This window comes from Paracoccus niistensis, assembly GCF_042432925.1.
Classification (GTDB): domain Bacteria; phylum Pseudomonadota; class Alphaproteobacteria; order Rhodobacterales; family Rhodobacteraceae; genus Paracoccus; species Paracoccus niistensis.
Map to the genome: position 1 here is coordinate 1 of NZ_JBHLWE010000043.1, position 43457 is coordinate 43457.

Below are 43457 nucleotides of genomic sequence, written 5' to 3' on the forward strand. Positions count from 1 at the left end.
ACCCGGGGCGGCACCCACACGGGCGCCCAACTGGCGGCGCAGCTCACCTACCTGTTCCGGAAGTCCGAGGCCGTGTTCAGCCATGCGGCCGATTGTGAGCTCGGGGCACGCACGCTGTCGGCCGAGCAGCGCAAGGAGCTGGTGCTGGACTGGCAGGACGCCTGGAAGGGCGCACCGAAGAACGGCCACACCACGCATCTGCTGCTGTCCTTCCCGGCTGACCTGTCGCCCCGGAAGGCGCTACGGATCGCGGAAGCTTGGGCCTTCGAGATGTTCCAGTCGGGCACGCATGTCGCCGACGAATGGGCCTATGTCGCGGCGCTGCATACCGACCGGGCGCATCCGCATGTCCATATCGTGCTGAACAATCGCGGGCTGCACGGCGACAGCTGGTTCTACATCGCTCGCGACCACGTGTTCTGCCTCGACATGATGAAGGAGCGCCTGGTCGGGATCGCGGCCGACATGGGGGTGGAGCTCGATGCCTCCTCGCGGCTCGAGCGCGGCATCCTGACCTATGGTCCGAGCCGCGCCGAGATCGAGGCGGCTGCCCGCGAGAAACGGCAGGTTCACGAGCGCAAGCTGCAGGGACAGGCGCTGGAGGACGGGCTCGCGGTCATCGAGCAGAGCGCTGCCACCCTGCGGATGCTGGCCTCGATCGCCTCGCTGTCCCGGCTCAAGGAGGTGGCGCTTCGCATGGAGCGCGCGGCCGGGATCCTGGAGACGGGCGGCATCCTGACGCCCAAGGCCCTGGAGACCGGCGCCATGGACCTGGAGACAGCCGGAAGCCGGCAGGAGCTGGACCGGGTGTTCACGGGCTGGCTTGAGCGGGCCGAGCGCCGGATTGCCAGGCTGGCGCCTGCAGAGCAGCGTGAGATGCGCCAGGAGCTGGCCGAGATCACGACCGGGATCCTGCGCGATCTCGGCGACGCACGCGGGGCCGAGCTGGTCCTGCGCGCGCCCCGCTCGGAGCTTTACCGGACCCAGGTGCTGGACGAGGAGATCCGGCGCGGCACGGTGACAAGGGAGCTGACCGAGCGCGCGACGCAGGAGGTCAGATCCGCGGTGCTCAACGCCGCTGGCGCCATCGGCCTCGACCGCGGCACGATGGCGGGCCGCCTCGAGCAGCCGGCCGCGAACGCCTGGCAGGAGCGGGAGTGGGTCCGGCAGGACCTTCAGGCCGTCTCGCAGGCGCGGGGTCTTGATCTCGACCGCGAGGCCGAGCGCCATGCCGCCGCCGAGCTGGTGGACCGCTTCTACGCCACGGCCGCCCACGTGCTGAACAGGGCGCTCGAGATCGACCACAGCCCTGCGCGTGATGATCGTCTGACGCGGACGCTGGCATCGCTGGCCGCGGTTCACCGCCAGCACGGCCGGGTCGCGTTCGAGCATGAGGATCATGCCGAACGCTTCGCCTCCGATCTCAAGGCGCGTTACGGCGAGACGGTGATGGCGCAGATCGCCGCCGGCGACGACCGCGCCCTGGCGCTCGACGTCCCCGCGGCCCGGCAGCGGCGCGACATTGCGAGGGCGCTCGTTGCCGCCGCGGAGGCCCACGAAAGCCTCGGGCTGAGCACGCGGCAGGCGGAGCTGGCAAAGGAACGGCTGCACGAACATGACGAACCCCAGCATGAGCCGCGCCGCAAGGACCATGATCTGGAAATGTAAGGAGGCCCTTGCAGACGCTTGTAACATCCGTGGCCTGCTGACCTGAGAAGGGTTTCCTTGGCGCTGCCTGTCCCTTGGGGAAGATATGAAGACGACAGCGGCAAACATGCGGGCATCTTGACCAAGGATAGCGGGAACCACGCGGGGTTCCTGATAGGTCGGTATGCATAGAGGAACGCGGTATTGCTGTTGTTCCAATGAAGGTGCGTAGCTGAAGGGCGGGCACAAGCTTTTTTACCCTCTAAGCAATTTATAGTAATGTTACTACATTGCCTCGGAGGATGTCGTGACTATCACCACCCTTTCCAGCCGTGAGCTCAACCAGGACATCGGGCGCGCCAAGAGGGCCGCCCTTCAGGGTCCAGTCGTCATCACGGATCGTGGCCGCCCCGCCCATGTCCTGCTGACCTTTGCACAGTACCAGCGGCTCACTGGCCAGCAGCGCAGCCTGGCCGAGGCGCTGGCGATGCCGGGGCTGAGCGACATTCCCCTTGAGCCGCCAAGGGCCGGTATCAGCAGTCGGGTTCCGGACCTGTCCTGATGCTCCTGCTCGACACCAATGTCGTTTCCGAGCTGCGCAGGGTCGGGGATGGCCGGGCGGATCCCGGAGTCATGGCATGGTTGGCAGGAACCGATGCCAGCAGTTGCTATGTCTCGGCCCTGACCCTCATGGAGCTTGAGATCGGGATCCTGCGCGTCGAGCAGCGTGATCCGGCACAGGGCAATTTGCTGCGCCGCTGGATGGAGAGCCGGGTCATGCCCGAGTTCGCCGAACGCACCCTGCCCGTCGACACAATCGTTGCGCTGCGCTGTGCCCGCCTCCACGTGCCGGACCCACGGGCCGAAAGGGATGCGCTGATTGCCGCAACAGCGCTTGTCCACGGCATGAGGGTGGTGACCCGGAACGTCGCGGATTTCGCGGCTACAGGCGTTCCGCTTCTGAACCCCTGGACAGCATCCTAGCTGCGGGCCTGCAGGCCTGCAGGCAGGTTCCGCAGTCCACGCCCGTGGCAATCCCGTGCAAAGCTGGGCCGGACGTGCCGGGGTCACGGACCTCAGGAGGTTCTGTCTATGAGCTTTTCATAAAGGGGACGGTAGGTCTGGTTGTGCTGATAGGCGCTCAGGGCCTTCACGATCAGCGCCCATTCCTGGACCGTGAGATGCAAGCCTGCCGGAGGGCTGCGGAAGGTAAAGGAAGGCAAGTTCATCTGCGTCTGGCGAGAGGTCAATTCATCCTCCGGTATACTGGTACAAGGGGCCTGAAGCGGCCAAAATCATCAACTATGCAGAGATTATATCGAGATTCTTTCTCCGTTTAGTTGTCTAAAAGGTTAATTCGTCCATGGCTCCGGGCTGGCCGATATCCTGCCTCGTGCCCTCGGCCGTGCCCGGGGGGCGCTACAGGGTCCGGTCCTTTGGTTACTCGAAGATGAAGTCCGCTCCGCTCAGGGAGACCAACGATGACATGCTTGAATGGCTCGATGACACGATCAGGCAGAAGACCGGCGGCTCGCTCAAGGATGTATATGCTCCAGCCTTCAGGAGCATTGTCCTGCGCCTGCAGGACGCCACGGGCGCTTACTCGGCTGAATGGATAAGCTGCTGAGGATCATCCGCCTGCGTATGCACAAAGAATTGCCGCTGAGCCCCTGCTGGCTTAGGCTGGCCGGCAAAATACCCCAAAGGGGAAGGACGAGCAGAATCGGATAAACCACCAGCCCAAAAGGAAACCCCCCGCGCGGGGGTCCGCACGAGGGGGCTTGGGTAGCAACACAGGTTTGGCGACCTGATTAGCAGCAGATTACACCTGCTAGAGTTAGCTGCCCGCTCCCGGAAATCAAGAGCAAAAAGCGCATCTGTGCGAACGGATGAGGCTTGCCTGCGGACACCGCGCTTCTTGTGACATAGGAGCAGCACTTGACGACTGTAGCAGCCGCAGCAAGCGGCGATTTTTTCAGATGCCTTGGCGTTCTGACCCAGGCTTGCACAGGTGCGCGCGCCCAAGGCCGGACGCGGCTCCACCGCACCTCTCACCAGCTTGGCACCTGCGAAGCCACGTTCTGGCGCAGCACCACGCGGCAAGAGGTGCAGAAGATCATCAAGGCTGCGCAGCGATACGAGCTGCACGGCCGCAAGCCCGGCAGACGCAACGGACCGTTGGGAAGCATCGCTCTGGAGATCCTGGCGCTGTTCGGCAACTTGGTCAGCTTCAAGACGGGACGCCTTGACCCTTCCCTTGACTGGATCATGAACAAGTTGAAGCGGTCGAGGGATGCCGTTGTTCGGGCCTTGAAGGCGCTGCGCGACCACGGCTTTCTGGATTGGCTGCGCCGATTCGAGCCCACCCCGAACGAAGGCCGTGGTCCGCAGGTCCGGCAGGTCAGCAACGCTTATCGTCTTTCCGCACCCAAGCGAGCCCTGGCGCTTCTGGGCCGCTGGTCCGGCCGTCCTTCCCTGACGGATGATGACCTCGCACGGGCTGACAGGAAGGACATCGAGGCAGAGCATGTGGCATCGCTCGATCTCGGGGAGTTCGCCAGTTTCCAGCTTGGTGACTCGCCTCTCGGGAAGGCACTGGCGCAGATGGGCAGAGCCCTAGACTTACGCGAGTCTGTCAAGCGGACTGAATCCCAGTCTACCATATATTCTTATACTCCCGTGTAAGATGAGGGTATGACGCAGAAGCACTCCAACTAGGCTCAGGACTCGTTAAGTTTCATGGCCAGAACATGATGGTTGCGGCGAGTGCGATGGTGGACAGGAAGACCTTCGGGCATCTGTCGTAACGCGTGGCGAGTTAGCGTCCGAGGAGCTGGTGTAATTTTATTACTACCGGCGGTGCGATCCTGGGTGGCCATCGAGGTGTAGGATCGAGGTGGAGTTTGGCGACTTCAACCACGGACCTTACGGAGACCCCGAGGACCAAGACGAACATGGACCTGTCCGAGCTTCTGGCCAAGCACGATCAGGGCGGCTTCCTGCGCTCCATCGCCGAGGCCGTCCTGCAGTTTATCATGGAGGCCGATGTCGAAGGTCTGATCGGCGCCGGACGGCATGAACGCAGCGGCGAGCGCACAACCTGGTTCAAGCAGGTGCGCATCAAGACCCGCCGCAACTACCAGATCCGCTCGCTTCTCACGGCTCGCGAGACGCTGGTGCGCATTCGCGTCAAGATCGAGAACGAACTGCGCGGGCTGTTGCGCACCTTCGGCGTGCTGTTCGGCAAACGCGTCGGCAGCTTCGCACGCCGCGCCGGAGAGATCATCTCGGGCGAGCTTGATGCCGCGCCCGAGATGCGTCTGGTTGCCGAGGCGCTGATGAAGGCGCGGGCCTCGACCCTGGACCAGATCAAGGTGCTCGACCGGCGCTTGTCTGCCATTGCCCGGGCAATGCCCATGGTGCGCCTGTTCATGACTGCGCCCGGCGTGGGCGTGATCACGGCCTTGGCCGCGCATCACAACCCAACACTGAAAGCCTTCGCACAGCGGCTGCGCAAAGCTGGCAAGCCGCACAAGTTCATCATCACTGCCGTCGCCCGCAAGCTTGTCACCATTGCCAATGCGCTATGCAGATCGCGGAAGCCGTGGGCCGCCCAAGCCGGCTGAACGATACAGTTGCTAGCGGTTGATCAGGGAGAAGTGGTCATCCTACAAGATCCGTGTATTGTTCTAGTGGGTGGGTTATTGGGTATGAGTTCTGATCGCACAACGTGGCTGGATGGACTTCGGGGCGTTACTATCTGCTTGGTCATTTTGCACCACTGCTACCTCTCCGTAGCATTCGCCTTGCCCGAACTGGGCCAAAGCTTCCTTCTCCCCGCCTATACGATCGACCGTGCCATCGCCCTTGTGCGGATGCCGGCATTTTTTCTGTGTTCCGGCATCCTGTTTGCCATTCCCGCAGCGCGAGGCTGGAAATGGTTTCTGACCAAGCGTATCGCATGGACGGTTTGGGTAGTGGCTCTGTGGGGCTGGATTACGGTCGGGCTGACCTTTCTCGGATTTCAGATATATCCATGGGGCGGCTCCAACCCTACGGTCCGTGGTTTGCAAATGGCTCTTGTCGAGCCGATCGGGAACATGTGGTTCATCTACACGATCGCAATCTTGGGTGTCTTCGGCATGACCTTCAGGGGTCTTGGCAAGACATCATTCCTGCTTCTCGCCTCCGTGCTCTCGCTCGCAGCATTGCTGATCGTCTATTACGGCAACCTGCCCTCAGGTTTTGACCTAGTCATCCGAAATCTGGGGATGAGGGGTTTCCTGTTCTTCACGATCGGTTTCGTGTTCGCAAAGTCATTCATAGACATGCCAAGTGGGCGGCTCCTTGGCGCGCTGATCGCTCTCGCGATCTGGACGTTCTGCGCTTACCTGCTGAAGCAGCTGAATGGAGAAACCTTGTTCTACCGTCCGATCTTGTCTGTGCCCGCCACGTTCTCCGCCATCTACATCCTGCGATATGCCTTAGCTAACCTCCCCTCAATGAGCCGTGGCTTTGAATATCTTGGCCGCCGATCGCTGGAGCTGTTCCTGCTGCATCAGTTCTTTGTCGCCATATTCTTCTTCTCTATGCTGCCCCTGCTCGGTCGGATAGGCGGAGAGGCTTACATTGCGATTATGTTCCTTGCCACGATGATGTCTTCCATCGTGCTCGCCCGACTTCTTCGGCGAGTGCCTGACAATGTGTTCTTCGCCGTTCCCTCAGGTTTAAAGAGTGTGAGGTGAGGCTCTGCCGGGCAGGCGGTTGACCCCGAACGCATCGCCAGAAGAATCCGCAAAAACGCACATCTCGTCTTGTGCGTTTGAGTGGGCTCAAAGCGTTACCGCTGATCGTGCGATGGTTGCTATTTTTTTCTGCGCCAAGGCCACCAACTGCGAGGCTGGTCTACCAGCTTTTCCGCCATTGCCTTCTAGCGCTACTTTGGCACACTGACTCAAACCGCCTGCTTCTCTTGCTGCTTCTGCTGTCGCGAGTTGCGGCGGGAGGGGGATATAGGATGGGAGGCAGACTGGCGAGCGGAACTGGACCGGTTCCTGGAGCCATTTGTGGCCCGGCGGGACCACCGGGCGCGGCGGGCCATGTGCCCGCTTTATGTCGCTGGCCTGATCGGCCCGGGAGACCGCAAGAGCATCCAGCCCATGGCATCGCGGCTGGGACTACGCAGCCACGATGCGCTGCATCACTTCGTCTCGGCTGGGCGTTGGGACACCGAGCCGCTCGGCGCCGAGCTGCTGGCGCAGGCTGACCGGCTGGTGGGCGGTTCTGAGGCCGTCCTGATTGTGGATGACACGGCGCTCCCGAAGAAGGGGAGCGCTTCAGTCGGCGTGGCCCCGCAGTATGCGATTGTGCTGGGCAAGAATGCCAACTGTCAGACGCTGGTGTCGCTGACCTTAGCCTCAGGCGAGGTGCCGGTGCCGACCGCGCTGAGGCTCTTTCTCCCGGAGAGCTGGATGGTGGATGGCGCTCGCCTCGACAAGTCCGGTGTGTCCTCAGAGTGCCGCACCTTCCGGAGCAAGTCCGAGATCGCGGTCGAGAAGATCGACCGCTATCTCGGGCCGCCGGTGTGCGCTTCGAGTGCGTCCTAGCGGACGCGGGCTATGGCTGGAGCGCGCCCTTCCGCTAGGCCCTGAGCGAGCGGAGTCTCCGGTGGGCGGTGGGCATCCCAGCCAAGCAAAAGGTCTACCCCGTCGATGTCGAGATGATCCTCCCCGTCGCCAGACACGGTCGCCCGCGCAAGCGCCACGTCCCTGACCAGCTCAGATGGTCTGCCGAAGCAGGACTCGCGGACGCCGACTGGCAGACATAGAGCTGGCGGTGTGGCGCCAGGGGTCAGCTGGCCGCCCGCTTTGCAGCGTTACGTGTCCGCGTGGCTGACGGCCCGCCGCAGCGCATCCACGACATGGGAGCCTAGCACCTGCCGGGCGAAGAGGTTTGGCTGGTGGGCGAGAGCCGCGCCTCGGGCGAGCGCAAGTATTACCAGTCGAACCTGCCTGCCGACGCGGACCTTAGGACACTTGCCGCCACCATCAAGGCGCGTTGGTCCTGTGAACAGGCCCACCAGCAGCTCAAGGAGGAACTCGGCCTCGATCACTTCGAACGGCGCTCCTGGACCGGGCTGCACCGACACGTGCTCCTGACCATGATCGCCTTTGCCTTCCTCTGGCAGCGACGCATAGCCCAAGTCAGGTGGGGAAAAAATAACCCTCAGCCCCCCCTCAGCCGAGCCTGCCCGCCATCCGACAGGCCATCATTGCAGCGCTCAGGCCACCACACCTGTTGACCAAATACCCACACTGCCGACGATGGATCAGGCCGCCTGAAACAGGAGTGCCAAAGTAGTGCTAGAAGGGCTATGTGTCGGTGCTCTAGCTCGAAGGGCTGATTGTGGTGGATCAGTAAAAGAAGCTAGCAAAGCGCGACTATGTCTGGGTGGGTGACGATAAGATGGTATCCGGGAAGGCTGCTCGGTGATCCCCTCCTACTACAAGACCTCGATTGGCAGCCGGTTCCAGTTCCGCCAGGACGTGGCCCAGATGGTGCATGGAAGCTGGTAGGGCGTTGACACCCACACAGGAGCCACCACGTGCGGACAGCGAGGCTTATCCACGCGATGCTGGATGGAGCGAATGGTCGCCAAGACCTTCTCTCGCGGTGTACAGACTGATGGACTATCTGTGAACGAATATCTCCTCCCGGTCTTCGGCTGCTTTCCTACGCGTCCAAGAAGATGTTGCATACCGGATTATTTCTTATATCCGGTTACCATAATAATCTGGTTCGTGAATCATGCCGACTGTTGTCATTGCTTCGCCCAAGGGGGGCGCCGGGAAGTCTACCGCCGCGATCATTCTGGGAACTGAGCTTGCCCATGCTGGCGCCGCCGTCACGCTGCTCGACTGCGACCCGAACCGGTCGCTGTCGCTCTGGGCCAGTCGAGGTCCCCTTCCCTCGCGCATCACGGTCCTGTCGGACGTGGGCGAAGGCGAGATCGTCCGCACCATCAAGCGCCACGACATGGACGGGCAGATCGTCATCGTGGACCTTGAGGGCGTGGCCTCGCGGCTGGTCAGCCGGGCGATTTCGCAGGCAGACCTGGTGATCACGCCGATGCGGGCGACGACGCTGGACGCGACCGTGGGCGTGCGCGCCCTGCAGCTGATCCGCGAGGAGGAGGAGGCGCTCGACCGCCCCATCCCCCATGCCGTGGTCTTCACCATGACGCGGGCGGTGCGCTCGCGCCAGCACAGCGGGATCGAGGCCTCGCTGCACGACCAGGGCGTCGATCTGATCGAGCCGCCTCTTATGGAGCGGACGGCCTTCTCGGCGCTGTTCGAGTTCGGCGGCGACCTGCGGAGCATGCCTGCGCAGGGCAACATGGCGGCCGCGATCGGCAATGCCGAGGGCTTCGCCCGCGCCGTTTATGCGCGGCTGACGGCGGAGGATGCGTGATGGCGGACAAACCTTTCAGCGTGGACCTAGGCCGGCTGAAGTCGCGCGAAAAGGACCGCAGCACGGCGGCGGTGGAACGTGTAGACCGCGCTGGCGAGGGACTGGGCTTCGTGGACCGCGACCCAGTCAAGCGGCGTGGCCGCAAGCCCAGCCCGCGCACGGGACAGGTTCATGCCAAGGTGCTGCCCCATGTCGCGGAGGAGATCGCCGCCGAGGCCCGCCGCCGCGGCGTCCAGCAGGGTGTGGTGCTGGAGGAAGCTTGGGCGCTCTACAAGAGCCGGGAAAGCACGGCTGATTGATGAAGTAATCTGGTTTGTTTTTTTACCGGATAAACAAACAAATCCGGTGCCATCTTTCATTTCAGGCTGCAACAGGATTATGGATCTCCAAAATAATCTGATTATTTATATCATCCGGTAAAAACAATTACCCAATAATAGTATGCACTGGGCTGTATTCCGGTCTCTCAAGGCTCTGCCTTGCAGGCTTTCGGACGCGCCCGGGTTCCACCCGACACTGCTTGGATGGGGCAGGATCACCTTGCCCTATCTAAAACGGTCCCAGACGCAGCGGTTGCGCCCTAGTCCTTTGCCACTTCGCCAAAGGGCATCATGGCGAAGCCTGCCAGATAATAGCCGATGTCGCGCACCAGCATGTTGCCCCTCCGGCCCCGCCCATCACCGGTGTCGTACTGCTCGGGCGTATAGATGGCGTTTGCCTTCACGGCGACGTTGGCCATGGAGAAGAACTCGATTTTGGTCTTCATGTCTTGGTGCCGCGCGTGCAGGACGTGGCAGCCGACCTCGACGTCATCGAAGACGAACGTGACCTCCGCCTTGAGCGGGTCCTCATGATAGACCACCGCGCAGGCCCAAGAACAATATTCCTCGTCCAGCGGCTTCGTCAGGCCTAGCCACTGGTCCGTCTCGATCTCGTTCCCCGAACGAGCCCGTGCAGCTGTTGGAGCCTACCTTGCTGTAGTGTTGGGCAAAGGTCATGGTGAAGGGAGTGTCCGCGCCACTCCAAGATTAGTTGAACTTCTCTAGGAGATCGATCTTTGGCGCCCATTGTGTCCATCTGCCTATCGCCCCCGTCGAGCCGCGCCCGGCAAGCCAGAAGGCAGATCACGAGAAGCAGCGCACAGGGATCTTGGCCTCCATCCACCGAACGCCCTCGACGTCGCAGACCTCGTCCTGGTCTGCCTCTGGATGATCGTAGCCTGATGCCAAAACAGGCGGGCTGTCGTGCTCGGCGCGCTTGTCCATCGAGAAGGCCGGCGTATGCAGACGGATGGCCTTCTCGTCCGCGTCATGGGTGATAGGGAAGGCGCGCGCCGTAATCTGCCTGCGTGCTGCGGAACTCGTCGAAGACCGGGGCAAGGTCGGGATCATAGGGCATGCGTCATCTCTCCTGAGTGGCGCCAAAGGCGCTCGTCGGGAATGCGGCTGATCGGTCGTGTCGGCTGCGGCTCCGGGCATCGCTGCCGCAGGAGCGGAGGGCTGTCTCCGCGTCCGGGTGCGCCCGGGCGACGGCAGGTCGGTCATGTCCGTGCCTGCCGTGGGCGCGGGGGAGGGAAGGCCCTCGACGGTTCAGAGAAATTATGAGGAAAGCGTTAACCAGCGCTTTCCGAGCAGGGCGTTGCGCCGCCCGGAAACGCAACAAATGCAACCCAAGCGAAAGTCCTGCATCATCAATCAGCTTCAGGTTAATCCGCCCTCACAGGTTTTCACGCAATTCTGTCGTCTGTTTGTACAAGTCGAGCCATTCGACGGTTTTCCGGCGCAGCGGAATTGTCTATCAGGTGCACCAACCCGGCCTTGGGGAATTCTGCATTTTACCCGAAGGCCTGCATTCTGGCCCATCCCGACGGCTGCTTTCTGCCGGAGACGACATTGCACGTGACCTATCTTGCCCATGACCTCGACGACCCCGCGATCTGGCGGCGGGTCGAGATGCTGCGGCGGGGCGGCGCGACGGTCCGCGTGGCGGGGTTCCGGCGGGGGCAGGGGCCCTTGCCCGAACCCGCGACCGTGCTGGGGCGCACGGCCAACGGGCGTATGGTCCAGCGGGTGCGCGCGATCTTGGCCGCCTGGCCGCGCGTCGCCCGGGCGGTTCCTGCGCCGGACGGCCCCGAGGTCATCTTGGCCCGCAACCTCGAGATGCTGGCCCTAGGCGCAAGGCTCGCGCGCGCGCGCGACGCGCGGCTGGTCTATGAGCTGCTGGACATCCACGGCATGATGCTGGGGCAGGGGGCCGTCGCCCGCGCCCTGCGCCAGGTCGAGGCCGCGCTGATGCGCCGGGCCGGGCTGGTCGTCCTGTCCTCGCCCGCCTTCGCCGCGCGCTACCTCGGCCCCCATGGCCAGCCCGAGGTGCCGGCGCTGCTGGTCGAGAACAAGCCCTTTGCCCGTCCCCAAGCCCCCCTCAACGTCGCCCCCGCGCCCGGCGGGCTGGAGGAAGGCGGGCCGCTGGTCATCGGCTGGTTCGGGATGCTGCGCTGCCGCTGGTCGCTGGAGGTTCTGGACCAGCTCACCCGCGCCATGCCCGGGCGGTTCAGGGTGGTGCTGCGCGGGCGTCCGGCGCTGGACGTGATGGGCGACTTCCATGCGGTGATCGACGCCAACCCCGACCTGTCCTTCCTCGGACCCTATGACTGGCCCGACGACCTGCCGGACATCTACGGGGGCGTCGATGTGGCTTGGCTGATCGACCGCTACCAGGCGGGGCAAAACTCGGACTGGCTGCTGCCGAACCGCCTTTACGAGGGCTGCCTGAACGGCGCCGTCCCGGTCGTGCTGGAGGGGACCGAGGTCGCGCGCCGCGTGGCCGCCTGGGGCTGCGGCGTGAGTGTTGCCGCCGCCGAGCCCGAGGCCGTCGCCGCGGCCCTGTCCGCACTGGACGGGGCAGGCCTTGCCCGGCGCCGCGCGGCGGTGGCCGCGATCCCCCGGACCGCGCTGGAAATGGACGAGGCCGAGTGCCACCGCCTGACCGCCGCCATCTGCGGCACCGCAGCTGTTCCCCTGGCCGAAGCCGCCGCCCCGGCCGCTCCTGCCCTTGCCCGCTGAGGTTCCCGCCATGCCGCTGTTCGCCGCCCCTCGGGTGCTGATCGTGATCCCTGCGCTGAACGAGGCCGCCCATATCGCGGGCGTGCTGAATTTCGCCCTAGGTTTCGCGGAACGGGCCGAGGGGCTGGTCGTGGTGGCCGACGGCGGCTCGACCGACGGCACGCGCGAGATCGTGCGTCGCCGCGCCGCCGACCACCGGCGCCTGCGCCTGCTGGACAACCCCGCGCGGCTGCAGGCGGCGGCGGTGAACGCGGCTGTCGCGCGCTTCGGCGAAGGGGCCGAGTGGCTGCTACGCCTTGACGCCCACAGCACCTATCCGGCCGACTACGGCGACGTGCTGCTATCCGAGGCACGGCGGACGGGGGCCGACAGCGTCGTCGTCTCGATGCACGCCCAAGGGCAGGGCTTCCTGCAGCGGGCCATCGCCGAGGCGCAGAACTCGCGCTTGGGCAACGGCGGCTCGGCGCACCGGCTGGCGGGCGAGGGCGCCTGGGTCGATCACGGCCACCATGCCCTGATGCGGATCGCGGCCTTCCGCGGGGTGGGGGGCTATGACGAGAGCTTCAGCCACAACGAGGATGCGGAACTGGATCGTCGCCTGACTGGCGCGGGCCACCGGATCTGGCTGACCGGCCGGACGCGGCTGACCTATTTCCCGCGTCGAAGCTTCGGGCCGCTGGTCCGGCAGTATTACAATTTCGGCCGGGGGCGGGCGAAGAACCTTCTCAAGCACAATGCGCGGCCTGCGGCGCGGCAGGCGGTGGTGGCGATGCTGGCGCCCGCGGCGGCGCTGGTGCTGCTGGCGCCGTTCAGCGCGTGGTTCGCTCTGCCGCTGGTTCTGTGGCTGCTCGCCTGCCTGGGCGGAGGTTTGGCCATTGCCCTGCAGACGAAACGGCCCGAGGGGCTGCTGGCGGGCCTCGCCGCCGGGGTGATGCACATGGCCTGGTCGGCGGGCTTCTGGCGGCAATGGCTGGCCCGCCGCCCGGCTGCCCCGCAGGGAGCCACCGCATGAGCGCGCCCGCCTTCCGCGACGAGGTGCTGATCGGCATCTGCACCTTCCGGCGCCCGGAACTCGCCGCGACGCTGGCCTCGCTGGAAGGGCTGGAGCCCTGCGGCTTGCCGGTCGCTATCGCCATCGCCGACAACGACCGCGCCCCATCCGCGAAGGACCGGGCCGAGGCCATTGCGGCCACGCATCCGCTGACGATCACCTATCTGCACGCGCCCGAGGCCAATATCTCGATCGCCCGCAACGCGCTGCTGGATCACGCCCGCGCCACGGGGGCGCGGCTGCTGGTCTATCTGGACGACGACGAGACGGTCGAACCCGCCTGGCTTTCCCGCCTGGTCGCGGTCTGGAGGGCGGGGCAGCAGGCCGCGCCCAAGGCGGGCGCGGTGCTGGGGCCGGTGCGCGCCCATTACAAACCCGGTGCACCGGGCTGGATGGACCAGGCCCGCGCCCATGACACGCTGCCCGTTTTCGGCAAGGACGGCGCGATCACCAGTGGCTACACCTGCAATACCCTGATCGACCTGGCCGACCCGGCCGCGCGGGGGCTGTGCTTCGATCCGGCCCGTGGCCGCTCGGGCGGCGAGGACAGCGCCTTCTTTGCCGATTTCCTAGGCGCGGGCGGGCGGATTGCCTTTGCCGAGGACGCCGTCGTGCACGAGACCGTCCCTGCTGACCGCGCGCGGCTTGCATGGCTTCTGCGGCGGCGCTACCGGATGGGCCAGACCCATGCCAGCCTGATCGCCCGGGGCCGCTCGCGGACCGGGCGGATGGGTGCGGCGGGGCTGGCCGCCGCCAAGGCCCTAGCCTGCGGGGGGCTCGCGCTGCTGGGGGCGGCGCGCCCGGCCTGGCGCAACCGCCAGATCATGCGCGCGGCCCTGCATGTCGGCGCCGCCGCCCACCTGGGCGGGGCGCGGCAGATCGAAATCTACGGAACGGCGTCCGGTCGGACGGACTCCGCCCTCCGCCCGGGACCTGGGGGAAGCTGATGCCGCGCGACCTGAAACCTTTCGAGGGAGCCGCCTACGGTTCATCTCATGGCGTGGGCTCGGCGGCGCCGGTCCAGACCATCGACCTGCGCCGCGTGGTGGTGGCGCTGCGCCGCCAGCGCCTGACCATCCTGCTGCCCGCGGTGCTGCTGGGGGGGCTGGGGCTTGCCTATGCGATGGCCAAGCCCGAAACCTACAGCGCCTATTCCAGCCTGCTGCTGGACAGCAACGTCAACCGCTCGGTTCAGCAGGCGGGGGGCATCGACAGCGCCGGGCTGCCGTCCGAGCGGATCGAGAACGCCCGCGTCGTGCTGGAATCCGACAAGCTGGCCTATGACGTGCTGGACCGCACCGCGCTGCAGGACAACGCGTCCTTCATGGACCCGCCGCGCTCGGGCTTCACGAGCGCGATCGGGCAGGGGATCTCCACCGTGCTGCGCCCGGTGGCCTGGGTCCGCGACAAGATCACCCTGCTGGTCACCCCGGCCGAGGTCGGGGCGCCCGCCGAGCCGGTGGCGGACAGCGCCCGGATGGACCCCTCGATCGCCCCGATCGACCCCAGGCTGCGCTTGGCCGCGATGCGGCTGCGCGGGGGCGTCGAGGTCTTCCGCGTCGGGCAAAGCTCGGCCGTGGCGGTCAGCTTCACCTCGCATGACCCGGTGATCGCGGCCGAGGTCGCCAATGCCTATGCCGACGCCTATGTGCAAGACATCCTGGTCACAAACGCGGATTCCGTGGGCCAGACCAACGCCTGGATGCGCACCCGGCTGGACGAGCTGCAGGCGCAGGCCCAAGCCGCCGCCGACGCGGCCGAGCGCTTTGCGACCGAGAACGGGCTGGTCGCGCTGTCCTCGGGCGGGCTTCTGACCGAACAGGCGCTGAACGAACTGAACTCGAGCCTGACCGCCGCCCTGACCGAGGCCGCGCGCGCCCAGGCGGTGCTTGACACCTATGACCGCGCCGTCGCGGGCGGCGTCGAGGGGCTGACGGACAGCAACAGCTCGCTTGCCATCGGCGGAGATGTCTCCGAGGAGCTGCGCGCGCGGCTGGATACCTACAACGACGTCCGTGCCCGGCTGCAGCGGCTGCTGTCCACCTCGGGTCCGAACCATCCGCAGGTCGCGGGCCTGCGCCGGACGCTGGCCACCACGGCCGAGCGGCTGTTCGTCGAACTGGAAGCCAAGCGGGCCGAGGCGCAGAGCACGCTGGACGTGGCCAACGCCCGGGTGAAGACCCTGCAGGAAAGCGTCGAGCAGGCCTCGCAGAGAAACAGTGCGCAGGCTGCCAATCTCGTCCGCCTGCGCGCCCTGCAGGAAGAGGCGGCGACCCTTTCGGCAATCTACCAGCAGACGCTGACCCGCTCGCAGGAGATCGAGCAGCAGCAGTCCTTCCCGGTCTCGAACGTGCGGATCCTGTCCTATGCGCAGGTGCCGGGCTCGCCCTCGGGACCGGCGGTGCTGCGCACAGCGCTGGCCGCGACCCTGCTGGGGCTGTTCTTCGGCATGGGGATCGCCGCATGGCGGGAATGGCGCGACCGCGCGCTGCGCACGGGTGACGACCTGACGGACCATTCCGGGCTGCGCTTCCTGGGGCACCTGCCGGTCCTGCCGCGGGTGCGCCCTTTGCGCCCGCGTCCCGCCCCGCAGGTCCCGGCAACCGTGCCATCGGCCGAGGCGCCGAAGGGCGAGACCCTGCCGGTCCCGTCCCGCGCCCGGCCGCCGCTGATCCCCGTGCCGGTGCCGGTGCTGCATTATCCCGATTCCGTTTACGCCGAAACGCTGCGCCATGTCCGGCTGGCGGCCGAGGCCGCAGGCGGCTCGCCGCCCGTGACCGGCGTCACCTCGTTCCACCCCTACGAGGGCCGCTCGTCGGTGGCCTTCAATCTCGCGGGCCAACTGGGGGTCGGGCTGCGCTCGGTCCTGCTGATCGACGCAGACAGCCGCGCCCGCGGCCTCAGCCGGATGCTGGGGCTGGACCGCAAGCCGGGGTTGACCGATGCGGTGGCCGGACGCGGCGACTGGAAGGACATGCTGGTCGGCATCGCCGACACCAACCTGGCCGTGCTGCCCTGCGGGCTGGAACAGGGCGGGGCCTCGGACGACCTGCTGACCGGCCGGATCCTGGGGCAGATCGCGTCCGAGGCGGGGGGCGACTTCAGCCGCGTGATCGTGGATGTGCCGCCGCTTTATCCCGTGGCTCAGGGCCGGGCGATCCTGCAGGAACTGCCCCAGTTCCTGATCGTCGCCGAATGGGGCCGAACCCCCCGCAGCATCGCCGAAACGGTGCTGGCCGAGGACCCGCAGCTCGAGGCGCATTGCCTGGGCGTGGTCTATGACCGGGTCAATCTGCGCCATCTCAGGTCGTATCTGATGCCCGAGGCCATGGAAAATTACCTCAGCCGTTCAAAGGATTACCTTTCCCTGAAAGGAAGGTAAAAAAATGGGTGGCATTTTAATATTTTCTTAAGCCTTTTTCCTCAACCTCTGGTATACTCGTCAGAGGCTTGGGGACCTTCGAATGTTCGTTGTTCGCTATCTGATGGCTGTTCTGGCCGTGATGGTTGGCATCTCGGCCTGGGGCATCTCGGCCGGCTATTCCGCCTGGCAGGTCCTGGGAATGGCCTTTCTGTCGGCCCTGGTTCTGCAGGTGGTGATCCTGGCCTATGTGGCCGTCGCGGCCACCCGCAGGGGCCGCGGCCCGTCAGGCGGGCCTTCGCGCAGCGTGCGCAAGCGATGCGATCAGCTGGTCATCCTGCCAAGATAGCCTTCCGCCTGCATCCCCCGTTCGCGCGGGCGTTCCGCCGCGACCACGCGGCCCGCTTCCATCACGAAAACCGCGTCGGCGGCCCGGCTGAGGGCGGGACGATGGGTGATCGCCAGGATCGTCATGCGTCCGCGCAGCCCGTCGATGGCCCGGATCAGGGCCTCCTCGTTTTCCCAGTCAAGCGCGCTGGTCGCCTCGTCCAGCACCAGCACGTCCGGCTCGCGCAGAAGGGCGCGGGCGACGGCGATCCGCTGGCGCTCGCCCCCTGACAGCAGCGCGCCGCGATCGCCCATCATCGTGTCGAGCCCCGCCGGAAGATTCCGAACGAAGCCCGCCGAGGCCAGGTCGAGCGCGCGGAAGATGCGCTCGTCATCCACCGGCCCGCCCGCGGCGATGGCCATGTTCTCGCGGATGGTGCCGTTGATCATGAAGGGCTCCTGCGCGACATAGCCGGTCCGGTCGCGCCAGCGGCGCAGCTGGCCGGGGCGCAGGGCCGTGCCGTCCACCAAGACCGCGCCCTTCTGGGGTTCCAGAAGGCCCATCACGATGTCGGCCATCGAGGTTTTCCCCGCGCCCGAGGGGCCGACCAGCACCGTCAGTTCGCCCGCCCGCAGGGTCAGGGAACAGTCGCTGACCGCTTCGCGCGACTCGCCGGGGAAGCGCCAGGTGACGCGGTCCAGGTGGATTTCCCGGCGCGGGGCGGGGGCGGGGTCGCTGCCCTCCATCGCCGGGTCATGCTGCGCCTGCAGGTCGTCCCGCAGACGGGTGATCGCCCCCCAGGCCGGCAGGTCCACCAGCAGCTGCTGGACCGCCCCCTGCATCCCCATGAAGCGCGGCGCCGTGCGCATGAACAGCAGCAGCAGGATCACGATCCGGCCCACGTCCAGGTGAACCCAGCGCAGCGCCACCCAGATGAACAGCGCGGCCCCGCTGACCACGGCGAACTGGAACAGCCCCGAGCCGATGGTGGACTGCCGCGTGAATTCGCGCGCATCCGCCTTGGTCTGCCCCAAGATTGCCGAGAAGAGCCCCAAGTAACGGCTTTCCAGATTCATGCTGCGCGCCATCTTCAGACTGCCCACGAATTCCGACACCGCCGCCAGCTGGCGTTCGCGCCGGTCCTGCAGCCGGTCGCCATAGTGCCGCGCAAGCCGCCGGAAAGGCCGCATCAGCGCCAGCGCGACGATCCCGAAGCCATAGGACAGCAGCGTCATCGGCACCGAGATCGCCAGGCTCAGCACGAAGTAAAGCGACAGTCCCACCAAGTTCTGCAGGATGGACAGGACAAGGAAGGCGGCCAGATACAGCCGCTCGATCTCGCCGGTCAGCGCGTGCTCGATGCGCGAGCGGGGGATGCGCGCGACATGGGCCCACCGCGCCTGCGCCACGTCCCGGAACAGGGCCGTGCGGTAATGGTTGGTGAAGTCGTAGATCAGGTCGGACAGGTAGACGGCCTTGCTGCGATTGAAGAGCGCCTGCAGCCCCGTCAGTCCCACGATCACCAGCAGCAGCAGGCCAAGCGGGATCATGGCGGGCAGCAGACCCGCGCCGGGAAAGTCCAGACCCGACAGGTCGATGGTGGTGCCGCCCGCGCCGACCAGCTGCAGCACCGGCAGGAAGGTCATGATCGCCGCGCCCTCGCTGAGCGTGCCCAGCACCAGAAGCCCCAGCCCGATCCAGAGCCGCTGCCCTTCCAAGTGCCGCATCGCCCGCCACAGCGAGGACAGCTGCCCCCGGCTTGCCTTCGCCTCGGCGGGCGTGGAGGTAGGAGCCAGGACGGCAGAGGACTCGTGTGTCATCTCAGGCCTGCTCCAGGTCGTGCTCGATCGCGGCGCGGATGTCTTCGGCGCGGTCCAGCCCGTCGGCCAGCAGCAGGCGCCGGGGCGGGCAGTCCAGCGCCACGCGGCCGGCGGCGCGGAAATGCTCGGCCGCTGCCGCGCCAGCCAGCAGCGCCTGGCCGAAGCGGACGGCATAGGAAAAGCGCAGCACGGCGGTCAGCGCCTGCGAGGCCGGGATGGGCAGCACCGCCGAAGGCTCGCCTGCCGGGGCGCGTTCCAGCAGGTAAAGCCGCGCGGCGGGCGCCGGGGCAGGGGCCAGCCGGCCGGGGTCAAGCATGGCGCGGGCCTTGTCGATCGCATGGTGCACATGGCCGCGGACCGTGGCCCCCTCGGGCAGCAGTTGCGCCGCGCCCTCGGACAGCTTGACCTGTCCGAAGCCCGGCAGCATCCGCCCCTCGGCGTCGATGGCGACGAGGTCGTCGGCCAGCAGCTGCGCGCCGTTCCGCAGAAGGTTCGTGGCGGTGGTGGACTTGCCCACGCCCTTGTCGGCCAGAAAGGCGATGCCGTACCCCCGGTAAACGACCGCACTGGCGTGCAGGACGAAAAGGCCGTTGCGCCGCAGCGCCTCGAACAGGACCGGCCCCAGCAGCGGAAAGGCCAGCAGGTCGTCCGAAACGCCGGGCTTGCGCTCGATCCCGATGCGGCTGCCGTCGGCTGAGACCGAGAAGGCCCCGACCTCGGGCCACCAGAACCAGGTGCCTTCGGGCGCGAAGCGGCAGTCGGGCCGGGGGGTGCGCGGGACTTGCGGCTGCGGCGCCTCGGCGATGCACAGGTCGGCCGGGCCGCCGGGCGGGCGCGGGGACAGCTCGGGCAGGATCACGTCCGAGGCGATGGCGAGGCCATAGGCCGCATAGGCATGGGCCGGGGCGGTCGCGGCGGACAGGGCAGGGGCAGCGGTCATCGGTCACTCGCAAGGATCGGGCAGGGCGCGCGGGACGCAAGAGAAAGGGGCGGGGCTGCAGAGGCAAGGGGTGCGCCGCGCTCGAACCAAGCGGCCAGCCACAGTGCCCGCCACAGCCGGAAGGCCACCTGCGGGTCGGGCTCGGCCGAGCGCGCCAGCCGGGTGGCATCGGCGCGCAGGACGCCTGCGTCCACCCAGCCCTGCAGGGAACCGGGACCGGCGCGGAAAGCGGCCAGGCGGCCCTGCGGGTCCTGCCGCAGCGTGGTCCAGAAATCGGCGATGAAGTTGGTCTTGTCCCGCCGCAGCCGCACCGATTCGGGCAGGACGCCCCGCATCGCCTCGCGCAGCAGGGCGCGGGGCTGGCCGTCCGCGACCTTGGCCAGCACGGGCTGCCAGACGCAGAGCTCGACCACCCGGTGATCATAAAAGGGATAGCGTGGTGCCACGTCCTCGGCCTGCGCGGCGCGGCCGAGCACTTCAAAGGCGGCGGGGGCCAGCGGGCCGGTCATCACGGAGGCATGCAGGCGCAGGCCCTCAGGCAGGGCGCGGTCCTCGGGGTCGGGCCGGGTGCTGGCGCGGACCTGCTCGACTAGGCGGGTTTCGCGGGCGAGGTCGGGATCGACCAGCGCGCGCCATTCCTGCGGCGCCGGGCCGCTGTCCGTCAGCGCCCACCGGCCCAGCCGACCGAAGCCGCGCCGGCCCTTGGCCGCCAGTAGGGCAGCAAGGGCCTGGGTCACGGAATCGCCGGTGAAGCGGGCCTGCCACGCGGCCAGCTTCAGCGCCCGGGGCCATTGGCCGGATTGGGCGACCAGCGCGATGTCGCGGGGGGTACCGCCGATGACCTCGTCCCCGCCATGGCCGTTCAGCACAGCCAGGCAGCCTTGGTCGCGCGCGGCGCGGTAAAGCCTGCGGGTGCCCGTGAGGCCCGGAGCGAAGACCGGCTGGTCCTGCCAGTCGAGCTGCGCGTTGAAGTCGAACAGCTCTGCCGCCGCCGTTTCCCCGGGCAGCGGGACAGGGGCCAGCCCGCCGTCCGACCGGCGCAGCACGTCCGCGATATAGGGCCCCTCGTCCATCGCCGGGTCGCGATAGCGCAGCGACAGCGCCGGGCGGGGGCGGGGGGCGGGGGCATCCGGCCCCGCCGACAGCAGCGCCAGCGTGCTAGAATCGAGCCCTCCGCTGAGCATGGTCGCGGTGGGCCCATCCGCGCAGGCCTGCCGCGTCGCATGGGCCAGCGCCGCGTGCAGGGCGGCGCCCGCGTCCCGCGCCTCGGGCGGAGCGGTCCGTTCCAGCCGGTACCAAGGGCGCAGGGTGGTGGTCCCGTCTGGTTCGACCACCATCAGGTGACCGGGGGGCAGGCGCAGGACGCTCTTCCACGCCGTCCTTGCGGCGTCGAGGGTCTGGCTTGACAGGAAGCCCGCCACCCAAGCGCGGTCGATCTCGGGCGCGGCGTCCAGTCCCGCCAGCACTGTGGACAGGTCGCCCGCGACCACCACCCGGTTCTGCGTGGCGGCATAGGCCAGCGGCTGGATGCCGAAGCGGTCGCGCACCACGGTCAGCCGCCGCACCCGCGCGTCCCACAGGGCAAAGGCGAAGCCCCCGCACAGCCGGTCCAGCGCCTCGACGCCCCAGCGCCGCCAGGCCGCCAGCACCAGGCCGACGGGGTCTGTGTTCCGGTCGGCTGCCAAGGCGGTGCGCAGGTCTGCCAGATCGGTCAGTGCCAGGTCACCCGCCAGCGTCAGCGGCCCAAAGGACCGCGCCACCGAGGCCCCGGCCTGCCACAGCTGGATGCCCTCGCTGCCCCAACGGCGGGGAACCTGCCCGGTGCGGCGGGCAAGATCCGCCTCGACGCGCCGGCCGGTGTCGGGCTGGCCCGCGCCGGGGCCCAGCAGGGCGGCAAAGCGGCTCATGTCCGCGCGCCCGGAAGGGTGAAGTCGTGCAGGGCACGATGGCGGGCATAATCCTCGGCCGTGCCGCCCAAGACGATGGTGTCCCCGGCCATCAGCCAGGCATGGGGAGCCAACCGGCCCGGCGCCGGGGCCTGCGCAGGCACGGACAGCCGGATGGTCGAGGCAAACCCGCGCTGCGCCAGCAGCAGCTGCCCCGCGCTGGCCTGCGTCAGGCAGGTCGCCCCCGGCACCAGCCGGGCGGCGTTGCGGACCGACCAAGCGATCTCGGCCAGGTCGGCGCGCGGCGGCGGGGCCGCAGGGCCCGGGATGGGATGAGCTTCGATCAGGCGGCGCAGGCGATGATGGGCGCCGCGCCACAGATGGGCGCGCGCCAGCAGCACGGCGCCGAGCGCCTGCCACAGCAGGGCGGCGTCGCGCCTGCGCAGCCGCCGGATGCGACGAAGCACCCCCATCTCAGACGGTCTGGATCAGGCCATGCGTCAGCATGTCGTCCAGCAGGTCGGAAATGTCGCGCCGGCAGTCCTCGGGGGCCACGTCATACTCGGCCGCGATGACGGCCGCTAGGTCGTCCAGCGAGGCGGGCGCCGCCATGCGGTCCCAGATCGCGGCCCCGACAGGGTCGAGGCTGAAGTAGGTGTTGGACCTCAGGTCGAGGATCGCGATGCCGTCCTCGACTTCGCAGGACACGCATTCGGGGGAAACGAAATAGGTCATGAATTTTATCATCTCGAAACTATAGTTGAAAAATTAAAGAGAAAACAACCTAGACGGGATCAGGGAAGCATTTCCTCGTCTCACGATGGGGGGAGCTTGTTGGCAGGCGGCAGTTTCCTGCCGCCTGCCTGTTCTCATTACGAGAAGGTCAATTCGTTCTTGGGCGTACCAACCGGGAACGTAGCATCCAGCTTGCTGCCATCGCTCATGCCGTGGGTCATCGCTTCCAGCTTGCCCTGCACGCGGAGAACGGGGCGGGTGTAGGTCTTGGTCATGGTGCACCTTGTTAAAAAACGACAGTTTGTGACTGCCCCCGGCAGATTTCTTCTTGAGCGGTTTTTTGCAACCTGCCCAAAAAGACAGGTTAACTTTCTCACCCAAAAAATTCCTTTAAACTTCGACAATTAGGACAAAAACTTCGGCCTAGGAGGCGCGAGGGGCATGTGTTTTTTAGCTATCGTGAAGAATTGATAAAATTCTAGCTAGATGAATGTGCCAGAGTTGATCTAGGTGATCGCGGGGTCTTTTCCCCTCCCGCCGCCGCGCTGGTAATTGTTCTGTTGTTTTTTGTAGGGCTGGTGTTCATGCAGATGCTCCGCGTTCAGGATCTTGTTGCCGAGAATGGCAAGGCTTCCCTCATGGCCCGCCCTGCACGATCCGCCTCCTTGCGGGCGCGTCCCCGGGTCCTCGCCACGCCCTCGGCCCCAGTCGGGGGAAGGGCGAAGCGGGCGCTCGACATCGGGCTGGTGCTTCTGAGCCTGCTGCTGCTCTGGCCGCTGATCCTGGGGCTGGTCGTCCTCCTCAAGGTGATGGATCCCGGCCCGGTGCTTTACGGGCACCACCGCGTCGGCTTCGGCGGGCGCGAGTTCCGCTGCTGGAAGTTCCGCACCATGGTCGTCGATGGCGACACTGTGCTGGAGCGCCACCTGCGCGAGAACCCTGCAGATGCCGCGCTCTGGAAGGAAAAGCGCAAGCTGGTCAACGATCCCCGCGTCACCCCCTTGGGAGCAGTCCTGCGCAAGCTCAGCCTGGACGAACTGCCGCAGCTTCTCAACGTGCTGAAGGGCGAGATGAGCTTGGTCGGCCCCCGCCCGGTCGTCCAGGCCGAACTGGATCATTACGGCACCTCGGCCCGCCACTACCTCGCGACGCGCCCCGGCCTGACGGGCCAGTGGCAGATCAGCGGGCGCAGCGACACCACCTATGCCGAGCGGGTCCGCCTCGACCGCTTCTACGTCACCAACTGGAGTCTGTGGCGCGACCTGCGGATCATTTTTCTGACGATCCCCGCAGTGGCGCTGTCGCGCGGCGCACATTGAGGCTTGCCGTCTTGTGACGATCGTAAGGGGCGCCTTCCCGCCAGGTGCCCCTTTTCCCTGTCCTGCGATCAGGTGACTGCCGGCAACCCAGGTCGCCCCTTCGGAGCCGTGGCTACCTGGCCTCGGGACAGGGTGCGCTGCGCGTTGCGGAAGGCATGTCCATAGCAGACGGCGGCGATGGTGATCACCGAAGACAGTTCGAACTGGAAGAAATAGACCACCTCGATCCACATCAGCAGGAACTGCCGCACCATGAAGAGGGCGAAGAAGACCGAGGCCGCGGACGGACTTCGGATCGCCCAGGTCAGCGACGACACCAGCGCCGCGAAGAAGATGACCGCCTGCAGCGTGGCGCCGACCAGGCCGATCTCCACTGTGTTCGAGATCAGGGTGTTGTGAAAATGGAACCCTGACCGGCCGCCGATCCCGAACATCGCCCAGAGTTGCTCGGCCAACGGATTGCCCTGCACCCAGAAAGCCTGGAACCCGACGCCAAGGACCGGCTGCGCCGCGATCTCCTGAAAGGCGACGGCCCAGAGGTCGGTTCGCCCGGTCAGGGTCACGTCCTTTCCGGTGAGGTCAAGAAACATCTGCGACAGCTCGGCCGCGAAGAAGGACAGGATGATCCCCAGCGCTGCCGCCAGCACAACCGTCATCGCCATCACCACCAGCCGGACATGGGGTGCAAGGCGCTGCAGCAGCACGATGGCGCCGAAGACCAGAACGACCCCCAGGGTGCTGACCAGGGCGCCGCTGGACTTGCCCATCACCAGCAGCATCATTCCCAGAAGCAGGCTTCCCAGCGCAGGCAGGCGCCAGCGCGCCGGAAGCCTCCGGTCGAGCAGCAGTGCCAGCGCCACGATGATGAGAAGCGCGCTGGCATTCGCCAGGGCGTTCTTGCTGGCATAGATCCCCAGGTACCCCATCCCGTCGGCGCGGCTGCGGCCCGAGGCCAGACTGGCCAGCCCCGCAAGAGAACTGGCCACGAACATGACCTTGACGAAGGCCAGTGGTGCCAGGCGATAGGCAATGGCAATGGCGATCCCCACGGTCAGAACCAGCTGGATGCCGTGCCGCAGGGTGATCGAGGGATAATCCGACCAGGCAAAGGACATCACGCACCAGAGCGCCAGCAGGACGAGCAGCCATTCCCGCCGCAGCGCGGCCAGCGTCTCGCCCGGCCGGAGAGCTGCCATCGCCATGCCCCCCATCAGGAACAGAAGCGCTCCCTTGGAACCCAAGGGAATGATGAAGGCCAGGCCGAAGACCGCGACGAAAGTTGCCAGCGTGAAAGGCGAATAGCTGATGGTCCAGCCGCGGCGACCACGCGTTGGCAGCCGCGTGAGGGCCTTTCCGTCCATCATTCCACGCACGTCACCGACTCCTCGAACAGGCACGCCTGTCCCAGCGGCGTATAGGCCACCCAGTCGATCTCGTAGCCGAGGGGGCCTTCGCGCGGGACCTGCTTCCCGAGCCAGTCGGTCAGGGTCTCCGTGCTCCAGAAGGACATGTAAAGCTTCTGGGGATGGGTCGGCAGGAGGCTGCCGGGAGCGGTGCGGTGGACCTTTTGCCCGTCGAGATACCAGGTGATCCGGTCCGGCTCCCAGCGGAAGGCGACGGTGTGGAAGGCCTCGTCGAAGGGGGGCGTGGCGGGGGCCGCGCCGCCGTTGTGGGGCTTGCCCGCGACATAGGTGTTGGCCGTCATCTCGCCCGGGTCGCGGGTCAGGATCTCGATGTCGATCTCGTCATGGGGGGCGCCGTGGACCGGGCCGATATAGGTGAAGACCGAGGCGTTCAGGCCCGGCGCGCGGGGGGTGCGGATGCGCGCCTCGAAGGTGCCGTGGTGAAGCCGGGCGCGGGTCTGGACCTCGCCGCATTGCGCCGGACGGCCGCCCCCCTCGGGCACGGGGATGTGGAACAGCGTGAGGGTGCCGTCCTGCACCCGCACGGCCCCGCCCGACCAGTGGCAGTCTTGCCAGTCGCCGTTGGTCCAGCCGTCCGAGACATACCAGCGATCGCGGTCCAGCCCTCCGGTGAAATCCTCGAAGAAGCCGGCCGCGTCGGGATGGGGCTCGGGGGTTTCGGCCGAAAGCGGCTGGCCCAGGGTGACCAGGGCGGCAAGAAGGACGGGGAGGTGGCGCATCTTCGGGCTCCTCGGCCGTGCGGTTGCCGCGAGGGGGTGCCCGGCTTATGGAAGCCCCGGGCGGGTCGGTCAACGGAAAGGCGTTCACATGTCGTGCAATCCGTGGGGACCAGCCGCATGACTGCCCCCGATCCGTCGAAGCCGCTGGTGTCGGTGATCATGGCGAACTTCCGGGGCGCCGCGCATCTGGAAGCCGCCATGCGCTCGGTCCTCGCGCAGACCGAGCGGCGGCTGGAGCTGATCCTCGCCGACGACGCCTCGGACGACGACAGCGTGGCGATCGCGCGGGCGGTGGCCGCAGGGGACGACCGGGTGCGCGTCATTGCCAGCGCCCGCAACGGGGGACCGGCCGCCACGCGCAACCTGGCGCTGGACGCAGCCCGGGGCGACTGGATCGCCATTGTGGACAGCGACGACCTGATTCACCCGGAACGGCTCGCGCGCCTCATCGCCGCAGCAGAGGCCGCGGGGGCCGATCTCGTGGCTGACGACCTCGTGCATTTCGGCGCCCCTGCCGAGCAGGGCCGCACCCTGCTGCAGCCCCTAGACCTGGCCGCGCCGATGTGGCTGACGGCGGCGCCCTATCTGCGCGCCAACGGGGGCGACCCCGCCCTGCCGGCCTTCGGCTATCTCAAGCCGGTGATCCGGCGCGCGGCGCTGGAAAGCCGCCGCTACGATCCCGGGCTGCGGATCGGCGAGGATTACGACCTCGTGCTGCGGCTGCTGATCGAGGGCGCGCGCTTCCTTCTGCTGCCCGATCCGCTTTACGCCTATCGGCGGCACGCGGGCTCGATCTCGCACCGGCTGTCGGTCGGAACGGTCGAGGCCATGCTGGCGGCCCACCGCGCTCTGCCCCGCCTGAGCGATCCCGAGGCGCAGGCCGCCGCGGCGGCCGTGGACCGCCAGTTGCGCCGCGCCCTGCGCTACGAGCAGCTGGTGGCCGACCTCAAGGCGCGGCGCTGGACCCGCGCCCTGCCCCGGCTGGCCGACCCGGCGATGATCGCAAGGCTGGCCGAAAGCCTGCGCGACCGCCGCCGCCGCAAGGCCGCCGAGGCGCAGGTCCCCGGCGCCCCCGCCCCCCTCGGCCCCCTGCCCGATCTGCCGCCGCCCGGACAGCCCTGGGAGCGCCCCCCTGCCCCCGTCGCGGGCTGGATCGCGGCCACGGGTGTCCTGCCCCCGGGCGCCCCTGGCTGGGCCCTGTGGCTGGCGCAGGCGGCCGGGCCCTTAGCGGGCTGAGGGCTTCGTCCGCCGCTCCACCACTCTCTGGACGCGCAGGGAGAGGGCCGCGCGGGCGGCCTCGGTCACCAGCACATGGGGACGGCCCTTGGCCAGCATCCGCAGCATCTGCCGCCGGCGCGGCGCCTCGGCCCGGCGCTGCCAGGGTTGGAACACGAGATCGCGCAGGACGGCCGGGTCGGCGGGCAGGTCGCGCAGGGGCCCGGCCCCCTGTGCCAGCGCCGGATGGTCGTGGCAGGCGCGGGCGAGCGTGATCCCCAGCGCCAGCGTGTGCCCCTGCCCGGCCGAGGCCGCGATCCCGTCCAGCCTTTGCCGATCGGACGGGGGCAGGCGGGCCAGCCAATGCGCCAGTTCGGTCGCGGCCCAGCCGCAGGGCTCATGCGCCAGAAGGGCCTTGGCCAGCGTCACCGCCATCAGCAGGCAGCCATCGGGGGGCGACAGGACCGGGATGGCGGCACCCTCATGGATCTGCGTCGCGGCGCGGTCCAGCACGCCTTCCGCGCCGCGCCAATCGGGCAGGCCCGCCTGCTGCAGCCGGTGATGCAGGTCGATGACGGCGCCGTCGCTTTCGCGACGGAAATGCTGCTCGCCCAGGAAGGGAATCCACCAGAGCGCCTGTTCCTGCTCCATGGGCGTGAAGCCTAAGGTCTGCAGGACCGCCGCCGCGCGCCTGCGGTCGCGGGGCGCCACGAACAGGTCGAGGTCGCCCGAGGGCCGCCGGAGGGGATCGCCATGGACGGCCATCTGCTGGAACGGTCCCTTCATCACCGCATGGCGCAACCCGGCCCCGGCAAGGGCGCGCGAAGCCTCGGCCGTGACCGCCATGGCCTTGCGGTTCATGGCGGCAATGCGCAGCCGCACCTGCAGAAGCCGGGGGGCGAGCGCGGCGCAGCCCGGCGGAAGCGCGGCCGGGCTCACCGGCAGCTGGCCCAGCATCTTGTTCAGCCGGGCGATGTCGAACAGCCGGTCGGGATCGGGCGCCCGCCCTGCCCCGGCCGGCACCGCCGCCGCCCCGTCGGGAGCCGAGGCCGCCAGCAGGACGTCGATCTCGGGCAGCGAATCCCCCCGGACCGACGCGATCGTTTCCTCGCTGAACCCCATCCGCTCCTCCTGGCCGCGCCGCATTTCACCCGAGCGACCGGGCCGAGGCAACCGGCGCATCGCCGCGCCCCTGGGTGTCCTCAGGGCCGTCCGCGCTTTTCGGACCAGGACTGGCAGAAGCGGACGAAGTGGCGCGAGGGGTGCTTGGGCTCGATCTCCTCGGCCGCGCACCAGCGGCGCCATTCCCCTTCGAGGTGGCGGATGTCCCAGCCGGGGGCGGCGGCGCGGGCCTCCTCGTAGGCCTCGGGATCCAGCAGCCCCTCGAAAACTTCGGCCTCGGGCGCAGGCGCGGTGCCGCGGTTGCGGAAGACGACCTGCGTGCCGTCCTCGGAAAAGCGGATCGAATAGTCGGGCATGTGGGAATGGGCGATGTCCTCGCGGATCACGTTGGCCACGAGGCGGCGGAACTCGAAGCTGGTCGAGGCGGAGCCGCATTTCTTCTGCAGCAGATCGAGCCCCACGACCCATTCCTTCTGGTTGCCGCAATGCTTGCGCGCGAGCTCGTAGAGCCGCCGTTCCAGCGGCCGGCGCAGGCGGAAGTAGTCGCGGCTGATCGTCAGCACCTCATGCGCGCGGATCGCGTTGAAGACCCAGTCCGACAGCTTGATCTCGATCTCCTGCATCCGCCCGTCACGCGTTTCGCGCACGATGCGGGCGCTTTCGATCAGGCCGAAGGTTTCGAAGATCTCCTTGCCCCCGGTGGTGACGTTGGTCGAGATGCGCGTGCCCGCCAGCCGCTCCATCGCAGCCTTGAGCAACCCGTAGCCCCGCCCCGTGGTCATGCGGTTGGTCGCGCGCAGGAGGTCCGAGGCCTGGAAGCGGACCACCTGGCTGACCTCGCGCCCGTCGTTCAGCGCCCGGATCAGCTGGCTGATGCAGAAGATCAGGATGTCGCGGTCGTGGACCGTGGCCATGCCGTCGGAGGAGGGCTTGATGTCGATAGAGAGCCCGTTGTGCTCGTAATGGCGGGGCCTGAGGTCGGGCTTGGTCGAGAGCGAGAAGATCGGATGCTCCATCGAGCCCACGTCGGCCTTGGGAGCGGCGTTGAAGATGTCGCAGACAAAGAAATCGCGTTGCGGATGGCGGTCGGGAAGAAGCGGGCTGTTCATATGGCCTCGTGCTAAAACGACACTTCACCCATAACGACACTTTACCCATGAATCAAGGTTAACGACACTTCACACATGAAACGGGTAAAAACGACACTTCACACATGGAGAAACGACACTTCACCCATGAAGAAACGACACTTCACACAGACGCAGACAATTCAAGTGTTTGATTTAAAATAATAAAAATGACATTTGTCTGCGCTTAACACCTGTTTAACACCTATTTAACACCAGCGACCCTGTGGATAGCTTTCCTGGACCTTGAGAAGTCAGAAAAGGTTGCTTGTGAGAACAGGGGGCGACAGGGCGCTCAACGGCCTGAGTTCTGGCAAGAAGCCGCCGGACTGGATCAGGGATCTGTCAGGCCCCGGCTTCTGAAGCGAACAGTGGAGCGGAGCCCTCAAGGAACAGGCGCGACGCGTAAAGCTGCTGCGGAACAGGCCTGTGCATCCGAGATGACTGCGGTTGAGCAAGGCGGGCCTTGCCTGGGCAAGGGTGATCCCGCCATGAAGTGACCTTTCTGGAAGGGATCCGGAAAATGGCACGGCTGGACTTTCGCGCCACGGCTTGCCACGGAAAGGCGCATGAGTCCTCCCTCCACTCCTTCCGTTTCCGTGGTGATCACCGCCCATGATGCGGCCGCCACCATCGGCGATGCCGTCCGCAGCGCGCTGGCAGAGCCCGAGACCGCCGAGGTGATCGTGGTGGACGATGCCTCGCGCGATGCCACCGTGGCGGCGGCCGAAGCCGCGGGCGGGAACGACGGGCGGCTGAGGGTGATCCGCTGTGCCGTGAACCTGGGGCCGGCCGCGGCCCGAAACCGGGCGCTGGAAGCCGCCACAGGGGCCTTCGTGGCCGTCTTGGACGCGGACGACTTCCTTCTGCCCGGCCGCTTCGCACGGCTTCTGTCGGTGCCGGACTGGGACATGGTGGCCGACAACATCCTGTTTGTGGCCGAAGAAGGCTCGCCGGCCGAGCTGCCGCCCCTGCCCCCGGTCACGCCCGCGCTGATCGACATCGACCTGACAGGCTTCGTGCGCGCCAACCGCTCGGCCCGCGGGGCAAGCCGGCAGGAATGGGGCTTCCTCAAGCCGGTCATGCGGCACGATTTTCTGAAGGCCTATGGGCTGCGCTATGACGAGGCCCTGCGCTTGGGGGAGGATTACGATCTTTACGTCCGGGTGCTGCAGAAGGGCGCCCGCTTCCGTGTCAGCGCGCAGGTCGGCTATGCCGCCCGCTGGCGCGCGGGTTCGCTGAGCTCGCGCCACCGCACCGCCGACCTGAAGGCCCTGCACGCGGCCGCCCGGGCCCATCTGGCCCTGCCGGGCCTCGACGCTGACGCGCGGGCGGCACTGCGCGCCCATGAGGCCGAGCTGCGCCAGCGCTTCCTGCTGCGCGATTTTCTCGACCGCCGCGCACGTGTCGGACGGGCGGGGGCGGTGCTGTCGGCCCTGAGCCGGCCCGCGACGCTGGTCCCGATTGCACGAGGAATCCTGTCGGACAAGCTGGCAGCGCGGCGGTCGAGACCCCCCAGTCGGATCGGGCGGCTGCTGATCGAAGGGTGAGGGGGCAGATGGCCGCAGCCTTCATGCTGCATCCGTCTGCGGCAACCTGTCTTTTTAGCAAGCTTGATAGTACCAAACAGTCTTATTATGCCGGTTCAGTGCGCATGATTTTGCCGCTTGAAATGAACTCATAGGTTTCCAGTAAGGAGCAGGGCAGTTTGTCCCTGCAGAAGGTTATCAATTTTCATGATCAAGCATCAGTTGATGATTTCATCCCGGGACGGCATGGCGCGAAGCTTATCCTGGTCGCTTGCGGCCCCTGGTATTTCTCTCGTTTTCCTGGCCGTTTCGCTTTGTCTGCACAGCCGAATGGGAGTGAAGTACAGTTTTCACTACAGGGATGCGAATTCCATTGCAGGCAGTCCGTTCTGTTGCGAAATTCTTGAGAGCCTGACTGCAATCCTAATGATCCTCTTCGGGACGATCCTTCTTTTCACTGCGACAACCGAAGGATGGGCCATCCGGATACCCTCTGCCTAATTCGAGACATCGGTCGGAAAGACTGCACAATCCCGGCAAGGTCGGGCTGAGATCACAGGAGTCCTGATGCGAGGTGTCTGGAGAATACGGAACTGGCTTGGTGAACAGCAGCGGCGCAGGCACCTTCGCCAGGCCGAGAAAGCCGTTTCCCGCTTCCCGAACCTCGCCGACCGCAAGCCGCATGCGCTTGGGGCACCGCTGATCGTCACGCTGACCTCCTACCCGCCGCGTTTCCCGACGCTGGGGGCTACGCTTCGCAGCCTTCTGGACCAGACGATCCAGGCTGACCGGACGATCCTGTGGCTGGCCGAGAACGATTTGCCGCAGTTGCCCGAGGATGTCGTCGCGCTGAAGGAGTTCGGGCTGGAAATCCGCACCTGCGCTGACCTGCGCTCCTACAAGAAGCTGATCCCGGCGCTGCAGACCTTTCCGGGCGCATGGTTCGCAACGGCCGATGATGACGTCTACTACCCGCCGGACTGGCTGGAAGGCTTGGTCAGAGAGGCGGCATCCCACAGCCGGACGGTGATCGCGACCCGGGCCCATCTCGCACGGCTGGATGGGTCAGGGCGCCTGACGCCGTATCTGGAATGGGAGATGAACACCCACCACCTGTGCGCCCCCTTGCCCGAAACCCGGCTGTTTCCAACCGGGGTGGGCGGGGTGCTGTATCCGCCAAGCGCCTTTGTTGAGACCGTCACTGACGAGGACGCCTTCATGAAGCTGTGTCCACATGGCGATGACATCTGGTTCTTCTGGATGGCGCGGCTGGCCGGAACCGAACAGGCTCGAACCTCCTCAGGCTTTGAACTTCTGGCGTGGCCCAGGTCGCAGGTGGTCGGGCTTTTCCATGAAAACCAGCTCAACAGCCGCAACGACCTGCAGATCCGAAACATGGAGGAGGCTTATGGACCTGTTCTCTAAGCGTCCTGCCCGGAAAGACTCAGGTTTCCTCCGGTCCAAGGAGCCAAGACCATGCCGGAGGATAGCATGAAGCATCGTGTCAGCGTCATTCTTCCCACCTACAACCGCGCCCATCTGATCGGCGAGACGATCCAGAGCCTTCTGGAACAGACGCTGGTGCCTGATGAGATATTGGTGATCGACGATGGCTCGTCCGACAACACGCCGGCGGTTCTGGCGCGATACCAAGGCCTGAGAGTGGTGCGGACCGAGAACAAGGGCAAGGCCTCTGCCCTGAACCTTGCCCTTACGCTCGTCACCGGTGATCTGGTCTGGATCGTGGACGATGACGACCTGCTCCTTCCCCATGCCTGCAAGGCGCTGTCTGCACCGCTCGAGAACGAGCCAGGCCTAGATTTCTGTGCCGGCCGTCACCTCGATTTCGAGATCGATGAAGACACTGGGCAGAAGACCACCCGCCCACCCGGCTACATGCGGGACTCGTCGCCGGAGCAGATCTTCCCCGACCTGCTGGAAGGCTGTCATGTCTTCCAGCCCGGCCTGATGGTGCGCAAGTGTATCTATGACGCGGCCGGACCCTTCAATACCAGCTTGGTCCGGTCCCAGGATTACGAGATGATCCTGCGGATCGCCCGTTATCACCGTGGGATGCAGCTGTCCGAGGTTGTCTTCTTGCACCGCGAACACAGTGGTCGGCGCGGCTCGGCGACAGATGGTTTTGCTGCCACCGAGAACGCCGAGAGATGGGCTGCCTTCAACCGGCGGATCTTCCTTCCCCTGCTTGACGATCTTGCCGACGAGGAACTGCTCGCCGCCAAGGATCTTGAGAAATTGCCCCCTGCCCTGCGGCGCCGTGCCGCTCGCGTGAAACGCGGCTGTGTCTTGGCGCGCCAGCGCATGTGGCCTGAGGCAATCGCGGCTTGGCAGGAGGCCGCGGCCATGAATTCCACACCGCTGGCAGAGCTCGAGCGCGAGATGCTGGCGCGCAGCCCGAACTCGGCCTTGGGGGCGCCCGAGCTTCTCGCGGACGTAGATGTCCGCCGGGGCTTGGTTGCGCTGTCGCGCATGACCTCACCCGGCCCCGAGATGGCTGCAACTCTTCGTCAAGCCTCGCGCTGGCATGTTCGGGCAGCAGTCCGGGCGGGCGACTGGCGTCGTGCTGCGCAAGGAGTTCGTTTCCTGCTGGCACGATGAATTAGGTGGATGCGGGCGGCGGCTTTGCGTCCTGCAGGATTTCCTGCGACACCGCCGCAACAGTAACCGGCACGCGCGATCCGCCCCTTGGAGCGCCTGGCAGGTCAGTAGGGTGCGAGGCACTGATGACCGGCGACGCACAGGGTGTCAGGCTTGCCTGCCAGTTTGTCTCCCTCATCGTCCTGTCACGCCTTCTGGCGCTCGAGAGTTTCGGGATCGTCGCCATGGCGCCCTGTCATGGGCTTTGTCTAACTGTTCTCAGGACTTGAGGCTGACGCAGGCGGTCGTCCACAAGAAGCGCATTGCCTCCGAGGTGAACTCCCTCTTCTGGATCAACATTACATCAGCGCGTTGCTGGCCACGAACCTAGTGCTGGCTACGCCGTTGGCGACATGTCCCACGGAGAACCCAGGGCGCGTGCGGGCCTGCTGGTGCCGCTCTGAGCCGCAGATCCTTGTCTCCGGGGCAGGCAGGCAGCATCACGCCATCCCCAATCGCCGGAAGCAGCCTGACCGGCTGGTCATCGGCACGATCGCCAGACAACTGATCACCATCGCGAACGCGGTCCTGAAGAATGGCACTCCACGGCACCATCAGCTCTGCGCCAGTGTACATCCGGCTGCCCGATATCAAGACGCAGATCTGAAGACAGTAATTGCTCTTTCCATTGCGTCGATCTGGGCCTCCGTCTGCTTTTTTGGGTCCAGCTCGGGACGCATCGCGGAAAAAATCGCCAATTTACTCAGCCGGTCGTACAGCTCGTTGTCACTGTACATTTTGTTTAGCGCATCTGCCCAAGACTCCGCAGGTGCGTCGGCATCCAGAAGCAGGCCTCCTTCACCAACGGCCTCCGGGATGCCGCCGCGCGTTGATGCCAGAACAGGAATCCCGCTGATTTGGGCTTCGTTGATAACACGTCCATAAGCCTCCTCCCATTGGCTCGGCACAAGCAGGATCCGGCATTCCCGGTATATCTCTCTCATGTTTGAGCAAAACGGTTGAAGGATGAGGTTTGGCAGGGCGAACTGCTCGTGATCAAGAGCTTCCCCCTGCTCATCCACCTCGGGAAGATTGCCGACGAAGGTGAACGGTATGTGAGGACAGAGCTCGGCAACTGCATGTGCCTTGCGCAGCCCCTTCCGCAGGAGGGGATTGATCAGAACCACTCTTTGCCTGCTGCTCACAACCTTATATTGGGCCAAGGGCATATAGGGATAAATCACCTGCGCGTCCGCGCTGTAGCGGTTGCGATAAACCTCTGCTGTGAACCGCGAATTGGCGATGAGGGGAAGGTCGATGACCTCGCGGAAATCTCCCTTGTGCCATTCCTCCTCCACATCGTGGACCTGGATAAGAATAGGAATTCCCGTCGACCTTGCGCGACGCACGACCGGGACGACAGCACCGCCCATCACCACGATGATGTCGGGCCGCTCTGCCTTGGCAACGCGCGCCAGAACGTCTTGTGGAGCCCATGATCGCCACACAGGATAGGACAGGCGCATATCCCGGGACGCTGCTATCCCAGAAAGCCGCTTGCGTGCGGCCATCTCTAATCTGCTCCGCAGGCTCAACACGTCCGCACCCCTGCGAAACCCCGACAGGACGACCGTCTCATGTCCTTGGGACCGAAGGTTCAGGCACAATTGATGCAATGTGTTCGCCATACCGCCATGGGATTGCGGCATGTAGTAGTGCGTGTTTACGAACAGTATCTTCACGGACGCGACCTCGATTTCACCAAGATGCGTGTTGCGGACTTGGGGTCAGGATCCTGTTCAGCTTGCGAATGGCACGCGCCTTCAATCGCCTTGTCCAGTACGACGTCCATAGGCGATATTTTCTGGCGCGGCCGAGACTGCGGTCGGCCAGCAGCTCCTCCTGGGCAACGAGATAGGCCGGATGATCGAACCATTCGCCGCAGAAATGGCATATCGCAGGGGAGACATACCGGCCCTCCTTGATGAAACTGCACGTCCCCTTGATGACGTCGAGGTGAATGGGTCCTTGCGAGTTCAGCGGAGTCCGCATGAGTTGTCCGCCGTCATCGTAGAACTGGGTCGCCCGCATCTGAGAAAGCGCGAGACCGAGAAGCGTTTCCTCCCCCGGTCCCGACTTGTCGAAATCAAGGATGCCCAACTCGTCAGTCCGCTTGTTTATCGAATGGGCGGTGGAAAAGACCTTCTGGGCATACGAGCCTCGACGATAGAAGTACACGCCCCCATTGAACTTGGGAAACGGAGTGCCGTTCAAGATCCTGATCGCCTGCCCGACATCCCTGATCCACAGATCCGTATCTCCCTCCGAAAGGAACTTATTCACAACGGGAGTGAAATCGAACTGCCTGATCCTTCTCAGCTGGTCGTGAAACGGCTTGGCAACGATGCAATCGGCATCGATAAAAAAGGTTTCTTCAAAGGGGGAATACCTGTAAAGATCCGCTTTCATGAGGGTTCCGGCAATCTCGAACGGGTCGATCGGGATGCAGATGTCAAAAAGTGCCCCGACCTCTTTCCGATCGGTTACAATGGCAATCTGAAACCCGGGCATATGTCGCCGTAAAGAGCGCGCCAGTGATTCGGCTTGGTGAAAATACTTGTCCGCGCCAAAGGCCATGGTGATAAAGCCGATCTGCCCGAGGTCTTCCATGATGCCACGCTCTCTATGTTGGTTTCTGAAAAAATTGTTCATCGGCTGTATTTACGAGAGAGGTCGTGCGGAAAGCCGGTCGATGGAGTTGGAAGAGCTCCGATCACGTCCCGTCTCCTGCTCGCTTGTCCTTTTGTAAATTTTTGCGAAAAAAAACTCCCAATCTATCAAAAAATTTAATAATTTCCATTTCTGACGAGCTTGGCATGCCGCTAAGAAGCCATGCGAGAAAGATCATCGTGACATATGTGACGATACCTGCCAGAATCATCAGCACAAGTGTCAATAGGATTGGTGCATCGAGATCCTGAAGCAGATACGGGCTAAGAACATACGCAAGCAGCGCAAACATGGCAGCCGACGCAGCCAGTGGCCGCATGATGACGAATACCTGGCAGCCAAGAGTAATTCCCGTCATCTTCCGAATAAGAATCATGTTCCAGGTCACGTTGATCAGCGCTGCCATACCTCGGCCCCCGATAGCTCCCATAACAGTAGAGAATTCCCCCCCAACCTGCCAACCCGCTACCGCTCCCGCAATCAGAAGGGGCAGACGGATGGAAACGGCGCGCAATTCGCGCCCGAACATCGCCCGCGTACGGCCTAGGGCCATGGCAAGCGGCTGATAGCCTTCGCAGGCTTCGAAGGCCATGATTAGTGCAAGCGCCTGAATCATTGGAACGGCGGGAAGCCACGCTTCCCCGAGCAACAGATGCACTGCCGGCTGCGCAACGGCGGCAAAGCCCGCTCCTATCGGAAGGGCCAGAAGGCACAACAGGCCCTGTACGCGTAGATAGGCGGCGTTCAGTCGACCCATATCGTTCTTGATGCGCGAAAATGCAGGAAACAGCGTCTGCCGGATGGGTCCCAACCCCTCGCGGATCGGCATTCCAGCTAAGTTGTCTGACATGGAGTACTGGCCAAGAATTACGGGCTGGATCGCAGCCCCAAGAATCAGGGGATCGGCGCGCCAATTTATCATCTGTATCGTCTTGCTGAATGTCAGCCAGACCGAGAATGAAAGTAATTCCCGGTGGCCTTGGAGGCCTACTCTCGGATGATAGGGGGCAAGAAAATAGGACGCAATGATCCTGAAGATCCGGGTTGCAGCTGAACCGAAGATTAAGGCCCAGTAATTTTGGAAGATGATGGCGACTATCACTCCGACGACAATTCCAGCTATCTTCTCTGACACGCTGAGGACGAATTCCTGCCAAAACACTAGATTTCTCTGGAACCCGACCAATCGGGGGCTCTGCAGGCCATCAATGAGGGTCATTGCCGCCATAAAAAGAAGAATCGAAAGCAGGCGGGGGTCACCATAGGCAGACGCAATGAACGGAGCACTTGTGCCGATAAGCACGCTCAAAAGAATTGCCCGGATATTATTGAGGGTCCAAGCTGTGTCGTAATGGTAGTCTTGAGGATCGTCGTGTTGAATAAGGGCCTGCGCCAACGAGAGTTCGGTAATGGACCCAATCACCGCCGCCACCGCCCCAGCGATCGCGACCAAGCCAAAATCCTCTGGGGTCAAGAGGCGCGCAAGAATGAGCGTGCTTGCCAAGCCAATGAGTATTACGAAGAGCCGGGCCAAGGCAATCCAGGCCGCGCCTTTCACGACTAGGCTTCTATTGCTCATTGTGCTGTGTATTCCTACTACTAACAGGCCTGCCATCTACAGAACCGTCCAAAATGCTTGTTTAGGTCATCTGACGCTTGAACGCCAACGGGATTGTTCTTCTATCTGCTGCAGCACGCCGGGCGGGTTAGGCAGCCTCGCCGGCGCAAGTGGCAGGCTGCGTAGCAGGCCTGAGTAGTCTGACCTCTGAATAAAGTAGGCTTTCAAGCCAAGTGGAGGAAAGAATATCCCAGCAGAAGCACAAACCCGAAGAGATCGTTGTCAAGCTCCGGCTAGTGGACATGCTGGTGTCACAAAGCCAATCTCAGGCCGAAGCGATGCGCTCGATCGGCGTGACCCAGTTCACCTACTACTGGTAGCGCAAGGAGTATGGCAGCTTGAAGAGCGATCAGGCGGCGCTCCTGGGCCAGAAAGTCGGAACATGCGGAACGCATCCGAGTCCAGCGCTCGTCCAACCGGTTCCACGCAACTGGTAGGTGAAGGACAGAACATTCGCTCGCGAGTCGATCAGAGACGCTGCTCTTATGCACTCTTATCACTTAGCGGGCCCATTCGACACCGCTGGCTGCCGCTTGAGCGTGCGATAGACCGTTGGCCGCGAGACGGAGAACAGCTCGGCGAGATCGCTGATCGAATAGTCCCCGCTGTCGTGCATCCGGCGCAGTTCTTTCTGCTGCCGGTCGGAGAGCTTGGGCTGCTTGCCCCGCAGGCGGCCGCGTGCGCGGGCCAGGGCCATGCCCTCGCGGGTGCGCATGCGGATCAGGTCGGCCTCGAACTCGGCAAAGGTGGCGAGGATGTTGAAGAACATCCGACCTATGGGATCATGCGGATCATGGACGCTGGCCCCAAGCTGGAGACGCACGCCGCGTGCGAGGAGCTGGTCGGCAATGGCACGGGCGTCGGGGACCGATCGCGCGAGGCGGTCGAGCTTGGGGACTACGAGCGTGTCCCCTGCCCTGACCGCTGCCAGCGCCTGGTCTAGGCCCGGACGGGCGCGGCTGGTTCCCGAGAGGCCATGGTCGACATAGACCCGGTCGGGGGCGACCCCCAGGGCCTCCAGCGCCGCCCGCTGCGCGGTGAGGTCCTGCTTGTCGGTCGAGCAGCGGGCATAACCGATAAAGGCGCTGGCCATATTGTCCGCAAGGCCTCCCCCGAGTGAGACGGTCATCGTACCATCCGTTTGAGACAGGCTTTTGCCTGCGATGGCAAGGGGCGGCCGATGCAGCCCGTGCTGCCCGCTGGACGATCCCCTTAAGGACAGTCCAGGCGGCAATGGTCAGCCCTTTCGAGAGCACCGTTGCCTGTTGCCCGACGAGCGCTCAAGGCGGGTTCGGGGCGGTGTCCGCCCGATCCCGCCCGAAGCGCCTTGATGCAGGAAGGGCCTTGTCGTGCCCTCTGGCTGTGGAGGGCCGCATCGACAATGACGCTGGCGATCCCCTGGGCGGCGGGATCTCCAGCGTTTTCGCTCCGGAATGCCTTGCACCCGACTCGGCTCAGTGCGGACGGGCCTGGTTGCGGTAGATGATGGAGGTTCCGAGCGTTATCGTCTGGACCACGTCTTCCACGGCCCGGGGCTGTTCCGCGGTATCGCCGGCTGGCACCGCTTCATCTGTCCCGGTCGGCTGTCCCGCTGTCGCCGCGACGTCAGCCTCTGCGGACGCGGGGGCCTCGGCCGCCATGACGGCATCGGCTGCTGCCTTGAACTCTTCCTGGGCAAAGAGCGACATCTCGAGTGCGCTTGCCCCCACAGGCTGCTGCGCTTCCTGCGGCTCTTCGGCCAGAATCTGCGCGGCGTTTTCCGCGACCCGCATCGCCTCGGGTGTGCCAGCATCGATGAGGCCGCGCAGAACGGCCGCGCGGGCCACGAGGTCGGACTCGCACATGAACTCGGACATGATGGAGCCGCCCTGGTGCCCGGGACGGTCGGCCCTGGCGTCCACATGGGTGAAGCCGGTCAGGAAGTAGCCGTGGGGCACCAGCTTGCTTGCAATCGCCCGGTTCTCGATCTCTGCTTCCTCTCCGGTCTTGTCGCTCAGTCCAACCGCGCGGATCGCGTCGCCGCCATGGCAGCCATTGCAGGTCGTGCTGGCAAAGCGGTGGCGTATGGCTTCCGTGAGAACAGGCGAGGCCTCGGTGGGGATCTCCGCGGCGTAATCCTCGCCCCTCGGGGCCTCCTCCACCTCGCCCGCCAGCCAGGTGTCGACGCGTGGCGGCCGCTCTCCGGGGGCGGAAGGCGGAGGACCGAAAACGAAGCCGGCTGGCGTGATCGAGCTGCCCGCGAGGAAGGGGGCGCCGTTGTGCGACCAGGGAATCGTCGTCTGCGGGAAGCTGCCGATAAACTCCGGTCCCAGGATGTATTTGACAAGCTCGGCCTTCCGCGCGTCGTCGGAGTTGTAGCTGATGTCGGGGTTCATCTGCACCGTTGCGGGCTCGAGGCGGCCGGCATGGGTGATCCGGAATTCGCGCAGTTCCCACTGGTCCGGCCCCGTGGGCGGCCCGGCCAGCTCGTTGGTGCGCAGCTGGCTCAGCATGTTGTTGTTGGGACGTGCAAAGCTCACGTTGCGATCGGTGAAGCCCATGGTGACCTCGCGCAGGGCGGTGTTGTAGGCCTCGCCGAAGTCCTGGGTTGTCAGATTGTGGAACTTCTCAGCCCAGGCGATCGCTTCCTCGGGACGGGTGGCCGGCAGCTCGTATTCGAAGATGAGCAGCATCGGCACGAACTGGCCATCCTGGGTTACCGCCTGGAAGATGAAGCGGCCTTCCCCGCCGCTGAGGACCCGCTTTTCTGCAAAGTTGCCGTTAAGCAGGTCCGGGCGATAGCCGATGGAGAGTAGCCGGAACGGCGCTGCGTTCCAGGCGGCATCGGCTTCGGCGGCTCCGTCCTGGCCGTTCAGCCGATCCACCAGCCCGGAAAAACTTGTCACGCCCGCGGCAGCTATCCAGGGCTGAACAATGATCTTTTCGACATCCGGGCGCATGGGGACATCGAAGCCATGGATGACCTGATCGACGCGCATTGAACCGATCACGGTCTGGATGGCGTCGCCGGGCCCCGCGGCCCCGGTGATCTCGTTAAGAAGATGGCGCAGGCTCCATTCCGTCACCGGCGCGTCGACGACACTGGGATCGGTGATCATCAGCGCATGCGAGATGCATTTGGGACAGCTCGGCCATTGCACGTCAAAGGTGCGTCCTTCGAAGGTGATGTCGCCGAGATCCTCTCCCTTGTTGATCCTGTCGGCATTGGACCCTGCAGGGCAGGCCGGAAGGCCGTTTACCCCGATATAAGCCGCCGAGGCGGCCGGGGGGTCAGCCGTCGCGGCTTCTTGCGCGATCGCTGCGACGGGAAGAACGGACAACATTGCTGCTACGTGAAAAATACGCATTGACCCCACCTTTTCTGGGAATCTGAACATGTCCTTAAGGTTGTCGAGTCGTTCCGCAATCATACCATAAGGAACTGTGCTCTAGTTATGCCAAATGCTTGCGTTTGGCATGACCGAGCTGCTTCTTCGGTCGACTCACATGCCAAGGGGATCGGCGCCCCTTCTCCTCGGGCTTTCTCACCGATGCCTGATCTCCGGCCGGCATAAGGATTGCCTGAGGGATATTTCTTCAATCCAGACATCGGCTATCTGGCGTGATCATCTCATCGCTAAGTGTTCTCAAGGGGGCCTCCTTAAGGACGCCCTCAGGGGACATAGGCCGGCTCGGAACTCCTGCTCCTCTTCCGTTCAGGCCCTCCACCGACTTTCTCGCCGCCTGGCCTGGACGCAGCCTTGTCGAAGCCTCCAGTCTGAATCGTCCTTCCTCAAAACAAGCCGCTCTGTTTCAACTTTTGCTATCATGATTTTGAAACGCTCGCCTGAAAAGCGAATGGGCCCACTCCTCGTACCAGTGTCGGCCTGTCCAGACGGACCAGCTGGGTTTGGCTGAAGGCATCAACCGGAGGTGAAATGCAACTCAGAGGATAGTCTGTTTCAAATAGATGCCCAAATAGACAGGTTGGAAATCAGGTCAGGTTCTATTTTCTACACCTCAGGCACGAGCATTGAGGATGGAATACGCCATGACTGTAAGGGCTCGACGTTTCAGGGCGTTTTCAAAGATCAACATCGTTTCGACGATGGGGAGAAATTTCATCCTGTCGAACCGTGGTCATTTCAGCAGCGATGCTACGCCTGCTCTCTCCTCCTCTGAAGACCACCTGGTCCCTGCCCAAGATCGTCAAAGGGCCCGTCGCCACTGGCCTGCGGGGCTTGCAGCCGCGCTCTGGGGCGCCCTGTGGGGCGGGTCCGCGCTGGCGGGGGGCTATGTCGCACCCATCCTCGAACTGGCTCCCGCCGCACCCGTCGCGACGGCAGGCACGTCACCCAACTGGTGGATGGCACTTGTTCCGTTGTTTCTTTTTGCCCTGCTCGGGCGTGCGGATCGGGGAGACAATGGGCTGACCCCCTTGCCCGGGGATTACGGTGGACCCTGCTTCGGGGAGGACACCCTGATCCAGCTCGAGCGCGGCTGGGTACCTGTTCAGATGATCGAGGCGGGAGAGCGGATCGTCACCTCCCGAGGCCTCCAGACAATTCTGGCGGTCGAGTCCTGGCGGCCCGTGGACTATCGCGACCGCCCCTTTGTTGTCGAAGGGGTGCGCCTGTCGCCCAATCACGGCGTGGCAGCCGGGGAGATCATTGTTCCGGCCTGCAGGCTGAGCACGGCTCGGTCGCCAATCGATGGCGGCAGCTATTTCCACATCCTGGTCGCAGATCACAGCTGGCTGTTCGCGAAGGCCGAGGCCGAGGCGCCTGTCCTCCGGGCGGAAAGCCTTTGCATGACAGCGGACCTGAAGCTGGCCAGGAAGTTTCCTGACCTGGTGGACCGCCATGCTGCCGATCCGGTTGCTCCGGTCCGGGTGGGTCTCAAGGACAGCGCCATGCGGACTGCGGCGTGACCAAGGCTGCATGTCCGCTGGGGATGGCACTGGTCTGTTCCCTGAAAACGCGTCCTTCCTGAAGCAGGGTTTCGAGCCAGAGGGCTCTCCGGGCCTCCACAGGGGGTGCATCACGGACTGGCAGCTGCAGGAGCTGTGATCACAGGCGCAAGCGTCTGCCGGCGCGGCGCGGCATCTTGTGCGGACAGCCGGCCTTTTCATGCCGCGGGAGCGCCACGGAGAGGCCCTGCCTCACTCTGGTGCCTTGGCACAGCTGCGCCTTGTCACCTCGTCGCCTTGTCACTTGGTCACGCTGTTACGGAGTTGCCCCTCAGGGATGACGGTCTGATGCGTCACATAGGGGAATGCTTGTCAGAGCACGGTGCAGTCACAGGTGCGCAGGGTTGCGCTGTCACATCGCAGTGCGGCCGGTCTGCTGCGTCGCCCTTCTGATGGAGTGAGGCTGAGCAGGCTTTCAGCTGTGCCTTTCCGGGATCCTGGTTCCCTGCCCGCTCGGGAGATGCCCGGTTGACGGGTGGGGAGAATGGGAGAAGGATTGATTGGCAGGAACTGCCGAATGTTTACAAACGCGATGCAGGGTGCCCGTGACGCGTCAGAACCTCCCCCTCTCCGAGCGCGACACGGCTCTCCGCCCGCTCTGGACCTTCCTCGAGACCGGGCATGGCTGATCTTGCGGGCGATCTGATCGGGGAGATCCGCCTCGGCCGGGGCGGCGGCGGGCGGTTCCGGAACACGGAGTTCGGCAAGGCCGGCCGGGGCAAGACAGGGGGATCGCTCTTCTCAGCGCGCGCGTGCAACCTGTGGCGGGTGGCGCAGGGCTCGAACGCGGCCGTGCTGAAGAAGATCA

The 43457-nt window shown here is 65.2% G+C and carries 37 protein-coding genes and 3 pseudogenes; 22 read left to right on the top strand and 18 right to left on the bottom strand.

Translation table 11 applies throughout. The features are described from left to right. The 3 genes from ACFFII_RS14540 to ACFFII_RS14550 form a co-directional block, all read left to right on the top strand. On the top strand, positions 1-1668 hold a 1668-nt coding region (locus ACFFII_RS14540; protein WP_377699594.1), incomplete at its 5' end, for a relaxase/mobilization nuclease domain-containing protein. Between the two features lie 286 nt (positions 1669-1954). Continuing rightward, complete coding sequence (locus ACFFII_RS14545) at positions 1955-2209, top strand: type II toxin-antitoxin system Phd/YefM family antitoxin (protein ID WP_377699595.1); 255 nt, start codon at positions 1955-1957, stop codon at positions 2207-2209. Continuing rightward, entirely contained in the window at positions 2209-2631 is a 423-nt protein-coding gene (locus ACFFII_RS14550) for a type II toxin-antitoxin system VapC family toxin (protein ID WP_377699596.1), read from the top strand. The genes ACFFII_RS14545 and ACFFII_RS14550 overlap by 1 nt, the downstream gene beginning before the upstream one ends. Before the next feature lie 92 nt (positions 2632-2723). Here the strand turns inward: ACFFII_RS14550 and ACFFII_RS14555 are convergent, their stop codons facing one another. Then, complete coding sequence (locus ACFFII_RS14555) at positions 2724-2897, bottom strand: hypothetical protein (RefSeq protein ID WP_377699597.1); 174 nt, start codon at positions 2895-2897, stop codon at positions 2724-2726. 688 nt (positions 2898-3585) lie between these two features. On the opposite strand from ACFFII_RS14555, the gene ACFFII_RS14560 reads away from it, so the two are divergent. The 6 genes and pseudogenes from ACFFII_RS14560 (at position 3586) to ACFFII_RS14585 (ending at position 9416) form a co-directional block, all read left to right on the top strand. Beyond that, entirely contained in the window at positions 3586-4332 is a 747-nt protein-coding gene (locus tag ACFFII_RS14560; protein WP_377699598.1) for a helix-turn-helix domain-containing protein, read from the top strand. Positions 4333-4601: 269 nt separating this feature from the next. Continuing rightward, positions 4602-4823, top strand: a pseudogene (locus ACFFII_RS14565) (hypothetical protein); the annotation flags it as partial. Positions 4824-5357: 534 nt separating this feature from the next. Further along, positions 5358-6392, top strand: a complete 1035-nt coding sequence (locus ACFFII_RS14570; RefSeq protein ID WP_377699599.1) for an acyltransferase family protein — start codon at positions 5358-5360, stop codon at positions 6390-6392. 267 nt (positions 6393-6659) lie between these two features. Next, positions 6660-7988, top strand: a pseudogene (locus ACFFII_RS14575) (IS701 family transposase). Positions 7989-8454: 466 nt separating this feature from the next. Then, on the top strand, positions 8455-9117 hold the full coding sequence (locus tag ACFFII_RS14580) for a ParA family protein (protein ID WP_377699600.1): 663 nt from the start codon (positions 8455-8457) through the stop codon (positions 9115-9117). Continuing rightward, a complete protein-coding gene (locus tag ACFFII_RS14585; RefSeq protein WP_377699601.1) occupies positions 9117-9416 on the top strand; it encodes a chromosome partitioning protein ParB in 300 nt (99 codons plus the stop codon). The genes ACFFII_RS14580 and ACFFII_RS14585 overlap by 1 nt, the downstream gene beginning before the upstream one ends. A gap of 281 nt (positions 9417-9697) precedes the next feature. Here the strand turns inward: ACFFII_RS14585 and ACFFII_RS14590 are convergent, their stop codons facing one another. Both ACFFII_RS14590 and ACFFII_RS14595 read right to left on the bottom strand, forming a co-directional pair. Further along, complete coding sequence (locus tag ACFFII_RS14590) at positions 9698-9979, bottom strand: hypothetical protein (RefSeq protein ID WP_377699602.1); 282 nt, start codon at positions 9977-9979, stop codon at positions 9698-9700. Positions 9980-10241: 262 nt separating this feature from the next. After that, positions 10242-10382 (bottom strand): hypothetical protein, encoded by a 141-nt coding sequence (locus tag ACFFII_RS14595; RefSeq protein ID WP_377699603.1) that lies wholly within the window; start codon positions 10380-10382, stop codon positions 10242-10244. A 633-nt stretch (positions 10383-11015) separates the two neighbouring features. Between ACFFII_RS14595 and ACFFII_RS14600 the strand changes: the two genes are divergently transcribed. From ACFFII_RS14600 to ACFFII_RS14620, 5 genes are all read left to right on the top strand, one after another. Then, a complete protein-coding gene (locus ACFFII_RS14600) occupies positions 11016-12179 on the top strand; it encodes a glycosyltransferase family protein (RefSeq protein WP_377699604.1) in 1164 nt (387 codons plus the stop codon). 10 nt (positions 12180-12189) lie between these two features. Further along, positions 12190-13191, top strand: coding sequence for a glycosyltransferase family 2 protein (locus tag ACFFII_RS14605; RefSeq protein WP_377699605.1), 1002 nt, complete (start codon positions 12190-12192; stop codon positions 13189-13191). Then, entirely contained in the window at positions 13188-14177 is a 990-nt protein-coding gene (locus ACFFII_RS14610) for a glycosyltransferase family 2 protein (protein WP_377699606.1), read from the top strand. Before ACFFII_RS14605 ends, ACFFII_RS14610 begins: the two co-directional genes overlap by 4 nt. Next, a complete protein-coding gene (locus tag ACFFII_RS14615; RefSeq protein ID WP_377699607.1) occupies positions 14177-16612 on the top strand; it encodes a GNVR domain-containing protein in 2436 nt (811 codons plus the stop codon). The genes ACFFII_RS14610 and ACFFII_RS14615 overlap by 1 nt, the downstream gene beginning before the upstream one ends. A gap of 82 nt (positions 16613-16694) precedes the next feature. After that, positions 16695-16940: a hypothetical protein gene (locus tag ACFFII_RS14620; protein ID WP_377699608.1), complete on the top strand. Its 246-nt coding sequence runs from the start codon at positions 16695-16697 to the stop codon at positions 16938-16940. On the opposite strand, the gene ACFFII_RS14625 is transcribed toward ACFFII_RS14620, so the two are convergent. The 6 genes from ACFFII_RS14625 to ACFFII_RS14650 form a co-directional block, all read right to left on the bottom strand. After that, complete coding sequence (locus ACFFII_RS14625) at positions 16916-18739, bottom strand: ABC transporter ATP-binding protein (protein WP_377699609.1); 1824 nt, start codon at positions 18737-18739, stop codon at positions 16916-16918. The two genes, ACFFII_RS14620 and ACFFII_RS14625, sit on opposite strands and share 25 nt — an antisense overlap. Position 18740: 1 nt before the next feature. After that, positions 18741-19679, bottom strand: a complete 939-nt coding sequence (locus ACFFII_RS14630) for a phosphoenolpyruvate carboxykinase (ATP) (protein ID WP_377699610.1) — start codon at positions 19677-19679, stop codon at positions 18741-18743. Beyond that, entirely contained in the window at positions 19676-21586 is a 1911-nt protein-coding gene (locus tag ACFFII_RS14635; protein ID WP_377699611.1) for an asparagine synthase-related protein, read from the bottom strand. Before ACFFII_RS14635 ends, ACFFII_RS14630 begins: the two co-directional genes overlap by 4 nt. Then, positions 21583-22038, bottom strand: coding sequence for a lasso peptide biosynthesis B2 protein (locus ACFFII_RS14640; RefSeq protein WP_377699612.1), 456 nt, complete (start codon positions 22036-22038; stop codon positions 21583-21585). The genes ACFFII_RS14635 and ACFFII_RS14640 overlap by 4 nt, the downstream gene beginning before the upstream one ends. Before the next feature lies 1 nt (position 22039). Continuing rightward, a complete protein-coding gene (locus ACFFII_RS14645; protein ID WP_377699613.1) occupies positions 22040-22300 on the bottom strand; it encodes a PqqD family protein in 261 nt (86 codons plus the stop codon). A gap of 137 nt (positions 22301-22437) precedes the next feature. Further along, positions 22438-22575, bottom strand: coding sequence for a hypothetical protein (locus tag ACFFII_RS14650; protein WP_377699614.1), 138 nt, complete (start codon positions 22573-22575; stop codon positions 22438-22440). A 363-nt stretch (positions 22576-22938) separates the two neighbouring features. On the opposite strand from ACFFII_RS14650, the gene ACFFII_RS14655 reads away from it, so the two are divergent. Beyond that, positions 22939-23619 (top strand): sugar transferase, encoded by a 681-nt coding sequence (locus ACFFII_RS14655; protein WP_377699615.1) that lies wholly within the window; start codon positions 22939-22941, stop codon positions 23617-23619. Between the two features lie 68 nt (positions 23620-23687). On the opposite strand, the gene ACFFII_RS14660 is transcribed toward ACFFII_RS14655, so the two are convergent. Then, on the bottom strand, positions 23688-24983 hold the full coding sequence (locus ACFFII_RS14660; RefSeq protein ID WP_377699630.1) for an O-antigen ligase family protein: 1296 nt from the start codon (positions 24981-24983) through the stop codon (positions 23688-23690). Further along, the gene (locus tag ACFFII_RS14665) at positions 24980-25762 is read right to left on the bottom strand and encodes a family 16 glycosylhydrolase (protein WP_377699616.1); all 783 of its coding nucleotides are present in this window, start codon (positions 25760-25762) and stop codon (positions 24980-24982) included. Before ACFFII_RS14665 ends, ACFFII_RS14660 begins: the two co-directional genes overlap by 4 nt. 117 nt (positions 25763-25879) lie before the next feature. Between ACFFII_RS14665 and ACFFII_RS14670 the strand changes: the two genes are divergently transcribed. After that, positions 25880-26998 (top strand): glycosyltransferase family 2 protein, encoded by a 1119-nt coding sequence (locus ACFFII_RS14670; RefSeq protein ID WP_377699617.1) that lies wholly within the window; start codon positions 25880-25882, stop codon positions 26996-26998. On the opposite strand, the gene ACFFII_RS14675 is transcribed toward ACFFII_RS14670, so the two are convergent. Both ACFFII_RS14675 and ACFFII_RS14680 read right to left on the bottom strand, forming a co-directional pair. Further along, positions 26987-28099, bottom strand: coding sequence for a nucleotidyltransferase family protein (locus tag ACFFII_RS14675; protein WP_377699618.1), 1113 nt, complete (start codon positions 28097-28099; stop codon positions 26987-26989). The genes ACFFII_RS14670 and ACFFII_RS14675 overlap by 12 nt on opposite strands. Positions 28100-28179: 80 nt before the next feature. Next, the gene (locus tag ACFFII_RS14680; protein WP_377699619.1) at positions 28180-29208 is read right to left on the bottom strand and encodes a replication initiator protein A; all 1029 of its coding nucleotides are present in this window, start codon (positions 29206-29208) and stop codon (positions 28180-28182) included. Positions 29209-29795: 587 nt separating this feature from the next. Between ACFFII_RS14680 and ACFFII_RS14685 the strand changes: the two genes are divergently transcribed. The 3 genes from ACFFII_RS14685 to ACFFII_RS14695 all read left to right on the top strand — a co-directional run bounded on the left by ACFFII_RS14685 (position 29796) and on the right by ACFFII_RS14695 (position 33374). Then, positions 29796-30776 (top strand): glycosyltransferase family 2 protein, encoded by a 981-nt coding sequence (locus ACFFII_RS14685; RefSeq protein WP_377699620.1) that lies wholly within the window; start codon positions 29796-29798, stop codon positions 30774-30776. Between the two features lie 546 nt (positions 30777-31322). Further along, positions 31323-32180: a glycosyltransferase family protein gene (locus ACFFII_RS14690; protein ID WP_377699621.1), complete on the top strand. Its 858-nt coding sequence runs from the start codon at positions 31323-31325 to the stop codon at positions 32178-32180. A 51-nt stretch (positions 32181-32231) separates the two neighbouring features. After that, positions 32232-33374, top strand: coding sequence for a glycosyltransferase family 2 protein (locus ACFFII_RS14695; RefSeq protein WP_377699622.1), 1143 nt, complete (start codon positions 32232-32234; stop codon positions 33372-33374). Positions 33375-34003: 629 nt separating this feature from the next. On the opposite strand, the gene ACFFII_RS14700 is transcribed toward ACFFII_RS14695, so the two are convergent. From ACFFII_RS14700 to ACFFII_RS14710, 3 genes are all read right to left on the bottom strand, one after another. Further along, on the bottom strand, positions 34004-35095 hold the full coding sequence (locus ACFFII_RS14700) for a glycosyltransferase (RefSeq protein WP_377699623.1): 1092 nt from the start codon (positions 35093-35095) through the stop codon (positions 34004-34006). Between the two features lie 16 nt (positions 35096-35111). Then, complete coding sequence (locus tag ACFFII_RS14705) at positions 35112-36065, bottom strand: hypothetical protein (RefSeq protein WP_377699624.1); 954 nt, start codon at positions 36063-36065, stop codon at positions 35112-35114. Between the two features lie 61 nt (positions 36066-36126). Further along, the gene (locus tag ACFFII_RS14710) at positions 36127-37662 is read right to left on the bottom strand and encodes a lipopolysaccharide biosynthesis protein (RefSeq protein ID WP_377699625.1); all 1536 of its coding nucleotides are present in this window, start codon (positions 37660-37662) and stop codon (positions 36127-36129) included. Positions 37663-37886: 224 nt separating this feature from the next. Here ACFFII_RS14710 and ACFFII_RS14715 point away from each other — a divergent pair. Continuing rightward, positions 37887-38018 (top strand): annotated as a pseudogene (locus ACFFII_RS14715) (IS3 family transposase); the annotation flags it as partial. 179 nt (positions 38019-38197) lie between these two features. Here ACFFII_RS14715 and ACFFII_RS14720 read toward each other — a convergent pair. Then, complete coding sequence (locus ACFFII_RS14720) at positions 38198-38794, bottom strand: recombinase family protein (protein WP_377699626.1); 597 nt, start codon at positions 38792-38794, stop codon at positions 38198-38200. Between the two features lie 361 nt (positions 38795-39155). Further along, positions 39156-41048, bottom strand: coding sequence for a hypothetical protein (locus tag ACFFII_RS14725; RefSeq protein ID WP_377699627.1), 1893 nt, complete (start codon positions 41046-41048; stop codon positions 39156-39158). 671 nt (positions 41049-41719) lie between these two features. Between ACFFII_RS14725 and ACFFII_RS14730 the strand changes: the two genes are divergently transcribed. Together ACFFII_RS14730 and ACFFII_RS14735 are read left to right on the top strand one after the other, a co-directional pair. Then, entirely contained in the window at positions 41720-42610 is an 891-nt protein-coding gene (locus ACFFII_RS14730; protein ID WP_377699628.1) for a Hint domain-containing protein, read from the top strand. A gap of 660 nt (positions 42611-43270) precedes the next feature. Next, on the top strand, positions 43271-43457 hold a 187-nt coding region (locus tag ACFFII_RS14735; RefSeq protein ID WP_377699629.1), incomplete at its 3' end, for a hypothetical protein.

Coding starts and splice junctions, on each gene's coding strand:
- ACFFII_RS14550 (WP_377699596.1), top strand. CDS start 2,209: ATGCTCCTGCTCGACACCAATGTCGTTTCCGAGCTGCGCAGGGTCGGG.
- ACFFII_RS14570 (WP_377699599.1), top strand. CDS start 5,358: ATGAGTTCTGATCGCACAACGTGGCTGGATGGACTTCGGGGCGTTACT.
- ACFFII_RS14580 (WP_377699600.1), top strand. CDS start 8,455: ATGCCGACTGTTGTCATTGCTTCGCCCAAGGGGGGCGCCGGGAAGTCT.
- ACFFII_RS14585 (WP_377699601.1), top strand. CDS start 9,117: ATGGCGGACAAACCTTTCAGCGTGGACCTAGGCCGGCTGAAGTCGCGC.
- ACFFII_RS14595 (WP_377699603.1), bottom strand. CDS start 10,382: ATGGACAAGCGCGCCGAGCACGACAGCCCGCCTGTTTTGGCATCAGGC.
- ACFFII_RS14605 (WP_377699605.1), top strand. CDS start 12,190: ATGCCGCTGTTCGCCGCCCCTCGGGTGCTGATCGTGATCCCTGCGCTG.
- ACFFII_RS14610 (WP_377699606.1), top strand. CDS start 13,188: ATGAGCGCGCCCGCCTTCCGCGACGAGGTGCTGATCGGCATCTGCACC.
- ACFFII_RS14615 (WP_377699607.1), top strand. CDS start 14,177: ATGCCGCGCGACCTGAAACCTTTCGAGGGAGCCGCCTACGGTTCATCT.
- ACFFII_RS14620 (WP_377699608.1), top strand. CDS start 16,695: ATGTTCGTTGTTCGCTATCTGATGGCTGTTCTGGCCGTGATGGTTGGC.
- ACFFII_RS14625 (WP_377699609.1), bottom strand. CDS start 18,739: ATGACACACGAGTCCTCTGCCGTCCTGGCTCCTACCTCCACGCCCGCC.
- ACFFII_RS14630 (WP_377699610.1), bottom strand. CDS start 19,679: ATGACCGCTGCCCCTGCCCTGTCCGCCGCGACCGCCCCGGCCCATGCC.
- ACFFII_RS14635 (WP_377699611.1), bottom strand. CDS start 21,586: ATGAGCCGCTTTGCCGCCCTGCTGGGCCCCGGCGCGGGCCAGCCCGAC.
- ACFFII_RS14640 (WP_377699612.1), bottom strand. CDS start 22,038: ATGGGGGTGCTTCGTCGCATCCGGCGGCTGCGCAGGCGCGACGCCGCC.
- ACFFII_RS14645 (WP_377699613.1), bottom strand. CDS start 22,300: ATGACCTATTTCGTTTCCCCCGAATGCGTGTCCTGCGAAGTCGAGGAC.
- ACFFII_RS14650 (WP_377699614.1), bottom strand. CDS start 22,575: ATGACCAAGACCTACACCCGCCCCGTTCTCCGCGTGCAGGGCAAGCTG.
- ACFFII_RS14655 (WP_377699615.1), top strand. CDS start 22,939: ATGGCCCGCCCTGCACGATCCGCCTCCTTGCGGGCGCGTCCCCGGGTC.
- ACFFII_RS14660 (WP_377699630.1), bottom strand. CDS start 24,983: ATGATGGACGGAAAGGCCCTCACGCGGCTGCCAACGCGTGGTCGCCGC.
- ACFFII_RS14665 (WP_377699616.1), bottom strand. CDS start 25,762: ATGCGCCACCTCCCCGTCCTTCTTGCCGCCCTGGTCACCCTGGGCCAG.
- ACFFII_RS14670 (WP_377699617.1), top strand. CDS start 25,880: ATGACTGCCCCCGATCCGTCGAAGCCGCTGGTGTCGGTGATCATGGCG.
- ACFFII_RS14675 (WP_377699618.1), bottom strand. CDS start 28,099: ATGGGGTTCAGCGAGGAAACGATCGCGTCGGTCCGGGGGGATTCGCTG.
- ACFFII_RS14680 (WP_377699619.1), bottom strand. CDS start 29,208: ATGAACAGCCCGCTTCTTCCCGACCGCCATCCGCAACGCGATTTCTTT.
- ACFFII_RS14685 (WP_377699620.1), top strand. CDS start 29,796: ATGAGTCCTCCCTCCACTCCTTCCGTTTCCGTGGTGATCACCGCCCAT.
- ACFFII_RS14690 (WP_377699621.1), top strand. CDS start 31,323: ATGCGAGGTGTCTGGAGAATACGGAACTGGCTTGGTGAACAGCAGCGG.
- ACFFII_RS14695 (WP_377699622.1), top strand. CDS start 32,232: ATGCCGGAGGATAGCATGAAGCATCGTGTCAGCGTCATTCTTCCCACC.
- ACFFII_RS14705 (WP_377699624.1), bottom strand. CDS start 36,065: ATGAACAATTTTTTCAGAAACCAACATAGAGAGCGTGGCATCATGGAA.
- ACFFII_RS14710 (WP_377699625.1), bottom strand. CDS start 37,662: ATGAGCAATAGAAGCCTAGTCGTGAAAGGCGCGGCCTGGATTGCCTTG.
- ACFFII_RS14720 (WP_377699626.1), bottom strand. CDS start 38,794: ATGGCCAGCGCCTTTATCGGTTATGCCCGCTGCTCGACCGACAAGCAG.
- ACFFII_RS14725 (WP_377699627.1), bottom strand. CDS start 41,048: ATGCGTATTTTTCACGTAGCAGCAATGTTGTCCGTTCTTCCCGTCGCA.
- ACFFII_RS14730 (WP_377699628.1), top strand. CDS start 41,720: ATGGAATACGCCATGACTGTAAGGGCTCGACGTTTCAGGGCGTTTTCA.